Origin of the sequence: Haemophilus haemolyticus (assembly GCF_003493605.1) — a bacterium.
Taxonomy (GTDB): domain Bacteria; phylum Pseudomonadota; class Gammaproteobacteria; order Enterobacterales; family Pasteurellaceae; genus Haemophilus; species Haemophilus haemolyticus_J.
This window is the reverse complement of the sequence record NZ_QQKA01000012.1, coordinates 1-46,895: the sequence shown is the minus strand read 5'-3', so window position 1 is coordinate 46,895 and position 46,895 is coordinate 1. Positions and strand designations below refer to the sequence as shown.

General features: G+C 39.2%; 41 protein-coding genes, 2 tRNA genes and 1 pseudogene. 36 read left to right on the top strand and 8 right to left on the bottom strand.

Annotation, left to right across the window (positions count from 1 at the left end; translation table 11 throughout):
* Nucleotides 1-127 precede the first annotated feature (127 nt).
* Nucleotides 128-766, top strand: a pseudogene (locus DV424_RS08235) (glycosyltransferase family 25 protein); the annotation flags it as partial.
* A 39-nt stretch (nucleotides 767-805) separates the two neighbouring features.
* Here the strand turns inward: DV424_RS08235 and rsmA are convergent.
* Nucleotides 806-1,669, bottom strand: coding sequence for a 16S rRNA (adenine(1518)-N(6)/adenine(1519)-N(6))-dimethyltransferase RsmA (gene rsmA / locus DV424_RS08230; protein WP_118859678.1), 864 nt, complete (start codon nucleotides 1,667-1,669; stop codon nucleotides 806-808).
* Nucleotides 1,670-1,874: 205 nt separating this feature from the next.
* On the opposite strand from rsmA, the gene infA reads away from it, so the two are divergent.
* The 5 genes from infA to rplI all read left to right on the top strand — a co-directional run bounded on the left by infA (nucleotide 1,875) and on the right by rplI (nucleotide 3,681).
* Nucleotides 1,875-2,093, top strand: coding sequence for a translation initiation factor IF-1 (gene infA, locus DV424_RS08220; RefSeq protein WP_005627617.1), 219 nt, complete (start codon nucleotides 1,875-1,877; stop codon nucleotides 2,091-2,093).
* 191 nt (nucleotides 2,094-2,284) lie between these two features.
* Complete coding sequence (gene rpsF / locus DV424_RS08215) at nucleotides 2,285-2,662, top strand: 30S ribosomal protein S6 (protein ID WP_005627620.1); 378 nt, start codon at nucleotides 2,285-2,287, stop codon at nucleotides 2,660-2,662.
* A complete protein-coding gene (gene priB / locus DV424_RS08210) occupies nucleotides 2,649-2,975 on the top strand; it encodes a primosomal replication protein N (protein ID WP_118859677.1) in 327 nt (108 codons plus the stop codon). The genes rpsF and priB overlap by 14 nt, the downstream gene beginning before the upstream one ends.
* A 12-nt stretch (nucleotides 2,976-2,987) precedes the next feature.
* Nucleotides 2,988-3,215 carry a 30S ribosomal protein S18 gene (rpsR, locus tag DV424_RS08205; protein WP_005598105.1) on the top strand — a complete coding sequence of 76 codons (228 nt, stop codon included), beginning with the start codon at nucleotides 2,988-2,990 and terminating at the stop codon, nucleotides 3,213-3,215.
* Between the two features lie 16 nt (nucleotides 3,216-3,231).
* Nucleotides 3,232-3,681, top strand: a complete 450-nt coding sequence (gene rplI, locus DV424_RS08200) for a 50S ribosomal protein L9 (protein WP_118859676.1) — start codon at nucleotides 3,232-3,234, stop codon at nucleotides 3,679-3,681.
* A 102-nt stretch (nucleotides 3,682-3,783) separates the two neighbouring features.
* Here the strand turns inward: rplI and rpoD are convergent, their stop codons facing one another.
* From rpoD to rpsU, 3 genes are all read right to left on the bottom strand, one after another.
* Nucleotides 3,784-5,667 (bottom strand): RNA polymerase sigma factor RpoD, encoded by a 1,884-nt coding sequence (gene rpoD / locus DV424_RS08195; RefSeq protein WP_118859675.1) that lies wholly within the window; start codon nucleotides 5,665-5,667, stop codon nucleotides 3,784-3,786.
* A gap of 71 nt (nucleotides 5,668-5,738) precedes the next feature.
* Nucleotides 5,739-7,520, bottom strand: a complete 1,782-nt coding sequence (gene dnaG, locus DV424_RS08190; RefSeq protein ID WP_118859674.1) for a DNA primase — start codon at nucleotides 7,518-7,520, stop codon at nucleotides 5,739-5,741.
* A gap of 133 nt (nucleotides 7,521-7,653) precedes the next feature.
* Complete coding sequence (gene rpsU / locus DV424_RS08185) at nucleotides 7,654-7,869, bottom strand: 30S ribosomal protein S21 (protein ID WP_005627632.1); 216 nt, start codon at nucleotides 7,867-7,869, stop codon at nucleotides 7,654-7,656.
* Nucleotides 7,870-8,100: 231 nt separating this feature from the next.
* Here rpsU and tsaD point away from each other — a divergent pair, with 231 nt between their 5' ends.
* The 3 genes from tsaD to DV424_RS08170 are packed head-to-tail and all read left to right on the top strand — an operon-like array spanning nucleotide 8,101 to nucleotide 10,976.
* Nucleotides 8,101-9,129: a tRNA (adenosine(37)-N6)-threonylcarbamoyltransferase complex transferase subunit TsaD gene (tsaD, locus tag DV424_RS08180; RefSeq protein ID WP_118796169.1), complete on the top strand. Its 1,029-nt coding sequence runs from the start codon at nucleotides 8,101-8,103 to the stop codon at nucleotides 9,127-9,129.
* An 8-nt stretch (nucleotides 9,130-9,137) separates the two neighbouring features.
* Nucleotides 9,138-9,719 (top strand): thymidine kinase, encoded by a 582-nt coding sequence (locus DV424_RS08175; protein ID WP_046942645.1) that lies wholly within the window; start codon nucleotides 9,138-9,140, stop codon nucleotides 9,717-9,719.
* Nucleotides 9,720-9,755: 36 nt separating this feature from the next.
* Nucleotides 9,756-10,976 carry an aromatic amino acid transporter gene (locus tag DV424_RS08170; protein WP_118859673.1) on the top strand — a complete coding sequence of 407 codons (1,221 nt, stop codon included), beginning with the start codon at nucleotides 9,756-9,758 and terminating at the stop codon, nucleotides 10,974-10,976.
* 138 nt (nucleotides 10,977-11,114) lie between these two features.
* On the opposite strand, the gene DV424_RS08160 is transcribed toward DV424_RS08170, so the two are convergent.
* A complete protein-coding gene (locus DV424_RS08160; RefSeq protein WP_005627640.1) occupies nucleotides 11,115-11,375 on the bottom strand; it encodes a YfhL family 4Fe-4S dicluster ferredoxin in 261 nt (86 codons plus the stop codon).
* A 76-nt stretch (nucleotides 11,376-11,451) separates the two neighbouring features.
* On the opposite strand from DV424_RS08160, the gene DV424_RS08155 reads away from it, so the two are divergent.
* The 13 genes from DV424_RS08155 to tehA all read left to right on the top strand — a co-directional run bounded on the left by DV424_RS08155 (nucleotide 11,452) and on the right by tehA (nucleotide 31,711).
* Nucleotides 11,452-12,234 (top strand): ribonuclease T2 family protein, encoded by a 783-nt coding sequence (locus DV424_RS08155; protein ID WP_118859671.1) that lies wholly within the window; start codon nucleotides 11,452-11,454, stop codon nucleotides 12,232-12,234.
* Nucleotides 12,235-12,329: 95 nt separating this feature from the next.
* Nucleotides 12,330-13,490, top strand: a complete 1,161-nt coding sequence (pgk, locus tag DV424_RS08150; RefSeq protein WP_118859670.1) for a phosphoglycerate kinase — start codon at nucleotides 12,330-12,332, stop codon at nucleotides 13,488-13,490.
* A 118-nt stretch (nucleotides 13,491-13,608) separates the two neighbouring features.
* A complete protein-coding gene (gene fbaA / locus DV424_RS08145; RefSeq protein ID WP_118859669.1) occupies nucleotides 13,609-14,688 on the top strand; it encodes a class II fructose-bisphosphate aldolase in 1,080 nt (359 codons plus the stop codon).
* A 66-nt stretch (nucleotides 14,689-14,754) separates the two neighbouring features.
* Complete coding sequence (locus DV424_RS08140) at nucleotides 14,755-15,795, top strand: glycosyltransferase family 9 protein (RefSeq protein ID WP_118859668.1); 1,041 nt, start codon at nucleotides 14,755-14,757, stop codon at nucleotides 15,793-15,795.
* A 212-nt stretch (nucleotides 15,796-16,007) separates the two neighbouring features.
* On the top strand, nucleotides 16,008-17,552 hold the full coding sequence (locus tag DV424_RS08135) for a YjjI family glycine radical enzyme (RefSeq protein ID WP_009500429.1): 1,545 nt from the start codon (nucleotides 16,008-16,010) through the stop codon (nucleotides 17,550-17,552).
* An 8-nt stretch (nucleotides 17,553-17,560) separates the two neighbouring features.
* The gene (locus DV424_RS08130; protein WP_118859667.1) at nucleotides 17,561-18,349 is read left to right on the top strand and encodes a 4Fe-4S cluster-binding domain-containing protein; all 789 of its coding nucleotides are present in this window, start codon (nucleotides 17,561-17,563) and stop codon (nucleotides 18,347-18,349) included.
* A gap of 104 nt (nucleotides 18,350-18,453) precedes the next feature.
* On the top strand, nucleotides 18,454-19,707 hold the full coding sequence (locus DV424_RS08125; RefSeq protein ID WP_118859666.1) for a NupC/NupG family nucleoside CNT transporter: 1,254 nt from the start codon (nucleotides 18,454-18,456) through the stop codon (nucleotides 19,705-19,707).
* A 62-nt stretch (nucleotides 19,708-19,769) separates the two neighbouring features.
* Nucleotides 19,770-20,486, top strand: coding sequence for a purine-nucleoside phosphorylase (gene deoD, locus DV424_RS08120; RefSeq protein ID WP_005643966.1), 717 nt, complete (start codon nucleotides 19,770-19,772; stop codon nucleotides 20,484-20,486).
* A 177-nt stretch (nucleotides 20,487-20,663) separates the two neighbouring features.
* Nucleotides 20,664-21,092, top strand: coding sequence for a 50S ribosomal protein L11 (rplK, locus tag DV424_RS08115; protein WP_118859665.1), 429 nt, complete (start codon nucleotides 20,664-20,666; stop codon nucleotides 21,090-21,092).
* Nucleotides 21,093-21,096: 4 nt separating this feature from the next.
* Complete coding sequence (gene rplA / locus DV424_RS08110) at nucleotides 21,097-21,786, top strand: 50S ribosomal protein L1 (protein WP_005627655.1); 690 nt, start codon at nucleotides 21,097-21,099, stop codon at nucleotides 21,784-21,786.
* A 382-nt stretch (nucleotides 21,787-22,168) separates the two neighbouring features.
* A complete protein-coding gene (rpoB, locus tag DV424_RS08100; RefSeq protein ID WP_118859664.1) occupies nucleotides 22,169-26,197 on the top strand; it encodes a DNA-directed RNA polymerase subunit beta in 4,029 nt (1,342 codons plus the stop codon).
* A gap of 124 nt (nucleotides 26,198-26,321) precedes the next feature.
* Nucleotides 26,322-30,572 carry a DNA-directed RNA polymerase subunit beta' gene (gene rpoC / locus DV424_RS08095; RefSeq protein ID WP_118785787.1) on the top strand — a complete coding sequence of 1,417 codons (4,251 nt, stop codon included), beginning with the start codon at nucleotides 26,322-26,324 and terminating at the stop codon, nucleotides 30,570-30,572.
* Between the two features lie 194 nt (nucleotides 30,573-30,766).
* The gene (tehA, locus tag DV424_RS08090) at nucleotides 30,767-31,711 is read left to right on the top strand and encodes a dicarboxylate transporter/tellurite-resistance protein TehA (RefSeq protein WP_192880671.1); all 945 of its coding nucleotides are present in this window, start codon (nucleotides 30,767-30,769) and stop codon (nucleotides 31,709-31,711) included.
* A 52-nt stretch (nucleotides 31,712-31,763) separates the two neighbouring features.
* Here the strand turns inward: tehA and tsaA are convergent, their stop codons facing one another.
* On the bottom strand, nucleotides 31,764-32,483 hold the full coding sequence (gene tsaA, locus DV424_RS08085) for a tRNA (N6-threonylcarbamoyladenosine(37)-N6)-methyltransferase TrmO (RefSeq protein WP_118859663.1): 720 nt from the start codon (nucleotides 32,481-32,483) through the stop codon (nucleotides 31,764-31,766).
* A 61-nt stretch (nucleotides 32,484-32,544) separates the two neighbouring features.
* On the opposite strand from tsaA, the gene menA reads away from it, so the two are divergent.
* The 3 genes from menA to DV424_RS08070 all read left to right on the top strand — a co-directional run bounded on the left by menA (nucleotide 32,545) and on the right by DV424_RS08070 (nucleotide 35,545).
* On the top strand, nucleotides 32,545-33,456 hold the full coding sequence (menA, locus tag DV424_RS08080) for a 1,4-dihydroxy-2-naphthoate octaprenyltransferase (RefSeq protein WP_118859662.1): 912 nt from the start codon (nucleotides 32,545-32,547) through the stop codon (nucleotides 33,454-33,456).
* Nucleotides 33,457-33,507: 51 nt separating this feature from the next.
* Nucleotides 33,508-34,005: a ribonuclease E activity regulator RraA gene (rraA, locus tag DV424_RS08075; protein WP_106013483.1), complete on the top strand. Its 498-nt coding sequence runs from the start codon at nucleotides 33,508-33,510 to the stop codon at nucleotides 34,003-34,005.
* A gap of 154 nt (nucleotides 34,006-34,159) precedes the next feature.
* Nucleotides 34,160-35,545, top strand: a complete 1,386-nt coding sequence (locus DV424_RS08070; protein ID WP_118859661.1) for a DASS family sodium-coupled anion symporter — start codon at nucleotides 34,160-34,162, stop codon at nucleotides 35,543-35,545.
* 142 nt (nucleotides 35,546-35,687) lie between these two features.
* On the opposite strand, the gene folD is transcribed toward DV424_RS08070, so the two are convergent.
* Nucleotides 35,688-36,536 (bottom strand): bifunctional methylenetetrahydrofolate dehydrogenase/methenyltetrahydrofolate cyclohydrolase FolD, encoded by an 849-nt coding sequence (gene folD, locus DV424_RS08065; RefSeq protein ID WP_118859660.1) that lies wholly within the window; start codon nucleotides 36,534-36,536, stop codon nucleotides 35,688-35,690.
* 184 nt (nucleotides 36,537-36,720) lie between these two features.
* Between folD and DV424_RS08060 the strand changes: the two genes are divergently transcribed.
* From DV424_RS08060 to htpX, 9 genes are all read left to right on the top strand, one after another.
* Nucleotides 36,721-36,797: transfer RNA gene (locus DV424_RS08060), tRNA-Pro, on the top strand.
* A 47-nt stretch (nucleotides 36,798-36,844) separates the two neighbouring features.
* Nucleotides 36,845-36,921, top strand: a tRNA-Arg gene (locus DV424_RS08055).
* Nucleotides 36,922-37,033: 112 nt separating this feature from the next.
* A complete protein-coding gene (gene rapA, locus DV424_RS08050) occupies nucleotides 37,034-39,805 on the top strand; it encodes an RNA polymerase-associated protein RapA (protein ID WP_118859659.1) in 2,772 nt (923 codons plus the stop codon).
* 2 nt (nucleotides 39,806-39,807) lie between these two features.
* A complete protein-coding gene (rluA, locus tag DV424_RS08045; RefSeq protein WP_118859658.1) occupies nucleotides 39,808-40,467 on the top strand; it encodes a bifunctional tRNA pseudouridine(32) synthase/23S rRNA pseudouridine(746) synthase RluA in 660 nt (219 codons plus the stop codon).
* A gap of 26 nt (nucleotides 40,468-40,493) precedes the next feature.
* Nucleotides 40,494-41,072, top strand: a complete 579-nt coding sequence (locus DV424_RS08040; RefSeq protein ID WP_118859657.1) for a rhomboid family intramembrane serine protease — start codon at nucleotides 40,494-40,496, stop codon at nucleotides 41,070-41,072.
* Nucleotides 41,073-41,101: 29 nt separating this feature from the next.
* A complete protein-coding gene (locus DV424_RS08035; protein ID WP_005643940.1) occupies nucleotides 41,102-41,854 on the top strand; it encodes a DeoR/GlpR family transcriptional regulator in 753 nt (250 codons plus the stop codon).
* 127 nt (nucleotides 41,855-41,981) lie between these two features.
* Nucleotides 41,982-42,734 carry an MlaA family lipoprotein gene (locus DV424_RS08030; protein ID WP_005629599.1) on the top strand — a complete coding sequence of 251 codons (753 nt, stop codon included), beginning with the start codon at nucleotides 41,982-41,984 and terminating at the stop codon, nucleotides 42,732-42,734.
* A gap of 56 nt (nucleotides 42,735-42,790) precedes the next feature.
* On the top strand, nucleotides 42,791-43,180 hold the full coding sequence (locus DV424_RS08025) for a RidA family protein (RefSeq protein WP_005630808.1): 390 nt from the start codon (nucleotides 42,791-42,793) through the stop codon (nucleotides 43,178-43,180).
* Nucleotides 43,181-43,343: 163 nt separating this feature from the next.
* A complete protein-coding gene (htpX, locus tag DV424_RS08020; RefSeq protein WP_162837812.1) occupies nucleotides 43,344-44,198 on the top strand; it encodes a protease HtpX in 855 nt (284 codons plus the stop codon).
* 41 nt (nucleotides 44,199-44,239) lie between these two features.
* Here the strand turns inward: htpX and tusA are convergent, their stop codons facing one another.
* The gene (tusA, locus tag DV424_RS08015) at nucleotides 44,240-44,479 is read right to left on the bottom strand and encodes a sulfurtransferase TusA (RefSeq protein WP_005630802.1); all 240 of its coding nucleotides are present in this window, start codon (nucleotides 44,477-44,479) and stop codon (nucleotides 44,240-44,242) included.
* Between the two features lie 115 nt (nucleotides 44,480-44,594).
* Here tusA and DV424_RS08010 point away from each other — a divergent pair, with 115 nt between their 5' ends.
* Together DV424_RS08010 and DV424_RS08005 are read left to right on the top strand one after the other, a co-directional pair.
* Nucleotides 44,595-45,215, top strand: a complete 621-nt coding sequence (locus DV424_RS08010; protein WP_118859656.1) for a YigZ family protein — start codon at nucleotides 44,595-44,597, stop codon at nucleotides 45,213-45,215.
* Between the two features lie 2 nt (nucleotides 45,216-45,217).
* The gene (locus DV424_RS08005) at nucleotides 45,218-46,681 is read left to right on the top strand and encodes a TrkH family potassium uptake protein (RefSeq protein ID WP_118859655.1); all 1,464 of its coding nucleotides are present in this window, start codon (nucleotides 45,218-45,220) and stop codon (nucleotides 46,679-46,681) included.
* The last annotated feature ends 214 nt before the right edge of the window (nucleotides 46,682-46,895 follow it).

Here is a 46,895-nt window from a genome sequence, read left to right as displayed (position 1 = left end):
AACTATTTTTACCATTTTGAAGATAAAATTCGATGACTTGTTGCTTGAAAAGAAAATTGTATTTGGTCATAAAAAATCTGCACCTTAGTGAGTTGGTTATTTAGTCCAACTTTTGGGGTGCAGATCATTAATTAGCCATTTCTTATTATGGAATAAGTGTGTGAATGAAAATTTGGAATATCTCACAATTTTTGAAGATGATGTAATTCTTGGCGAGAATGCGGAAGTGTTTTTGGCACAAGATGAATGGTTAAAAACACGTTTTGATTTTAATGATATTTTTATTATTCGTTTAGAAACTTTTTTACAGCCAGTTAAACTTGAGAAACAAACTAAAATTTCACCTTTTTATTCTAGGAATTTTGATATTTTAAAATCAACTCATTGGGGGACTGCTGGTTATATTATTTCTCAAGGTGCGGCTAAATATGTAATTGAATATTTAAAGAATATTCCTTCTGATGAAATTGTTGCAGTTGATGAACTTATTTTTAATAAATTAGTTGATGTTGATAATTATATTGTCTATCAACTTAATCCAGCAATTTGTATTCAAGAACTCCAAGCGAATCAAAGTAAAAGTGTATTAACAAGTGGATTGGAAAAAGAACGAGAAAAACGTCCAAAAATCCGTAAGAAAAAGACATTGAAACAGCGTTTAACTCGGATAAAAGAAAATATTATACGAGCTTTAAATAGAAAAAAATGGAAAGAACAACAACGTATTAAAGAAATGCAAGGTAAAGAAATTGTCCGTTTTACGTAGAAAGCCAAGGTGTAACAAGGATTACACCTTTTATTATTTTTACTCTTCTGAATCTAATATTTCATCGTTATTAACATCTGCTGGTAGATTATCTGCCAGCCAGTTCGCTAAGCGAGCATAATCAGCAATGGTTAAATTTTCTGCGCGTGCATTTAAATCAATACCAAGTGCGGTCAGATTTTCAGGTGAAAATAATGTTGAGAGTGCATTACGCAATGTTTTGCGGCGTTGATTGAACGCTTGGGAGCAAACACGGTTCAACCAATATAAATCTTTTACAGGGTGTGGCAATTCTTTATGCGGAATTAAACGCACAACCGCTGAATCCACTTTCGGTGCAGGTTTAAATGCAGAAGGAGGCACTTCAAGTACAGGCATCACTTGGCAGAAATATTGCGCCATAATGGTTAAACGACCGTAAGCTTTGCTATTTGGTCCTGCGCATAAGCGTTTGACTACTTCTTTTTGCAGCATGAAGTGCATATCTTGAATCACATCATGATACTTAAATAAGTGGAACATTAATGGGGTAGAAATGTTATAAGGTAAGTTACCAAACACACGTAATTTCTGACCTTTTTCTGCTAAATTCTCTTTTGTATAAAGCTCACCAAAATCAAATTGCATTGCATCCGTTTCAATAACAGTGAGCTTTTGATGTAAAAATGGATGATGACGTAAACGTTCTGCGAGGTCTCGGTCAAGTTCTACCACAGTCAGATGATCGACAAGTTCACCAACAGGCTCTGTTAAGGCGCCAAGCCCCGGACCAATTTCCACTAGGAATTGATTGGGTTGTGGGTAAATCGCTGCCACGATACCTTGAATTACAGAAGTATCATGTAAAAAGTTTTGACCAAAGCGTTTACGCGCGGTATGACCTAAGTGTTTTTTTGAATTCATATATTATCTTCTTTTATAAGAGTGCGCTTATTATAGGGCTTGTTTTGGCTTTGTAAATCATTGTTAACTTATGCTAAATTGAGTTTTTTATGAACAATATTATTTTTTCTTTCGTAGAAAGCCAAAAACGGCTATAATCCGCCCGTTTTTCTTAACTTTTCCGCCTAAAGAGCGGATAAAAAATCGATTATTTTTAGAGGATACAATGGCGAAAGAAGATTGCATTGAGATGCAAGGCACAATTTTAGAGACTTTACCGAATACTATGTTCCGCGTGGAGTTGGAAAACGGTCACGTGGTTACTGCGCATATTTCAGGAAAAATGCGTAAAAACTATATCCGTATTTTGACTGGGGATAAAGTGACTGTAGAAATGACGCCTTATGATTTAAGTAAAGGACGTATTATTTTCCGCAGCCGTTAATTGCAGAATATGTGAGATAGACCGATATATATCGGTCTTCTTTTTTGCTCAAAAAGAACTCAAACTGGTTGCGGAACGTAAAAAAATCGGTATAATCCGCAACCCTTAGCCACATTGAATTTTTCGTTCCTTGCCTTTGCAGATTGGTGGCTGATCTACGTCAAAGGCTGATTAACCCGTAAGGAGCAGTAATGCGTCACTACGAAATCGTGTTTATGGTTCATCCGGACCAAAGCGAGCAAGTACCAGGTATGATCGAACGTTACACCGGTTCTGTAAAAGAAGCTGGTGGTCAAGTTCATCGCCTAGAAGATTGGGGTCGTCGCCAATTAGCGTACCCAATTAATAAATTACACAAAGCACACTATGTGCTTATGAATGTAGAAGCGCCTCAACAAGTCATCGACGAGCTAGAAACGACTTTCCGTTATAACGATGCTGTATTACGCAGTCTTGTTATCCATACTAAGCACGCCGTAACAGAAGCGTCCCCAATGAAAGCGGCTAAAGAAGAACGTAAACCTTTAGCTGAAGTTGAAAACAACGATTTTGAGGATGCTGAAGAGTAATTTGAAAATTGATAATCGTTTTTCGGTTATGGGAGTCGTTTCTCAGTTACCAAAGCGATTAAAGAGCCCTAGTGGAATTGAGCATTGTAAGTTTTTGTTAGAACATCGTTCTGATCAGATTGAAAGTGGTTTCTCACGTCAAGCTTGGTTAAAAATGCCAGTTCAAATTAGTGGTAATCAATTGATAGAAAAAACTCAAAGCATTACGGTCGGTAGTAAAATTTTGGTGGTGGGATTTATTACATCACATAAAACCCCAAGTGGGTTATGCCAATTAGTTTTACATGCCGAGCAAATCGAATTTATAGATTAGGAGACTAGCCAAATGGCACGTTATTTCCGTCGTCGTAAGTTCTGCCGTTTCACAGCGGAAAATGTTGTTGAAATCGATTATAAAGATATCGCTACATTAAAGAACTATATTTCAGAAAGCGGCAAAATTGTACCTAGCCGTATTACCGGTACTCGTGCGAAGTACCAACGTCAATTAGCTCGTGCAATCAAACGCGCTCGCTATTTAGCGTTACTTCCATACACTGACAATCATCAGTAATTAAGGAGATACGGTAATGCAAGTAATTCTTTTAGATAAAATTGTTCACTTAGGTCAAGTGGGCGATCAAGTAAATGTTAAATCAGGTTTTGCACGTAACTTTTTAATCCCACAAGGTAAAGCAGTTATGGCAACTAAAGCTAACATTGAACACTTTGAAGCACGTCGTGCAGAATTAGAAGCGGCAGCAGCAGCAAATCTTGCAGCAGCTCAAGCTCGTGCAGCAGAAGTTACTGCATTAGGTTCTGTGACTATCGCATCTAAAGCAGGTGATGAAGGTCGTTTATTCGGCGCAATCACTACTCGTGATGTGGCAGAAGCAGTAACTGCAGCAGGCGTTAAAATTGCGAAAAGTGAAGTTCGTTTACCAAACGGTCCAATCCGTAGTCTTGGTGACCACGACGTTCGTTTCCAACTTCACGGTGAAGTATTTGCAACATTAGATGTAATCGTTGTTGCAGAATAATTTGTCAGATAGGCAAAATAAAACCCGGTCTTAGATCGGGTTTTTTATTATCAGTTTAGAATAATAAAAAAGGAGCTATAGCTCCTTTTTTATTTGTAACGTTTAGTCGTCAAGGAAACTTCTTAATGTTTCTGATCGGCTAGGATGACGTAATTTACGTAACGCTTTTGCTTCAATTTGACGAATACGTTCGCGTGTAACGTCGAATTGTTTACCCACTTCTTCAAGCGTATGGTCGGTATTCATATCGATACCAAAACGCATGCGTAATACTTTTGCTTCTCGTGGTGTTAGGCCTTCAAGAACTTCGTGAGTCGCAACTCTTAAGCTTTGTGCTGTTGCAGAATCTAAAGGAAGTTCTAAGGTTGAATCTTCAATAAAATCACCTAAATGTGAGTCATCGTCATCACCGATAGGCGTTTCCATAGAAATTGGCTCTTTTGCAATTTTCAATACTTTACGGATTTTATCTTCAGGCATTCCCATACGCTCAGCTAATTCTTCTGGCGTTGCTTCACGTCCCATTTCTTGTAATAACTGGCGAGAAATGCGGTTAAGTTTATTAATTGTTTCAATCATATGCACAGGAATACGGATTGTACGAGCTTGATCCGCAATAGAGCGTGTAATGGCTTGGCGAATCCACCAAGTAGCATATGTAGAGAATTTATAACCACGGCGATACTCAAATTTATCTACCGCTTTCATTAAACCAATATTCCCTTCTTGAATTAAATCTAGGAATTGTAAACCACGATTCGTGTATTTTTTCGCGATGGAAATTACTAAACGCAAGTTAGCTTCTACCATTTCTTTTTTAGCACGACGAGCTTTTTGTTCACCTCGAGCGACTGCATCACAAATATCACGCATTTGGGTAACGGTAAGTTTCGTGTTTTCTTCAATGTTAGCTAAGTTGTTTAATGCCTCAAGAATACGTTCTTCATATTTTGGTAAGCGTTTTGCCCATGGTTTGCTAGATTTTAAGGCTTTTTGTACCCATTCAGTATTGCTACCATTGGTTGTGATGAATTTTTCAAAATCATCTTTTGGCATTCCTGCAATATCAACCAATATTTTTTGTAATTGACGTTCTTCGTAGCGTACACGTTTCATCATTTCTTTCATTGACAAAACGAGTAAATCGAATTGTTTTGGTACTAAGCGGAATTGTTTAAAAATTTCACCAAGTAGTGCAATTTGATCTTGGGCGCGTTTTCCTGAGCGACCATGTTTTTCAATAACAGCAAGCGTTTTAGTGTGCTGGTCTTTTAACTGTTGGAATTTTTCTCTCGCGACTTCTGGATCAATGCTATTATCAGACTCGCTTGAATCTGATGTAGATTCTGCTTCGCTTTCGTCTTCATCTTCATTGTCTTCCACATCTGCACTTTCTGATTCTTCTCCGTCTTCAGAAAAGTTTTCATCAATGACATTATGTTCTTCTATTTCTGCATTTGGATCGACAAAACCTGTAATTAAGTCAGCTAAACGGAAGTTTCCTTTTTCCACATCATCATAATTTTTTAGCAACCCATTTAAAGCTTCAGGACATGCGGCAATGGATGTTTGAACCTCATCAATTCCTTCTTCAATACGTTTTGCAATGCTAATTTCATCTTCACGAGTAAGAAGATCAACCGTTCCCATTTCACGCATATACATACGGACAGGATCGGTTGTTCGACCTATTTCAGATTCTACATTTGAAAGAATTTGGGTTGCCTCTTCCACCGCATCTTCATCCGGAATTGTGTCATTCAACATCATCTCATCGCTTTCTGGGGCTTCGTCTAAGACGGGGATCCCTGCATCATTTTGTAGCGTTTGTAGCAACTTATCGTAATATTCAGGGTCGATGACATCTTCTGGTAATAAATCATTAATTTCTGCATAGGTTAAATAACCTTGAGTGCGACCTAATTCCATCAGTTGTTCAATTTGTTCTGAATATTGTTCAGCCGTAGATTGTTGATTTTTTTCCATTTTTATATCCGTTTTGCTTGATGTGATAGTAGCAATATAATTCTTGTTACGAACTTAGAATTTTATCATTGTTATTGAGGATTAACTAACTGTTTTTTCTGCTGTTCTTTCCCCGCTAAAAGGTGAACGAGCACTGTTTTTTCCTCATCAGTAAGCCCTTCAGCTCGTTCTTTAGCAATAAGCATTTCAATGTCTCGCTCAATGGCTTGAATATTTAAGCGACGATAGTTTTGTGAAAATGCATTGATGATTTCTGCTTCGTCTAATAAATGATCCCAAGTTGCCAGTATTTCAAGGGGATTGCTGTAAGGCGTATCACGGAAGTGCTCTAAAATCTGCCCTGTCGTAATACCTTCTCGTTGGCGACAAAGTGCGGTCAATTTTTCCAGAATTTCAAAACCAGCTTCCGCACGTAATGCTTGCACGCCACTTTCAGACATACGTTTTACTAATTCAGGATTTTGCAGAAGTAATGAAATGACCATTCGCATTGGTGTCTTTTTGATCTTATTATTAGCGACTTTTTGTTGTGTATTGGCTTGTTCTAATTGTTTTGGAATAAGATTTTCCAGCTGAGTTTGATCAAAAATCCCAAGTTTTTGAGCAAGCATATTGCGTAGCGATAAGCGAAGCATTTCTCCAGGAATTTGACGAATTAACGGCGCAGCCAGCGCAACTAATTTTCCTCGTCCTTCTTTGCTAGAAAAATCAACTTGCGGGCTTAAGTGAGCAAACATAAACTCGCTTAAAGATTGCGCACTTTCGATATATTCTTCAAATTTTTCTTTGCCATATTGGCGAATGTAAGTATCAGGATCTTCTCCTTCTGGCAAGAAAATAAATTTGAGTTGTCTGCCATCTTCTAAATAAGGCAACGCATTTTCTAACGCTCGCCACGCTGCATCACGCCCTGCACGGTCACCATCGTAACAACAAACAACTTGTTCAGTCGAACGAAAAATAAGTTGAATTTGTTCTGATGTCGTGGACGTACCTAAAGAAGCTACCGCATAATCCACGCCAAATTGTGCTAATGCGACCACATCCATATAACCTTCAACAACCAGTAATTGTTTGGGTTCATCGTTGGCTTGTAAGGCTTCGTACAAACCATAAAGCTCGTTACCTTTATGATAAGTAATGGTTTCTGGTGAATTCAGATATTTCGGTTTTTCATCCGTTAATACCCGCCCTCCAAAAGCCACTATGCGACCACGTTTATCGCGAATCGGGAACATTATGCGATTGCGGAATTTATCGTAAATATTGCCACGATCATTGCGCGAAAGCATGCCTAACTCAATGAGTTTTTGTTGTTCTTCACGATTAACACCAAATTTACGCAATACAGTATCCATCGCATTCGGCACAAACCCAATTTGGAAACGCTCAATAATTTCAGGTGAAAGCCCGCGTTGTTGTAAATATCCTTGCGCCTGCGCATTTAATGGTAATTGGTTTTGATAAAACGTGGCAATTTCTTGCATTAATTCATAGAGATTTCGTTTGGTTTGGTAATTAGCTTGAGGTTTCCCGCTGTTATTGGCGCGTTTTTCGTAAGGTACTTCAAGCCCAGCCATAGCAGCAAGTTCTTCAATAGCCTCTACAAATTCAAGCTTGTCATAATCCATTAAAAAGGAAATCGCATTACCATGTGCGCCACAACCAAAGCAATGATAAAACTGTTTCTTTTGGCTAACTGTGAAGGATGGTGTTTTTTCGTGATGAAAAGGGCAGCAGGCTTGATAATCGCGACCAGCTTTTTTTAGTTTTACGCGACTGTTAATCACATCGACAATATCGGATTTTGTCAGCAAATCATCAATAAAGGGGCGTGGAATAGAACCTTTCATTGTCGAGCCTCCGTGATCGTGGTGTGAAAGTGCGGTCGTTTTTGGCGTAGATTTTTGTTTTGCTTAAAGTAACAAAACCGTGAGTCCAAAGGATTCACGGTTTGTCTTAACTCGAGTCAGAAAATACTATAAATTAGTATAAACGGGTATTGCGCGCGTTTTCGCGAGCGTTGCGTTTTGCGTGACGTTTTGCAAGTGTTGCATTTTCACGTTTACGAATTGTAGTTGGTTTTTCGTAAAATTCGCGAGCGCGTACTTCAGCTAAGATTCCCGCTTTTTCGCAAGAGCGTTTGAAACGACGTAAAGCTACGTCAAATGATTCGTTTTCACGTACTTTAATTACAGGCATAAGCCAATCACCTCAATGAGTTTAATTTAATTGCAATTTAAAATTTTATTTTCACCAAAGCACTACTGTGCAAATGGCAAATTTAATAAAGGACGCAATTCTAATCTATTTTTAGGGAAAAAGTAAAGGATAGAATGTCAATTCACCTTAATATTTGTGGTTTCAACTGGTTAAAACCGCTTAAACAGGGTAAAATCGCGCAACATTTTAGGTAATAAATTAAGAAAATCAATGAAAATCTTAGGCATTGAAACCTCCTGCGATGAAACGGGCGTGGCGATTTATGATGAAGAGAAAGGGTTAATTGCTAATCAACTTTATACTCAAATTGCCCTACATGCAGATTATGGTGGTGTGGTTCCTGAATTAGCATCACGCGATCATATTCGTAAAACAGCTCCTCTCATTAAAGCTGCGCTAGAAGAAGCTAACTTAACGGCGAGCGATATTGATGGTATTGCTTATACGAGTGGCCCTGGACTTGTTGGCGCATTGCTCGTCGGGGCTACGATTGCGCGTTCTTTGGCTTATGCTTGGAATGTGCCTGCGATTGGTGTTCATCATATGGAAGGGCATTTGCTTGCACCAATGCTTGATGAAAATTCACCGCACTTTCCTTTTGTTGCTTTGTTGGTATCGGGTGGCCATACTCAATTGGTACGTGTAGATGGTGTAGGAAAATACGAAGTGATTGGTGAATCCATTGATGATGCCGCAGGTGAAGCCTTCGATAAAACAGCAAAATTACTTGGACTAGATTATCCAGGTGGCGCGGCACTTTCTCGTTTAGCAGAAAAAGGCACGCCAAATCGTTTCACATTTCCACGTCCAATGACAGATCGTGCAGGCCTTGATTTTAGCTTTTCAGGTTTAAAAACGTTCGCTGCGAATACGATTAATCAAGCGATTAAAAACGAGGGCGAACTAACAGAACAAACTAAATCGGATATTGCTTATGCTTTCCAAGATGCGGTAGTGGATACACTTGCCATTAAATGCAAGCGCGCATTAAAAGAAACAGGCTATAAACGTTTAGTGATTGCGGGGGGAGTGAGCGCAAATAAAAAACTCCGAGAAACGCTTGCGCACTTAATGCAGAATTTAGGTGGTGAAGTGTTTTATCCTCAACCTCAATTTTGTACAGATAATGGCGCAATGATTGCTTACACAGGTTTTTTACGTTTAAAACAAGGTCAGCATAGCGATCTGGCTATTGATGTTAAGCCTCGTTGGGCAATGACGGAATTACCAGCGATTTAGGAGAAAAAATGGCGAAACTCTACTTCTATTACTCCACAATGAACGCTGGAAAATCAACGACGTTGCTACAATCTTCCTATAACTATCGTGAGCGCGATATGAACACAGTAGTTTATACTGCTGCGATTGATGATCGTTTTGGTGTTGGGAAAGTCACATCGCGTATTGGCATTTCGCAAGATGCCTTTTTATTTCGCTCGGAAACCAATTTGTTTGATGAAATCAATGAGCACTTAAAAAAAGAAAAAGTGCATTGCGTGTTGGTGGATGAAGCTCAATTTCTTAGCAAGCAACAAGTTTACCAGTTGAGCGATGTCGTCGATAAACTCAAAATCCCTGTGCTTTGTTATGGCTTGCGTACAGATTTCCAAGCGGAGCTTTTTGAAGGAAGTAAATATTTACTGGCTTGGGCGGATCAACTCGAAGAATTAAAAACAATTTGTTATTGTGGCCGTAAGGCTAACTTTGTTTTGCGTTTAAATGATCAAGGTGAGGTTATTAAAGAAGGTGCGCAAATTCAAATTGGGGGCAATGACTCTTACCTTTCTGTTTGCCGTTTACACTATAAAGAAAAGTGCGGTCAACTTTAAATTAGTTTTCAAACACAACACGATAAGGATAATTTTATGTTACAGAATAAAACATTTGGGAGTGCGCTGATTATTGCAGGCACAACCATTGGCGCAGGTATGCTTGCTATGCCGCTTACATCAGCTGGCATGGGCTTTGGTTATACCGTGTTATTGCTCGTTGGCTTGTGGGCTTTGTTGGTTTACAGTGGATTGTTGTTTGTAGAAGTGTATCAAACAGCGGATCAGTTGGATGACGGTGTCGCCACGCTAGCTGAAAAGTATTTTGGGGTTCCTGGACGTATTTTAGCCACTTTAAGTTTGTTAATTTTACTTTATGCGCTTTCAGCCGCTTATATTACGGGTGGTGGATCTTTACTTTCAGGTTTGCCAACTGCTTTTGGAATGGAAGCGATGTCGCTTAAAACGGCGATTGTTATTTTCACTGTCGTATTAGGTTCTTTTGTCGTTATAGGAACGAAAGGCGTGGATGGTTTAACTCGCGTGTTATTTATTGGTAAGTTAGTCGCCTTTGCTTTTGTACTGTTTATGATGCTTCCAAAAGTGGCAACAGATAATTTAATGGCATTGCCTTTGGATTATGCTTTTGTGGTTTCTGCTGCGCCGATATTTTTCACCTCTTTCGGTTTCCATGTCATTATGGCGAGTGTAAATAGCTACTTAGGTGGAAGTGTAGAAAAATTTCGTCGTGCTATTTTGATTGGTACTGCGATTCCATTAGCTGCTTATCTTGTATGGCAGTTAGCAACTCACGGTGTATTAAGTCAAAGTGAATTTGTGCGTATTTTACAAGCTGACCCAACACTAAATGGCTTAGTGAACGCAACACGTGAAATCACAGGTTCGCATTTTATGGGAGAGGTTGTGCGTGCGTTTTCATCACTTGCACTGATTACTTCTTTCTTAGGCGTAATGCTTGGTGTATTTGAGGGATTGGGGGATTTATTTAAGCGTTATCATTTGCCAACTAATCGTTTTGTTTTAACCATCGCCGCATTTTTACCGCCACTTGTATTTGCATTGTTTTATCCTGAAGGGTTTATTACTGCATTAAGTTACGCAGGGTTGTTGTGTGCGTTCTATTGCTTAATTTTACCAATTGGTTTGGCGTGGCGTACACGTATTGCCAATCCGACATTGCTATATCGTGTTGCTGGCGGTAATTTTGCTTTGGTGTTTGCGTTATTGATTGGTGTCGTGATTATGGTCATTCCATTTTTAATTCAATGGGGATATTTACCAGCGGTGGCGGGATAATATTTGATTTTTCCCTAGAGAAAACACTTTTCTCCCTCTGTTTGCAGGGGAGCTGCCGAAGGTTGAGGGGATATATAGAAAGCCCCCTTCCGCCCTTCGGGCACCTTCCCCCACAAGTAGGGGAAGGCAAGTTATGTTCTACAACTTATCGGAATGATGAATCATTACAAAGCGTTCCCAAAGCTGTTCTTCGGTTTCTTGATGTTCAGGATCGGGCTTAATGCAGTTAGTGATTGGGCAAACTTTTTGGCAGGTTGGCGTGTCGTAGTGGCCGACACATTCCGTACAAAGTACAGGATCGATCACATAAATTTCATCGCCAATGGAAATGGCTTCGTTTGGGCATTCTGGTAAGCACATATCGCAGTTGGTACATTTGCTAGTGATGAGTAATGCCATTGTGATCCTTAATAGAAGTTGAAAGCGGCGAATTATAGCTGACAAAAACTTGATTGACAAAAACTAAACAAAATTTATGAAAAAACTTACTTCCATTCTTTCTCTTATTATCCTTGTTGTATTAGCAATTTGGCAATATTTTACTGATCCAACCAAAGCTAAACATCAATCGTCTTCTCCCGTAATGGAACAGGCTAAGCAAGCAAAAGCGCCTGAACCTAAATTAGAGCCTCAATTTGAGACAAAGCGGACAGATATTGAAAAAAGTGCGGTGAAAAAGCCAGATGTTTTTGCAAACTATGATGTGATTATGCACAATGATCGTATCGGGCAAAATGCGCAGGCACCAGTTGATTATTATATGTTGGCATTATCTTGGTCGCCTGGATTTTGTGATATTCAGCGTGAAAAATATGGCGATCAGTTGCCTGCATCCTCCCAATATCAATGTGGAAATAACCGCACTTTTGGTTGGGTCGTACATGGGCTATGGCCTCAAAATGCGAATGCTCGTGCTGTTTCAGATCATCCTCGTTTTTGCAAAGGCGATTTACCTGCTTTGCCAAAAGGTTTATTAGCACAATATTTGGCAATTTCTCCGGGCGAGCAATTATTGCAAGGCGAATGGGAAAAACACGGTAGTTGCACCTTTGATTCTGCCCAGCAATATTTTGCTAAGGAGCAGGAATTATTTAACGCATTAAAATTACCAAATCAAAAATTAAGTAGAGATGAACTTTTTGGTTGGATGAAGCAACATAATCCACAATTAAAAAATGCGTATTTGAGGGCTAGTCGAAATGAATTATTTATTTGTTATGATAAAAAATGGCAGGTAATGAATTGCCAAAGCAAATAAGAATTTCTTTGATCTAAATCGTTACAACCTAGCACGAAGTAGGTATAATACGAAAAGTTTTCAATTTTAATTTTAACTTAATAAGAGGATAGATTATGTCAGTAATCAAAATGACCGATTTAGATTTAGCGGGTAAACGTGTATTTATCCGTGCAGATCTTAATGTGCCAGTAAAAGATGGCAAAGTGACCTCAGATGCGCGTATTCGTGCGACCATTCCTACTTTAAAATTAGCCTTAGAAAAAGGTGCAAAAGTGATGGTTACCTCTCACTTAGGTCGTCCAACTGAAGGAGAATTCAAACCAGAAGATTCTTTACAGCCAGTTGTTGATTACTTAAAAAACGCAGGCTTTAATGTTCGTTTAGAACAAGATTATTTAAACGGCGTAGAGGTTAAAGAAGGCGAAATCGTTGTTTTAGAAAACGTACGCGTAAACAAAGGCGAAAAGAAAAACGATCCTGAATTAGGTAAAAAATATGCCGCACTTTGCGACGTATTTGTAATGGATGCCTTTGGTACAGCACACCGTGCGCAAGCATCAACTTACGGCGTTGCAGAATTTGCACCAATCGCTTGTGCAGGTCCATTATTAGCCGCTGAGTTAGATGCATTAGGTAAAGCCTTAAAAGAGCCAGCTCGTCCAATGGTGGCTATTGTTGGTGGTTCTAAAGTTTCAACCAAATTAGAGGTATTAAATTCTCTTTCAAAAATTGCTGACCAAATTATTGTGGGCGGTGGTATTGCAAATACTTTCATTGCGGCAGCAGGCCACAATGTGGGTAAATCGTTATATGAAGCTGATTTAATCCCAGTCGCTAAAGAATTAGCAGCAAATACAGATATTCCTGTTCCAGTTGATGTACGTGTTGGTTTAGAGTTCACTGAAACTGCAGCAGCAACAGAAAAATCAGTGACTGAAGTGAAAGATGATGAATCTATCTTCGATATCGGTGATAAATCTGCAGAACAATTGGCTGAAATCATCAAAAATGCAAAAACTGTTTTATGGAATGGTCCAGTTGGCGTGTTTGAATTCCCTAACTTCCGTAAAGGGACTGAAATCATTTCTCACGCGATTGCAAACAGCGATGCATTCTCTATTGCTGGCGGCGGCGATACTTTAGCGGCTATCGATTTATTTGGTATTGCTGATAAGATTTCTTACATTTCAACGGGTGGTGGTGCGTTCTTAGAATTCGTAGAAGGCAAAGTATTACCAGCAGTAGAAATTCTTGAAAAACGTGCGAAAAACTAACCGCACTTTTCCTATGTGACATATCGATGGCGATCATTAAAAATGTCGCCATCAATAAAAGTCAAAAAATTCTCAAATTGTGGGTTTGTCCCACTAAACATAAAAAGGAAACACAAGTATGGCTAAATTATTAGATATCGTGAAACCTGGTGTAGTAACAGGTGAAGATGTGCAAAAAATCTTTGCTTATGCAAAAGAGCATAACTTTGCTATCCCTGCGGTAAACTGCGTAGGTTCTGACTCAGTTAATGCCGTGTTAGAAACTGCTGCACGCGTAAAAGCGCCAGTTATTATTCAATTTTCTAACGGTGGTGCTGCGTTCTATGCGGGTAAAGGCATTAAACCAGCAAGCGGTGCCCGTCCTGATGTACTTGGTGCGATTGCTGGAGCGAAACACGTTCATACTTTAGCTAAAGAATACGGTGTTCCTGTTATTCTTCACACTGACCACGCTGCAAAAAAATTACTTCCATGGATCGATGGATTACTTGAAGCGGGTGAAAAACACTTCGCTGAAACTGGCCGTCCATTATTCTCTTCTCACATGCTTGACCTTTCTGAAGAGCCAATGGAAGAAAATATGGCAATCTGCCGTGAATACCTCGCTCGTATGAATAAAATGGGTATGACTCTTGAAATCGAAATCGGTATTACCGGTGGTGAAGAAGATGGCGTAGATAATTCTGGTGTTGATGAGTCTCGTTTATATACTCAACCATCTGATGTGCTTTATGTTTACGACCAATTAAATCCAGTAAGCCCTAAATTTACGGTTGCTGCAGCATTTGGTAACGTACATGGTGTTTATAAACCAGGTAACGTAAAATTAAAACCATCTATTTTAGGTGCATCACAAGAGTTCGTAGCGAAAGAACGTAATCTTCCTGCAAAACCAATTAATTTCGTCTTCCACGGAGGTTCTGGTTCTAGCCGCGAAGAAATCCGCGAAGCAATTAGTTACGGTGCAATCAAAATGAACATTGATACCGATACTCAATGGGCATCTTGGAATGGTATTTTGAACTTCTATAAAGCAAATGAAGCTTATCTTCAAGGTCAATTAGGTAACCCTGAAGGCCCAGATGCGCCAAACAAAAAATACTACGATCCACGAGTATGGTTACGTAAAATGGAAGAATCTATGTCTAAACGCTTAGAACAATCTTTCGAAGACTTAAATTGTGTTGATGTTTTATAATCCACAAAAATAACATAAAATACGACCGCACTTTCGAGTGCGGTTTTTTGTTTTAGCGGAGAAATTATGGAAAAGCTATTAGTTATTCGTAACGATAAATTAGGCGATTTTATGCAAGCATGGCCCGCTTTTGCTATGCTGAAGTTATCGAATCCTTCTTTAAAATTAACCGCACTTGTGCCGAGTTACACTGCGCCTTTAGCGGAAGTTTGTCCGTTTATTGATCATGTCATTATTGATAGCAAAAAAAATGATAAAACGGATTTCAATCGTCTTGTGCAGGAAATCAAAGCACAGCAGTTTGATGGAATGATTAGTTTCTTTTCCAATACCCATAATGGAAAACTCGCTTGGAAAAGTGGAATTAAATATCGCCTTGCACCTGCGACTAAATGGGTTCAAATTCTCTATAATCACCGTCTAACACAACGCCGTTCTCGTTCTGAAAAATCAGAAGCGGAATACAATCAAGATTTAGTCCGCGCTTTTTTGCACAAGCATAATATGCCAATTGTTGAACCTAAACCGCCTTATTTAACCTTTGAGAAAAGTGCGGTGGAAAATCAACGCGTTTTGTTGCAAGAGCGTTTAGGGCTTTCCGCAAATAAAAAATGGATCTTTGTGCATAGTGGTTCTGGTGGCTCAGCAACGAATCTTTCTTTAGCGCAATATGCAGATTTAATTAAAGGCTTATTGGCTGAGTTTGATTGCAATGTTGTGCTGACAGCAGGGCCTGGCGAAAGTGAAAAAGCCCATGAATTGGCAAATTTGGTGGATGATTCACGTGTAGCCATTTACGATAAGAATAAAGGTTTAGTGGATTTTGCTCATTCTTTAGCTTGTGCGGATTTATTTATTGCGGGATCTACAGGGCCATTGCATTTGAGTAGTGCGTTTAATATTCCGACAATCGGGTTTTATCCAAATAGCCGTTCTTCCCAGCCGAGACGCTGGAAACCGATTAATGATGTCGATAAACATCTTGCATTTTGCCCACCCGCAGGAAAAGCGACTCAAATGAATCTAGGGTTAATTTCTATTCAACAAGCATTACAAGAGATAATCCCTTTTGTTAAGAAAATGTGTTATTCAAGTGATAATATTTAAAATTCGCCAATCAAATTAAAACTGGCGGATATTTTCTGTTCTGCCAGTAAAATCTTTTTCTCTCTACCATCTAAATTCTATATTTCTTATTTTAATAGTTAATCGTTTGCCTCGGTTTTTATTTCTGAAAATGTGATCTCGCTCACGTTTTCAAAATTGTCTATTTTGTTACCATTGCGTAAAATACAAAACCATTTTCAAAGGGGGACGTTATGTTAGCTTCACTTCAAGATATTCTCGATACGGTTAAAGCCAATAATCTGACTTATCATCAAAAATTAATGACATTAGGTAATATTGCTGAGCGTTTATTTGATCCTCGTGATTTGCTTGGCTATACCGATGAAGAATGGGGCTTTTTACAGAATCAGATGATTTGTGATTTATGTGAAGGTTACGCGATTTATCGTCCTCGTTATATCCTGCCTGATTACAATGTGTATATCCAAAAAGGCTGCGAATTTTTAGAATTGCCGCCACCAAAAGATCTTGATGAAGCACTTGATGGATTATTGATTCTTTACTCTCACGTGCCATCCATTACAACTTACCCTGTTTATGTTGGTCGTCTTGATGTATTGCTCGAACCGTTCATTACTGATGAAGAAAAAGACTACATCAAAATTAAACGTTTCTTAAATCATATCGATAAAACTGTGCCTGATTCATTCTGTCATGCCAATATTGGACCTTATGACACGAAAGCAGGACGTTTGATTTTACGCGCAGTGATTGAGCTTGAGGCACCAACACCGAATATGACCATTCGTTATGACAAATCTAAAACGAGCCGTGAGTTTGCTGAACTTGCAGCAAAAGCCTGTTTATTAGTTTCTAAACCATCTTTTGCGAACGATGCTTACTATATTTCCGATCTAGGTGAAGAATATGGCGTAGCAAGTTGCTATAACGCACTGCCTGAATGTGGCGGTGCTTACACATTAACGCGTTTACGTCTAGGCACGATTGCTCGAGCGTGTAAAAGTGCGGATGAAATGGTAAACGAATTATTACCACGTGTGGCGAAATGTGCTCTTTCAACCATGGATAAACGCCATAAGTTTGTGGTGGAAGAAAGTAATTTCTTTAACAGTTCATTCCTTGAAAAAGAAGGCTTTATCAAACGCACTAATTTTACGGGGATGTTTGCAATTGTGGGCTTGGCAGATGCAGCAAACCATTTATTGCAATGTGAAGGATTAAATGAAACCTTTGGTAAGAGTGCTCGTGGCGATGAGATTGCGACAGCAATTATGGATAAACTTAAAGAAATCACTGATGCACATGAAGGGGTTTATGCTGAACGCACTGGCAATCGTTATTTATTACATGCGCAAGTTGGCGCAAGTAACCACGAAGAAGACAAACGCAACGCACCGGCTCACCGTATTCGTGTAGGCGAGGAACCAACGCTACTTGCACATTTGAAACAGTCTGCACCGTTCCATAAATATTTCCCATCTGGTACAGGGGATTTATTCGCCTTTGATCAAACCTATGTAGATCACTGCGATGCGGTCGTAGATATTATTGATGGGGCATTTTCCTTAGGCTATCGCTACATTACCACCTATTTGAAAAACACGGATTTAATTCGCGTTACGGGTTATTTGGTGAAGAAAAGCGAAGTTGAAAAATACCGTAAAGGCGAAGTCGCATTACGCGACACAACCTGGTATGGCTCGGGTACGGATGAATGTGCCAACGTGTTTGATCGCCAATTACGCGATGAAAAAGATGTCACTGCTGAAAAATAATTGGAAAAATGACCGCACTATCTGAGATTTTTGTGCCGTTACATCGGATTATTCCTTTTTCAAATGTAGAGGGGCAAGGCAATCGTTCGAGTATTTTTCTGCAAGGTTGCAAGTTAAATTGCTTGTATTGCCATAATCCAGAAACTATTCCTCGTTATACGGAAAATGCGAAATTGGTTAGTTTGCAGTATTTGTATGAACAGGTTATGGAGGCGGTTCCATTTATTCGTGGCGTAACAATTTCAGGCGGTGAACCGACTATCCATCATAAAAAACTGGTGCCGCTCTTTGAGGCTTTACGTTCGCAGGGATTAACCTGCTATTTGGATAGTAGTGGCTTTTTTGAGTTTGATCGTATTCGTTCGTTAATCGATGTCACTGATAAATTTTTATTCGATCTGAAAGGAGAAGGCGCAGGTTTACAAACGCTCTGTTTTGACCGACAAAATCAAACAGGAATCGTGCCACAGCAAGTGATACCGGAACGTTTACACATAAAAAACGATAAACTTGAGCGAAATTTACAAAATCTGGCTGCCTTGTTGCCGTTAAATAAAGTGGAAGAAGTGCGGTTAGTTTTTTTAAAGCATTTTTTTGATGCTGAACATTTAGTGGGAAAAGTTGCGCTACTTTTACGAAATTATCCTGATGTGGCATTAAAAATTATCCGTGTGCATAGTAAAGGTGCGCGCGATGAAACTGGGTTATCGACGCATATTCCAAGTGCGGAAGAAACTAATGCATTGGCTGCTTATGCGCGTCAATGTGGAATTAACAAGGTTTTGACTATTTTGTAGTCGTTTACAAAAAAGTGCGGTGAAAATTCGCCGACTTTTTGTGAGAAAACAAGTAAAATAGTGCCGTTTTATTTTTATCAACTTCACCAACTAAGGGGAATCAAATGAGTGTGTTAAGCAGCATTTTGGGAATGGTCGTATTAATCGCTATTGCCGTGTTACTTTCCAATAATCGTAAAGCGATTAGTATTCGAACTGTCGTGGGGGCGTTAGCAATCCAAGTAGGATTTGCCGCCCTTATTTTATATGTGCCTGCAGGTAAACAAGCATTGGGTGCCTCTGCGGATATGGTATCCAATGTTATTGCCTATGGTAATGACGGGATTAATTTCGTTTTCGGCGGATTAGCGGATCCAAGTAAACCATCAGGTTTCATTTTTGCAGTGAAAGTATTACCGATTATCGTATTCTTTTCTGGCTTAATTTCTGTGCTTTACTATCTCGGCATTATGCAAGTAGTAATTAAAGTATTAGGTGGTGCATTACAAAAAGCATTGGGTACGTCAAAAGCTGAATCAATGTCAGCGGCTGCGAATATTTTCGTTGGTCAAACTGAAGCACCATTGGTGGTTCGTCCTTACATTAAAAATATGACCCAATCTGAATTATTTGCCATCATGGTAGGTGGTACAGCATCTATCGCGGGTTCAGTAATGGCGGGTTACGCAGGAATGGGCGTGCCATTGACATACTTAATCGCTGCATCATTTATGGCGGCACCAGCTGGTTTATTATTTGCGAAATTAATGTTCCCACAAACTGAACAATTCACAGATAAACAACCTGAACACAATGATTTAGAAAAACCAACTAACGTACTTGAAGCAATGGCGGGCGGTGCGAGTGCAGGTATGCAACTTGCGTTAAACGTAGGTGCAATGTTAATCGCATTTGTTGGTTTAATTGCATTAATTAATGGTATTTTAAGTGGCGTTGGTGGCTGGTTCGGCTATGGCGATTTAACGTTACAATCTATCTTTGGTTTAATTTTCAAACCATTAGCATACTTAATCGGTGTAACTGACGGTACCGAAGCGGGTATCGCAGGACAAATGATCGGGATGAAATTAGCGGTTAACGAATTCGTAGGTTACCTCGAATTTGCAAAATACTTGCAACCAGATTCTGCGATTGTATTAACTGAAAAAACCAAAGCGATTATTACTTTCGCACTTTGTGGTTTTGCTAACTTCAGCTCAATTGCAATCTTAATCGGTGGTTTAGGTGGAATGGCGCCAAACCGTCGTAGTGATGTTGCGCGTTTAGGCTTAAAAGCAGTAATCGCAGGTACTTTAGCAAACTTAATGAGTGCAACGATTGCTGGCTTGTTCATCGGACTCGGTGCTGCAGCGCTTTAATTCTCGGATAAGTGCGGTGAAAAATGACCGCACTTTTTATATTTAAAAAAGGAAGGAAAATTATGACTCCACATATTAACGCGCCTGAAGGCGCATTTGCTGATGTTGTTTTAATGCCGGGTGATCCACTTCGTGCAAAATATATTGCAGAAACGTTTTTGCAAGATGCAGTAGAAGTAACAAATGTTCGTAATATGCTTGGTTATACCGGTACTTACAAAGGTCGTAAAATTTCTATTATGGGCCACGGTATGGGGATTCCATCTTGCTCTATTTACGCGAAAGAATTAATCACTGAATACGGCGTGAAAAAAATTATCCGTGTAGGATCTTGTGGCGCTGTTCGTATGGACGTGAAAGTGCGCGATGTAATTATCGGTTTAGGTGCATGTACTGATTCAAAAGTAAACCGTATTCGTTTCAAAGATAACGACTTTGCAGCTATTGCTGATTTCGATATGGCACAAGCCGCTGTTCAAGCTGCAAAAGCAAAAGGCAAAGCTGTTCGTGTAGGTAATTTATTCTCGGCGGATTTATTTTATACACCCGATGTAGAAATGTTCGATGTAATGGAAAAATATGGAATTTTAGGTGTGGAAATGGAAGCTGCTGGAATTTATGGTGTGGCTGCAGAATATGGTGCAAAAGCATTAACGATTTGTACTGTATCTGACCATATCCGTACTCACGAACAAACCACAGCAGAAGAACGTCAATTAACATTCAATGATATGATTGAAATTGCATTGGATTCAGTATTAATTGGTGATGCACAATAATTTCTTATAGTGGGTTTAAGAAGTGCTTGAAAAACAACCGCACTTTTTATATAATCCGCGCCCATTATGATATGAGCCGTTCGCGGCTCATATTTTTGTGTGGTGCAATGAATGTTGCACTGAAAATTATCGGGGAGCTATTTAATAGCGTTATTACCCAATTAGAGGAAAACTAAAATGGCAAAAAAAGTCCAAGCATACGTTAAGTTGCAAGTTGCAGCTGGTATGGCTAACCCATCACCACCAGTTGGTCCTGCATTAGGTCAGCAAGGTGTGAACATTATGGAATTCTGTAAAGCATTCAACGCTCGTACTGAGAGCTTAGAAAAAGGTTTACCAATTCCAGTTGTTATCACTGTATATGTAGACCGTTCATTCACTTTCGTCACTAAAACTCCACCAGCAGCAGTATTATTGAAAAAAGCTGCAGGTATCAAATCTGGTTCTGGTAAACCGAACAAAGATAAAGTGGGTAAAGTAACTTTAGATCAAGTTCGTCAAATCGCTGAAACTAAAGCAGCAGATATGACTGGCGCGTCTATCGAAACCAAAATGAAATCAATTGCTGGTACTGCTCGCTCTATGGGCTTAGTGGTGGAGGAATAATACGATGGCTAAATTGACTAAAAAAATGAAAGCAATCAAAGCTGGCGTAGATTCTACTAAAGCATACGAAATCAACGAAGCGATCGCGGTATTAAAACAATTCGCAACAGCTAAATTCGTTGAAAGTGTTGACGTTGCAGTAAACTTAGGTATCGATCCTCGTAAATCTGACCAAAACGTTCGTGGTGCAACTGTATTACCACACGGTACTGGTCGTGAAGTACGCGTAGCTGTGTTCACCCAAGGTGCTAACGCAGATGCAGCTAAAGAAGCTGGCGCTGATTTAGTAGGTATGGAAGATTTAGCAGAGCAAATCAAAAAAGGCGAAATGAACTTTGATGTTGTTATCGCTTCTCCTGATGCAATGCGTGTTGTTGGTCAATTAGGTCAAGTATTAGGCCCACGTGGTTTAATGCCAAATCCTAAAGTTGGTACTGTAACTCCAAACGTTGCTGAAGCAGTTAAAAATGCTAAATCTGGTCAGATCCGTTATCGTAATGATAAAAACGGTATCATCCACACAACAATTGGTAAAGCAAACTTCTCTGAAGTTCAATTAAAAGAAAACCTCCAAGCATTATTGGCTGCTTTAAACAAAGCAAAACCAACTACTGCAAAAGGTATCTTTATCAAGAAAGTAAGCATCTCTACAACTATGGGTGCAGGTGTTGCTGTTGATCAAACTTCTTTATAATTTAAAGAATTGATAGATTTTAAACCGCACTTTTTAAAAGTGCGGTTTTTTATTTCATAAAATTTCTATATAAGTTTTAAACTTGACGAGAAAGCTGCATTCATTTAAAATTTACCGCCTTAAAATTAGCAAAGATTTAGATTGATTTTTAATCAATTTTGACCTTTTATTGTTTAATTTAACCGTGCTTTTGATAGAAAGCACATCCATACAATGGCAAATTCACCGTTATTTGTCGTTGTTTTGCTCAAGTTGTTGTCCAATGTAATTTGAGTTGTCACCCCACTACAGAAGTAAGGTTCAGAGTGCGGTCATTTTAACGGTCATTCACGTCACAGTTAGTTTGTGGCTAGGTCACTGAACAGTTAGCAGAGGAAAACCAATGGGTTACTCCTATTCTGAAAAAAAACGAATTCGTAAAGATTTCGGTAAACGTCCGCAAGTTTTAAATGTTCCTTATTTATTAACCATTCAGTTGGATTCTTTTGATAAATTTATTCAAAAAGATCCTGAAGGTCAGCAAGGTTTAGAAGCGGCATTCCGTTCTGTATTCCCTATTGTAAGCAATAATGGCTATACAGAATTACAATATGTAGATTATCGTTTAGAAGAACCTGAATTTGATGTACGTGAGTGCCAAATTCGTGGCTCAACTTATGCAGCAGGCTTACGTGTAAAATTACGTTTAGTGAGCTACGATAAAGAATCTTCTTCACGCGCAGTTAAAGATATTAAAGAAAATGAAGTTTATATGGGGGAAATCCCATTAATGACTGATAACGGTACTTTTGTAATTAATGGTACCGAGCGTGTTATCGTTTCACAATTACACCGTAGTCCAGGTGTATTCTTTGATTCTGACAAAGGTAAAACTCATTCTTCAGGTAAAGTGCTTTATAACGCACGTATTATCCCTTACCGTGGTTCTTGGTTAGATTTTGAATTCGATCCAAAAGATAACTTATTTGCGCGTATTGACCGTCGCCGTAAATTACCGGCAACAATCATTCTTCGTGCATTAGGCTACACCACTGAAGAAATCTTAAACTTATTCTTTGATAAAATTACCTTTGAAATTGCTGGCGATAAATTGTTAATGACTTTAGTGCCAGAACGTTTACGTGGTGAAACAGCTTCTTTTGATATTGAAGCAAATGGCAAAGTTTATGTTGAACGTGGTCGTCGTATTACCGCACGCCATATCAAGGCATTAGAAAAAGATAAAATTTCACAAGTCGTTGTACCTTCTGAATATATTTTAGGTAAAGTTGCATCGAAAGATTATGTTGATTTAGAGTCAGGTGAAATTATTTGTCCTGCAAATGGTGAGATTTCTTTAGAGACTCTTGCAAAATTAGCGCAAGCAGGTTACACCACGATCGAAACTTTATTTACTAATGATTTAGATTACGGTCCATATATTTCTGAAACGCTACGTGTCGATCCAACTTATGACAAAACCAGTGCGCTTTACGAAATTTATCGTATGATGCGTCCGGGTGAGCCACCAACACCAGAATCTTCAGAAGCGTTATTCAATAATTTATTCTTCTCTGCAGAGCGTTATGATTTATCTGCTGTCGGTCGTATGAAATTCAATCGTTCTTTAGCGATCACAGAAGGTGAAGGCGCTGGCACTTTAAGCAATGAAGATATTATTGCAGTAATGCGTAAATTGATCGACATCCGTAATGGTCGCGGCGAAGTGGATGATATTGACCACTTGGGTAACCGTCGTATCCGTAGTGTAGGTGAGATGGCGGAAAACCAATTCCGTATTGGTTTAGTGCGTGTAGAAAGAGCGGTGAAAGAACGCTTATCTTTAGGTGATTTAGATGCAATCACCCCGCAAGACTTAATTAATCCAAAACCAATTTCTGCAGCGGTGAAAGAATTCTTTGGTTCTTCACAACTTTCGCAATTTATGGACCAAAACAACCCATTATCAGAAGTCACGCACAAACGTCGTATTTCTGCATTAGGTCCAGGTGGTTTAACTCGTGAGCGCGCAGGCTTTGAAGTGCGTGACGTACATAATACCCACTATGGTCGTTTATGTCCGATTGAAACCCCTGAAGGTCCAAACATCGGTTTGATCAACTCACTTTCTGCGTTTGCACGTACTAATGATTACGGTTTCTTAGAAACCCCATATCGTAAAGTGGTTGATGGTCAAGTAACCGAAGAAATCGAATACTTATCTGCAATTGATGAAGCAAACTATATCATTGCACAGGCAAACTCAAACTTAGACGAAAATAACCGTTTTACTGATGCTTTTGTTACTGCTCGTGGTGAACGTGGTGAATCTGGTTTATATAAACCTGAAGATATTCACTATATGGACGTTTCGACACAACAAGTGGTATCTGTTGCGGCTGCATTAATTCCATTCCTTGAGCATGACGATGCGAACCGTGCGTTGATGGGTGCGAACATGCAACGTCAAGCAGTTCCAACATTACGTGCTGACAAACCATTAGTTGGTACAGGTATGGAAAAACCAATCGCACTTGACTCAGGTGTTGCGGTTGTTGCAAAACGTGGTGGTACCGTTCAGTACGTCGATGCTTCTCGTATCGTTATTAAAGTAAATGAAGATGAAACCATTGCAGGTGAAGCAGGTATTGATATTTATAACTTAATCAAATATACCCGTTCTAACCAAAATACTTGTATTAACCAAATTCCTTGTGTGAATTTAGGCGATCCAATCAATCGTGGTGAAGTGTTAGCAGACGGTCCTTCTACTGATTTAGGTGAGCTTGCATTAGGTCAAAATATTCGCGTGGCGTTCATGCCTTGGAACGGCTATAACTTCGAAGACTCGATGTTAGTTTCTGAACGTGTTGTTCAACAAGACCGTTTCACGACCATCCATATTCAAGAATTATCTTGTGTTGCGCGTGATACCAAGTTAGGTGCAGAAGAAATTACTGCAGATATTCCAAACGTAGGTGAGTCAGCGTTAAGCAAACTTGATGAATCAGGTATTGTTTATGTTGGTGCAGAGGTTAAAGGTGGTGACATCTTAGTAGGTAAAGTAACGCCTAAAGGTGAAACTCAATTAACCCCAGAAGAAAAACTTTTACGCGCAATCTTTGGTGAAAAAGCTTCTGATGTTAAAGATTCTTCATTACGTGTGCCAAACGGTACATCAGGTACGGTTATTGATGTTCAAGTCTTCACTCGCGATGGAGTAGAAAAAGATAAACGTGCATTAGAAATCGAAGAAATGCAGCTTCGTGAAGCGAAAAAAGATTTAACTGAAGAGTTAGAGATTTTAGAAGCTGGCTTATTTGCTCGTGTTCGTAATCTTCTTATTTCTAGTGGTGTTGATGCAGCGCAATTAGATAAATTAGATCGCACTAAATGGTTAGAACAAACCATTGCAGATGAAGAAAAACAAAATCAATTAGAACAGCTTGCAGAGCAATACGAAGAACTTCGTAAAGAGTTTGAACATAAACTTGAAGTGAAACGTAAGAAAATCATCAAAGGTGATGATCTTGCACCAGGTGTGTTAAAAGTGGTTAAAGTTTACCTCGCGGTGAAACGTCAAATCCAACCAGGTGATAAAATGGCGGGTCGTCATGGTAACAAAGGTGTTATCTCGAAAATTAACCCAGTTGAAGATATGCCATATGATGAGAATGGCCAACCAGTTGAGATCGTATTAAACCCATTGGGCGTACCATCTCGTATGAACATTGGTCAGATCCTTGAAACCCACTTAGGTTTAGCTGCGAAAGGTATTGGTGATCAAATCAACGCAATGCTTAAACAAAAACAAGAAGTGGAAAAATTACGTGGTTATATCCAAAAAGCGTATGACTTAGGTAATGGCTCACAAAAAGTGGATTTAAGTACCTTCACAGATGAAGAAGTATTGCGTTTAGCTGAAAATCTACGTAAAGGTTTACCAGTTGCGACACCAGTATTTGATGGTGCAGCTGAAGCTGAAATCAAAGAGCTATTAAAACTTGGTGGATTACCAACTTCAGGTCAAATCACTTTATATGATGGCCGTACAGGTGAGAAATTTGAGCGTCCAGTAACAGTAGGTTATATGTACATGCTCAAATTGAACCACTTAGTTGATGACAAAATGCATGCTCGTTCAACTGGTTCTTATAGCCTTGTTACACAACAACCATTGGGTGGTAAAGCTCAATTCGGTGGTCAACGTTTCGGTGAGATGGAGGTATGGGCACTTGAAGCATACGGTGCAGCTTACACCTTACAAGAAATGTTAACGGTGAAATCGGATGATGTGAATGGTCGTACGAAGATGTATAAAAACATCGTAAGTGGTAACCAACATATGGACCCAGGCACACCGGAATCTTTCAACGTAATTATGAAAGAAATCCGCTCACTTGGTTTAAATATCGAGTTAGACGAAGAGTAATCAGTAGGGGAGTGAAGAATTTATGATTCACTCACCTTACGAAAGAAAAATCGCCGAAGTGCGGTGGAAAACATCGAAATTTTTAACCGCACTTTAAACCTTTAACTCCGACAGGAGAACATTTGTGAAAGACTTAGTTAAGTTTTTAAAAGCACAATCAAAAACCAGTGAAGATTTTGATGTGATTAAAATTGGGTTAGCTTCCCCAGATATGATCCGTTCTTGGTCATTTGGTGAAGTGAAGAAACCTGAAACCATTAACTACCGTACGTTCAAACCTGAACGTGATGGTCTTTTCTGTGCGCGTATCTTCGGGCCTGTAAAAGATTACGAATGTTTATGTGGTAAATATAAACGTTTAAAACACCGTGGTGTGATTTGTGAAAAATGTGGTGTTGAAGTCACTCAAACTAAAGTTCGTCGTGAACGTATGGGTCACATTGAACTTGCATCGCCAGTTGCACATATTTGGTTCTTAAAATCATTACCGTCTCGTATCGGTTTACTTTTAGATATGCCATTGCGCGATATCGAACGTGTACTTTACTTTGAAATGTACATCGTGACCGAACCGGGTATGACTGATTTAGAGCGCGGTCAGTTATTAACGGAAGAACAATACCTTGATGCTGAAGATCGTTGGCAAGATGAATTTGAAGCGAAAATGGGTGCTGAAGCGATTCAAGATCTATTAAAAGGTATGGATCTTGAAGCTGAATGTGAAAAATTACGTGAAGAATTACAAGAAACTAACTCTGAAACTAAACGTAAAAAAATCACTAAACGTTTAAAATTATTAGAAGCATTTGTTCAATCTGGTAATAAACCAGAATGGATGGTAATGACTGTATTACCAGTTCTTCCACCAGATTTACGTCCATTAGTGCCATTAGACGGTGGTCGTTTTGCGACTTCAGATTTGAACGATTTATATCGTCGTGTGATCAACCGTAACAACCGTTTAAAACGTTTATTAGATTTAATTGCGCCAGATATTATTGTGCGCAACGAAAAACGTATGTTACAAGAATCTGTTGATGCGTTATTAGATAATGGTCGTCGTGGTCGTGCAATTACGGGATCTAACCGTCGTCCATTAAAATCATTGGCGGACATGATCAAAGGTAAACAAGGTCGTTTCCGTCAAAACTTATTAGGTAAACGTGTTGACTATTCAGGTCGTTCAGTAATCACGGTTGGTCCATACTTGCACTTACACCAATGTGGTTTGCCGAAGAAAATGGCCTTGGAATTATTCCGTCCGTTTATCTACGCTAAATTAGAAAGCCGTGGTTATGCAACGACAATCAAAGCGGCTAAGAAAATGGTTGAGCGTGAAGATGCGATCGTTTGGGATATTCTTGCAGAAGTTATTCGTGAACACCCAATTCTATTGAACCGTGCGCCGACACTTCACCGTTTGGGTATCCAAGCGTTTGAACCGATCTTAATCGAAGGTAAAGCGATTCAATTACACCCACTCGTTTGTGCGGCGTTCAACGCGGACTTCGATGGTGACCAAATGGCGGTACACGTTCCATTAACGCTTGAAGCTCAATTAGAAGCTCGTGCGTTGATGATGTCAACCAACAACGTGCTTTCACCAGCAAACGGTGATCCTATTATCGTTCCATCACAAGACGTGGTATTAGGTCTTTACTATATGACCCGCGAAAAAGTGAACGGTAGAGGCGAAGGCATGTTATTGCAAGATCCTCGCGAAGCTGAAAAAGCATATCGTACAGGCGAAGCAGAATTACATTCTCGCGTGAAAGTACGTATTACTGAATATGTGAAGAATGAAGCTGGCGAATTTGATGCGAAAACCACGCTGACTGATACAACTATCGGTCGTGCGATTTTATGGATGATTGCACCACAAGGCATGCCTTATTCATTGTTTAATCAAACATTAGGTAAAAAAGCAATTTCTAAACTGATTAACGAAGCTTATCGTCGTTTAGGTTTAAAAGAAGCGGTAATGTTTGCTGACCAAATTATGTATACCGGTTTTGCTTATGCGGCACGTTCTGGTTCATCAGTTGGTATTGATGATATGGAAATTCCAGCGAAGAAATACGAAATTATTTCTGCAGCGGAAGAGGAAGTAGCAGAGATCCAAGAACAATTCCAATCAGGTCTTGTGACTGCAGGCGAACGCTATAATAAAGTTATCGATATTTGGGCCGCAGCGAATGAGCGCGTAGCGAAAGCGATGATGGAAAACTTATCTCAAGAAGAAGTCATCAACCGCGAAGGTAATCCTGAAAAACAAGCGTCCTTTAACAGTATCTTTATGATGGCTGACTCTGGCGCGCGTGGTTCTGCAGCACAGATTCGTCAGTTAGCAGGTATGCGTGGTTTGATGGCTCGTCCAGATGGTTCGATCATTGAAACCCCAATTACAGCAAACTTCCGTGAAGGTTTGAACGTATTACAGTACTTTATTTCAACCCACGGTGCGCGTAAAGGTTTGGCGGATACCGCATTAAAAACAGCGAACTCAGGTTACTTAACTCGTCGTTTAGTTGATGTAGCACAAGACTTAGTGATCGTAGAAGATGACTGTGGTACGCACGAAGGCTTAGTCATGACCCCATTAATCGAAGGGGGAGATGAAAAAGTTCCACTTCGTGAATTAGTGTTAGGTCGTGTAGCTGCAGAAGATATTTTAAAACCAGGTACAGAAGAAGTATTAATTCCTCGTAACACGTTATTAGATGAAAAACTCTGTGATGTGTTGGATGCAAACTCTGTAGACAGCGTAAAAGTACGTTCTGTTGTAACTTGTGATACTGATTTTGGTGTATGTGCGAAATGTTATGGTCGTGATCTTGCTCGTGGTCATTTAATTAACCAAGGTGAAGCGGTGGGTGTTATTGCTGCTCAATCTATCGGTGAGCCGGGTACACAGTTAACCATGCGTACGTTCCATATCGGTGGTGCGGCATCTGCGGCAGCGAAAGAATCGAGTGTACAAGTTAAAAACACTGGTACATTACACTTAATGAATGCGAAATTCGTTACTAATGATGAAGGTAAATTAGTATTAACTTCTCGTAATACTGAATTAACTATTACCGATGCATTTGGTCGTACTAAAGAACACTATAAAGTGCCTTACGGTGCGGTGTTAAGCAAAGGTGACGGGCAGGATGTAACAGCTGGCGAAACTATCGCAAATTGGGATCCACATACAATGCCAGTTGTCTCTGAAGTATCTGGTTTTGTGAAATTCGTTGATATTATTGATGGCTTAACTGTAACGCGTCAAACTGATGAATTAACAGGTTTATCATCAATCGTGGTTCAAGATGTGGGTGAACGTGCTACTGCGGGTAAAGATTTACGTCCAACCATTAAATTAGTTGATGCAAATGGTAACGATATTTTCTTACCTGAAACTGATGTTCTTGCACAGTACTTCTTACCTGGTAAAGCAATCGTAAGTTTAGACGATGGCGCAGCAGTGAAAGTGGGTGAACCATTAGCACGTATTCCACAAGAATCTGTGGGTACGAAAGATATTACCGGTGGTCTACCGCGCGTTGCGGATTTATTTGAAGCACGTAAACCAAAAGAACCAGCTATTTTGGCTGAAATTTCTGGTATCGTGTCTTTCGGTAAAGAAACCAAAGGTAAACGCCGTTTATTAATTACTCCTGCGGAAGGCGAAACTTACGAAGAAATGATTCCAAAATGGCGTCAGCTCAACGTATTTGAAGGTGAAATGGTACAACGTGGTGACGTAATTTCTGATGGTGCTGAAACACCACATGACATTTTACGTTTACGTGGCGTGCGTGCAGTAACTGAATACATTGTGAACGAAGTACAAGATGTTTACCGCTTACAAGGGGTAAAAATCAACGATAAACATATCGAAGTTATCGTTCGTCAAATGTTACGTAAAGCGGTAATTACTAAAGCTTACGACTCAGAATTCCTAGAAGGGGAACAAGTCGAAGTCGCTCGCGTGAAAATTGTTAACCGTCAACGTGAAGCAGAAGGCAAACCGCCAGTTGAGTTTGAACGCGAATTATTGGGTATTACCAAAGCGTCTCTTGCGACTGAATCCTTCATTTCTGCCGCATCGTTCCAAGAAACCACGCGTGTTCTTACCGAGGCAGCTGTAGCAGGTAAACGTGATGAATTACGTGGCTTGAAAGAGAACGTAATCGTGGGCCGATTAATCCCTGCGGGTACAGGTTTTGCGTATCATCAAAATCGTCACAAACATCGTTTAGTTGATGATGTCGTAGCGAAACTATCTGAAGAAGATGAAGCTGCTATCGCTGATGAGTTTGTTATGACAGCAGATGATGCAAGTGCAAACTTAGCTGAAATGCTTAATATGGCAGATGATGCGGAATAATTAATTTCCTACATAAGAAAACCCGAATGAAAGTTCGGGTTTTTTATTTGTATGAAAATGGGTAGGCGTTTTATTCCATAACAATAAGTATGTTTCTTTATAGAAATTTCACAAAAATTTGAGATTTTTAGAAAAGTCTGTTGTTGATGGCTGTGCTACACTTCGCTCAAATTTTTCAAAATAAGGATAATATTATGAGTACAACAAAACCTTTTCCTCTTCCAACGGGATATTTTGGTATTCCTCTTGGTTTGGCTGCTTTATCTTTGGCTTGGTTTCATCTAGAAAACTTATTTTCTGCTGCGCGAATGGTAAGTGATGTTCTTGGCATCGTAGCAAGTGCGGTCTGGATTTTATTTATTTTAATCTATGCGTATAAACTTCGTTATTACTTTGATGAAGTTCGTGCAGAGTATCATTGCCCAGTTCGTTTTTCCTTTATTGCGTTGATTCCTATTACAACCATGTTGGTGGGCGATATTATTTATCGTTGGAATCCTTTAATTTCTGAAGTGATGATTTGGATTGGTACAGTAGGGCAGTTGCTTTTCTCATCATTGCGTATTAGTGAACTGTGGCAAGGTGGTGTATTTGAACAAAAATCTACTCGTCCTCCGTTTTATTTGCCTGCAGTAGCTGCAAATTTCACAAGTGCAAGTTCATTGGCATTACTGGGGTACCATGATTTAGGTTATTTGTTCTTCGGCGCAGGAATGGTTGCATGGATTATTTTTGAGCCCGTATTATTACAACATTTGCGAATTTCATCTCTTGAGCCGCCATTTAGAGCCACAATGGGCATTATTCTGGCGCCTGCATTTGTGGGAGCATCCGCTTATTTGTCACTCAATCATGGCGAAGTGGATACTTTAGTTAAAATCCTTTGGGGATATGGATTCTTGCAATTATTTTTCTTATTGCGATTATTCCCTTGGATTGTGGAAAAAGGACTTAACATTGGCTTATGGGGATTCTCATTCGGATTAGCGTCTATGGCAAACAGTGCTATCGCTTTCTATCATGGCAATGTTTTACAAGGCGTGTCTATTTTTGCCTTTGTTTTCTCGAATTTAATGATTGGCTTATTAGTTCTAATGACGATTATTAAATTAGCTAAAGGGCAATTTTTCCTAAAATAAGGCATTTAAATCGACTAAGGCAGGGATTCCCTGCCTTATTTACATATTCCATCTATTTGTCTTTTTCTATTTCAATCACCTCTACACAATTTACCGTACCCGCTTTAATTCGCCATTTCACATTAAATTCATACAAACTCATACCATAAATACGATCACTCGGTTTACCTTGTTGATAGGCAGGGCGAGGATCTTGCTCTAGTACTTGGCGAATGAAACGACCTAAGTGCGGTCGTTTTTCTTCTCGTTTTTTTACCGCACTTTTGGCTTGCTCGGTAAATTCAACAGTCAGTTTTGCTGGTGGTTTTTCTTGAGCAAAGCTCGATTGCGCATTTAGCTCACTATCCGCATAGGCAATATAGGGTTTGATATCGAAAATCGGCGTGCCATCCACTAAATCCACCGCACCTAAATGGAGAAAAACGTTACCGTTGATACATTCTACTTGACGTAATTTGACTTTGGATAAACCAAGAGGATTTGGGCGGTGCGTTGTGCGTGAAGCAAACACGCCAACTCGTTGATTACCGCCTAACCGCGGAGGACGTACGGTGGGTTGCCATTTTCCTTGTTGGATTTGGTCGAACTGAAAAATTAACCAAAGGTGACTGAATTGTTCCAATCCTCTCACAGCTTCAGGCGAATTATACGGCGGTAAGAGTTCTACAATGCCTACACCATCTTCAACTAAATTAGGTTGGCGTGGTACGGAGAATTTTTCTTTATAAGGCGTGTGGATAATGGCGATAGGCGATAAGGTTAAATCATTCATAAATTGGGTGTCTTAGTGTAGAATACGCGGCCTATTGTAATCAAAAGTGCGGTCAAAAAAAATGACAAATGAAAAATTGAAAATGTGGTGGGAAACGGCTCGACCGAAAACTTTGCCCTTAGCGTTGGCATCGATTTTTACAGGTTCGGCATTAGGTTATTGGGCGAATCCACAAGGTTTTAATGGGCTTGTAATGGCGCTTTGTTTACTCACGACAATTTTATTACAGGTTCTTTCTAATTTTGCTAATGATTATGGGGATCATCAAAAAGGTTCAGATACTGAAGAGCGTATTGGACCATTACGTGGCATTCAAAAAGGCGCAATTTCAGCAAAAGAACTGAAATGGGGATTAATTCTAATGGTGGTGGCAAGTTTTCTTTCAGGAAGTTTTTTGATTGGAATCGCTTATGAAACCCTCTCGGATTTATTAGTTTTCGCTGGGCTTGGCATTTTAGCTATTGTTGCTGCCATTACTTACACTGTTGGGGCAAAACCTTATGGCTATATGGGCTTGGGCGATATTTCTGTATTAGTATTTTTTGGCTTGCTTGGAGTTGGCGGCACTTATTATTTGCAAACTCACAGTATTGATAGCCACATTATTTTGCCTGCTATTGGTTCTGGCTTATTGGCAAGTGCGGTATTAAATATCAATAATTTACGCGATATTGAACAGGATGCGAAAGCTGGCAAAAATACCCTAGTCGTTCGTTTAGGTGCATATAAAGGGCGTGTTTATCATTGTATTTTATTAAGTGTGGCGGCCCTATGTTATTTGGCATTTGCGGTGGCAACGGCTATTTCTTGGATAAATTATTTATTTGTATTGGCAATGCCGCTGTTAGCTAAACATGCGCTCTTTGTTTATCGCAGTCAGCAGCCAAGTGAATTACGTCCAATGTTAGCTCAAATGTCTATGATTTCGTTATTAATCAATATCTTGTTTAGTTTGGGCTTGCTTATCGGCTAAATCGGCATATACTAAAGCAAACAAAATTTCAACAATCGATAGGGGAAAGTTATGTTTATTGATACTTCAGAACTTTGCGATCTTTATGCAGAACAAGTGGATGTAGTGGAGCCAATTTTTTCAAGTTTTGGTGGCGTAAGTAATTTTTACGGTAAAGTCACTACGGTAAAATGCTTTGAAAGTAATGGATTAATTGCTGAAGTATTAGAAGAAAATGGCGAAGGTCGAGTGCTTGTCATTGATGGCGGTGGTGCGGTACGCCGTGGTTTAATTGATGCAGAATTGGCTCAACTTGCTGTTGATAATGGTTGGGAAGGCATTATTGTATATGGCGCAGTACGCCAAATTCAGCAATTAGAAAACCTCGATATTGGTATTCATGCCCTTGCGCCAATTCCAGTCAGTGCAGATGAAAGCAGTGCTGGCGAAAGCGATATCCCTGTGAATTTTGGTGGCGTAACCTTTTTCCCAGAAGATTATATTTACGCAGATCTGACAGGAATTATACTTTCGCAAGAGCCCTTAGATTTAGATGATTCGGACGAATAATACGAAAGAGCAAAAGTGCGGTGAAAAATAACCGCACTTTTTTTATCGAAATTTATTGCACTAGATCACATTTCTGAAAATTGAGCATTGCAACTTATTAACATTCATTTAACATTGTAGTCCGTTCGAGTTAGAACACTAACGGAGGAGATTTATGACTGAGATGAAATCTTTCAAAAATCACAAAAATGGCATTATTTTTATTTTAGATATTGTGCTGTTTTTTGTGTTATTAAATGTATTACCTTTTGAACCAAAAGCTAATTCTGGTTTGGCATTATTAGCTTTTATCGCAGTACTTTGGTTAAGTGAGGCATTGCACGTTACTATTACTGCGTTATTAGTTCCACTTTTGGCTGTGGCATTGGGATTAGTTAGCACTAAACAAGCTTTAGTTGGTTTTGCTGATCCGACAATATTTTTATTTTTTGGTGGCTTTTCCTTGGCGACGGCATTGCATATTCAAAAACTTGATAAATTGATTGCCAATAAGATTATGGCATTAGCACGTGGTAATTTATTTATCGCAGTTATTTATCTCTTTTTGATTACAGCTTTTCTCTCTATGTGGATGAGTAACACTGCAACTGCTGCAATGATGCTACCGCTTGCAATGGGTATTTTAAGCCAGCTTGATCGTGAAAAAGATCATAATACTTATGTGTTTGTGCTATTAGGGATCGCTTATAGTGCATCAATTGGTGGTATGGGAACCCTTGTAGGAAGCCCACCAAATGCAATTGTAGCAAGTAATTTACACTTAACTTTTTCTGATTGGTTATGGTATGGCTTACCAATAATGATTATTTTGCTACCACTGATGATTGGTACGCTTTATATTATTTTCAAACCAAAACTTCATCTCAATTTTGAACAGACCTTTGAAAATATTGAAATGAATCCTATGCGTATATTGACGTTTATCATCTTTTCAGTCATTGCTTTAACGTGGATATTTAGCGGTAAAATTAATCCGTTTATTTCAGGATTACTAGGATTACAAAAAAATATTGCAAGTTTTGATAGTATCGTAGCCCTATTGGCGGCAATTGTTATTTGTTCAACAGGCGTTGCAAGTTGGAAACAAATTCAATCAAATACCGATTGGGGCGTATTAATGCTTTTCGGTGGTGGATTAACATTAAGTGCTGTGTTGAAGGATTCTGGTGCAAGTAAAATTTTAGCGGATAGCATTGTCTTTATGATTGATGGACAACATTTCTATCTTATTGGTTTATTAGTTGCGGCGTTCATTATTTTCTTAACTGAATTTACTTCTAATACAGCGAGTGCGGCATTACTTGTGCCTATCTTTATTTCTATCGCTCAATCATTGGGTATGCCAGAAATTGGTTTAGCATTAATTATTGGTATTGGTGCATCTTGTGCCTTTATGCTACCAGTAGCGACACCACCAAATGCGATTGTATTTGGCTCTGGTCAAGTAAAACAAAGTGAAATGGTCAAAGTTGGTTTCTTACTGAATTTAGTCTGTGTTGTCGTGATTGCTACTGTAGCTTATATGTTCTGGCTTAAATGATATAGGATTGTTTACTTTTAAGTTTAAATGATGATTGAAGATTATAAATTTAAACGTGAGAAGTACAATAAAGCCATTTAAATAAATGGGTTAAAGCAAATGAAAGCTTTAACCCATTTTTTATAACAGTGCTATACAAAAGCTATTTATTGTGTTCATAAGCATAAAGCGTATTGCTCATCAACATTGCAACAGTCATTGGCCCAACACCACCAGGTACTGGCGTAATATACGCCGCTTTTTCGGCTGCTTTGTCAAATTCTATATCGCCTACTAATTTTCCATCTACACGGTTAATTCCAACATCAATTACTACCGCACTTTCTTTGATCCAATCGCCAGAAATTAAATTTGGTTTACCTACCGCGACGACAAGTATATCTGCTTGGCGAACGTGGTTTTCTAAATCTTTAGTGAATCGATGTGTTACTGTGACGGTTGCCCCTGCTAATAATAATTCTAAAGACATTGGACGACCGACAATATTAGATGCGCCTACAATTACTGCGTGCTTGCCGTGTAAATCAATGCCCGTTGTTTCTAATAGTTTCATCACACCATAAGGTGTACAAGCTCGTAAAGTTGGAATACGTTGGCATAACCGCCCAACATTATAAGGATGAAAGCCATCTACATCTTTTTTAGGATCGATACGTTCAATAATGGCTTCTGCATTAATTTGTTTTGGTAAAGGGAGTTGCACCAAAATACCGTCAATATTTTTATCTGAGTTAAGTTGGTCAATAATCGCTAATAATTCATTTTGCGTAGTTGTTTCAGGGAGGTCATAAGATTTAGAGAGAATACCGATTTCCTCGCAACTTTTACGTTTATTGCCCACATAAATTTGCGAAGCAGGATCAGCACCAACGAGGATTACAGCAAGTCCCGGAGCACGTTTTCCTTGTTCAATATAATGGGTTATTTTATCTGCCAAACGAGCTTTAATTTGTTTTGAAAGTTCAGTACCAGAGATGATTTTTGCGGTCATTGAGCTATCCTTAATATAATTATGTGATGAAAAAGAAAGCGTTTGCTATTTTAACGAACAATGATTTTTTTACAATGAAAAAGGGGGATTTTTCCTAAAGTGGAATAATTTTGAACAATCAAGTTGAAAAATCAAAAATTTCATTGACTGAAATAAAAACAAATTTATAATTGACCGCACTTGTCGGCGAGTAGCGCAGCTTGGTAGCGCAACTGGTTTGGGACCAGTGGGTCGTAGGTTCAAATCCTATCTCGCCGACCACTTCTTTCATATTTTCTTGAAATTTTTACAAAAGAAATCCTTTGAATGCGCCCTTAGCTCAGCTGGATAGAGCAACGCCCTTCTAAGGCGTGGGTCAAAGGTTCGAATCCTTTAGGGCGTGCCATTTATTTCTTCAATCTATTTTTTTTATTCTCTTTTATTAATTTCTTTTGCTATTTAAGCAAGCTACAATACGCCCCCAAATTTTATCAATATAAATCAGAAAGAGAATTATTATGCCCTTTGCTATTGGTCAGCGTTGGTTGAGTGAAAGTGAGAATGCTTTAGGATTAGGTATCATTACCGCATTAGATCAACGAACTGTTACTATTTATTTTCCCGCAGCAGATGAAACGAGGATATATGCTGCTGCACAAGCACCTTTAAGTCGAATTGTGTTTAGCAAAGGCGAAACATTATCTCATCAAGCTGGCTGGCAAGGCGAGATTTTAGACGTTCAAAATATGAACGGTTTGCTATTTTATTTAGTTAAAAATCCACAAGATGAAGATGTCATTGTGCAAGAACGTGATATTTCGCCGATTATTTCTTTTAGCCAAGCGAAAGATCGTTTGTTTTCAGCGCAAATTGATCGCAGCAGTCATTTTGCATTGCGTTATCGCACGCTTTGTCATCAGCAAGCACAATTTAAATCGCCATTGCGTGGTTTACGCGGAACGCGTGCGGGTTTAATTCCTCATCAGCTTCATATTGCCGCTGAAGTCGGTAATCGAGTTAATCCTCGCGTGTTATTAGCGGATGAGGTTGGTTTAGGGAAAACCATTGAAGCAGGAATGATTTTGCAGAATCAGCTTTTTGCTGAGAAAGTGCAACGTGTTCTTATTATCGTGCCAGAAACGTTGCAACATCAATGGCTGGTGGAAATGCTTCGTCGTTTTAATTTGCATTTTTCACTTTTTGATGAAGAACGTTGCAACGATTTTGATCTTGATGCCGTTAATCCATTTACAACGGAAAGTTTAATTATTTGTTCGCTGAATTGGTTAGAAACGCATCCAAGCCGAGTAGAGCAGGCACTCAATGCTCAATTTGACTGTTTAATTGTGGACGAAGCGCATCATCTGGTGTGGTCGGAAAGCGCACCAAGTGCAGCTTATTTATTAGTTGAACAGCTTGCTCGTATCATTCCATCCGTCTTGTTACTGACGGCGACCCCAGAACAACTTGGGCAAGAAAGTCATTTTGCTCGTTTGCGTTTACTGGATCCAGAACGTTTCTTTGATTATCAAACTTTTGTGAAAGAGCAGGAACGCTACCAACCTGTGGTTAATGCTGTTGAATCTTTGCTGGCAAATAAGGCATTAAGTGCGGTAGAAAAAAATCATATTTCTGATTTGTTGCTTGAACAAGATGTTGAGCCACTTTTTAAAGCGATTGCATCAAATAATGATGAAGAACAGTATCGTGCCCGTCAGGAATTGATTCAAGCCTTAATTGATCGTCACGGCACGGGGCGAATGTTATTCCGCAATACACGTCAAGGCGTGAAAGGTTTTCCACACCGTGTTTACCACCAAATTACACTCTCGGAAGAGAATGATAAAATTGATTGGCTGATTGATTTCCTTAAACTACATCGCGATGAAAAAATTTTTGTGATTTGCCAGACGGCGGCAACGGCGATTCAGTTAGAACAAATTTTGCGTGAACGTGAGGCGATTCGCGCTGCAGTGTTTCACGAAAAAATGTCAATTATTGAACGAGATAGAGCCGCGACTTATTTTGCGGATTTAGAAAACGGCGCGCAGGTTTTACTGAGTTCGAGTATTGGTTCGGAAGGGCGTAACTTCCAATTCGCAGCAAATTTAGTGTTATTTGATTTACCGACAAATCCAGATTTATTGGAACAATGTATTGGCCGATTAGATCGTATTGGACAAAAACGTGATGTGCAAATTTATGTGCCTTGTGCGAAAGATTCGCCTCAAAGCCGTTTAGCGCGTTGGTACAATGAGGGGCTGAATGCTTTTGAACAAACCTGCCCAATGGGAATGGCATTATTTTCGCAGTTTGAGGACGAGTTGGAAAAAGTGCGGTCACATTCTACCGCACTTTCAGAGAATGAATTTTCTGAATTATTAAAACAAACTAAAACTGTGCGAGAAAAACTCAAGATTGAGTTAGAAAAAGGGCGAGATCGCTTATTAGAACTAAATTCTAATGGTGGAAAGCAAGCACAAGCGTTAGCGGATCAAATTGCTGATGAAGATAATTCGCCTGAGCTTGTGAATTTTGCCTTAAAATTATTTGATATTATTGGCGTAGAGCAAGAAGATCTTGGTGCAAATAGTATTGTAATTAGCCCAACAGGGACAATGCTTGTGCCAGATTTCCCGGGTTTAAAAGAAGAAGGTGTGACGGTTACCTTTGATCGAGAACTTGCCCTTGCTCGCGAAGAAATGGAATTCTTGACTTGGGATCATCCTATGATTCGTCAAGGTATTGATCTTGTTGCTTCGGGGGATATTGGCAAAGCCGCAATGGCATTGCTTGTAAATAAACAACTGCCCGCTGGAACCTTATTAATTGAATTGATTTACGTGGTGGAAAGCCAATCGCCAAAAGGGTTACAGCTCAATCGTTTCTTGCCGCCAACGCCTATTCGTCTGCTGCTTGATAACAAAGGAAATAACATTGGTGAGCAGGTTGCTTTTGAAACATTGCATAGCAAATTGAAACCACTTGGTAAAAATATTGCCAATCAAATGGTAAAAATGGCTCGTGCCAATATTGAAGCCTTGATTACACGTGGCGATCAGCTCGTAAAATCTTTAGCTGAACCGATTATTACCGAAGCTAAAAATCAGGCAGATCAACAATTAAGCACAGAAATTAATCGTTTGCAGGCTTTGCGAGCAGTGAATAAAAATATTCGCCAGAGTGAAATTGATATTTTGGAACAACAACGAACACAATCACTTGACGAGCTTTCTAAAGCAAATTGGCGTTTGGATTGCTTGCGTGTCATTGTGACGAACAAGGAATAAAAATGGCATTGATTGAATACAATCCGCCTCTTGAACCTTATTTGGATATTATTTATCAAGATAATCATTTGTGCATAGTGAACAAACCTAGCGGTTTGCTTTCTGTGCCGGGCAATCAACCACAATATTACGATAGTGCAATGAGCCGAGTGAAAGAAAAATTCGGCTTTTGCGAGCCAGCTCATCGTTTGGATATGGCAACGAGCGGTATTATTGTGTTTGCTTTAAGTAAGGCGGCGGATCGTGAATTAAAACGTCAATTTCGCGAACGTGAACCGAAAAAACATTATCAAGCGATTGTTTGGGGGCATTTGGAGAAAGATTATGGCGAGGTAAATTTGCCAATGATTTGTGATTGGGAAAATCGACCTCGCCAACGTTTGGATTTCGTTTTAGGAAAAAGAGCGGTCACAAAATTTGAAGTTTTAGCACGTTTGCCGAATAACAGTACTCGCGTGAAACTGACGCCCGTGACAGGCAGATCTCATCAATTACGCTTGCACATGTTAGCATTGGGGCATCCAATTCTAGGCGATAAATTTTATTCTCATCCACAGGCTAAAGCGATGTCGTCAAGATTATGCTTGCACGCAGAAGAATTGACGATTACCCACCCCATTACAGGGGAAACAATGACCTTTAATGCGAAGTCCGATTTTTAAATTTGCGCAGAAGCACGAGATCACGAATGAAAAACTTTTTAGCTCAACAAGGAAAAATCACCTTAATTCTCACCGCACTTTGCGCGCTTATTTATATTGCTCAACAGCTGGGTTTTGAAGACGATATTATGTATTTGATGCATTACCCCGCTTACGAAGAGCAAGATAGCGAAGCGTGGCGTTATATCTCACATACACTGGTACATTTATCTAATTTGCATATTTTGTTTAATCTGTCTTGGTTTTTTATTTTCGGTGGAATGATTGAGCGCACTTTTGGTTCGGTCAAATTATTGATGTTGTATGTTGTAGCATCTGCCATAACAGGCTATGTGCAAAATTATGTGTCTGGCCCCGCTTTCTTTGGGCTTTCTGGTGTTGTATATGCTGTGTTGGGGTATGTATTTATATGCGATAAATTGAATCATCATTTATTTGATTTGCCAGAAGGTTTTTTCACCATGTTATTGGTGGGGATCGCATTAGGTTTTATTAGCCCCTTATTTGGTGTTGAAATGGGAAATGCAGCGCATATTTCAGGCTTGATTGTTGGCTTGATTTTGGGATTTATTGATAGCCAATTACGTAAAAATTCGCTACAGTAGGTGTGTTCAATTTGGATAAAGGATTCTCTATGAAGCAGTCGTTACGGCATCAACAAATTATTAAACTGGTGGAACAATCCGGCTATTTAAGCACGGAAGAACTGGTTGCTGCCTTAGATGTCAGCCCTCAAACGATTCGCCGTGATTTGAATATTTTGGCGGAGTTAGATTTAATCCGTCGCCATCACGGTGGTGCGGCATCGCCATCTTCTGCAGAAAATTCTGATTACGTGGATCGTAAGCAATTCTTTTCATTACAAAAAAATAATATTGCACAGGAAGTTGCGAAGTTGATTCCTAACGGCGCATCGTTGTTTATTGATATTGGTACGACGCCTGAGGCTGTCGCCAATGCATTGCTTGGACATGAAAAACTCCGAATTGTGACGAACAATTTGAATGCCGCTCATCTTTTACGCCAAAATGAAAGTTTTGATATTGTCATGGCGGGCGGATCGTTACGAATGGATGGTGGAATTATCGGTGAAGCTACGGTGAATTTTATTTCTCAATTTCGCCTAGATTTCGGGATTTTAGGAATTAGTGCGATCGATGCTGATGGTTCATTATTGGATTATGATTACCATGAAGTACAAGTCAAGCGTGCGATTATTGAAAGTTCACGTCAGACCTTATTAGTGACCGATCACTCTAAATTTACTCGTCAAGCGATTGTTCGATTGGGCGAATTAAGTGATGTGGAATATTTGTTTACGGATGATGTTCCTGAAGGAATTGTTAATTATCTGAAAGGGCAGAAAACGAAATTAGTTTTATGTTAGGAATGAGAAAGTGCGGTAAAAATAAGGTGTTTTTACCGCATTTTTTATATGTTTTATGGGCAAGATTTATTTTGTTGTTACTTGGCAAATTAGGTAGAATAAGCCCATATTTATATAAGGATTCAAAATGAAAATAAAGACGATTTTGACCGCACTTTTCGGCGTAATTGTGCTGACAGGTTGTGCAAATAAGAACGACACAAAACAAGCGAGTGAGCGTAATGATACCCTTGAAGGGTTCAATCGAACCATGTGGAAATTTAACTATAATGTTATGGATCGTTATGTGTTAGAACCCGCTGCAAAAGGTTGGAATAACTATGTGCCTAAGCCTATTTCTTCAGGTCTTGCTGGCATTGCCAATAATCTTGATGAGCCAGTAAGCTTTGTGAACCGCTTAATTGAAGGTGAACCGAAAAAAGCATTTGTTCACTTTAATCGCTTTTGGATTAACACTGTATTTGGTTTAGGTGGTTTTATTGATTTTGCGAGTGCAAGCAAAGAGCTGCGCGTAGATAACCAACGTGGATTTGGGGAAACGTTAGGTAGCTACGGCGTAGATGCTGGCACTTATATTGTGCTACCAATTTATAATGCAACAACGCCACGTCAATTAACGGGTGCAGTGGTTGATGCGGCTTATATGTATCCATTCTGGGAATGGGTTGGCGGTCCGTGGTCGTTAGTGAAATATGGTGTGCAAGCGGTGGATGCCCGTGCGAAAAATATTGATAATGCTGAGTTGTTACGCCAAGCGCAAGATCCATATGTAACCTTTAGAGAAGCGTATTACCAAAATTTACAATTTAAAGTAAGTGATGGAAAATCAACAGAAAATAAAGAATCGCTTTCTGATGACGTGCTAAAAGAAATTGATTAATAAACGAAAAGTGCTGTGAAAAATAACCGCACTTTTTATCAACTAAGGAGAAAATGATGACTCAAATTATTCATACTGAAAAAGCGCCCGCAGCTATTGGCCCTTATGTTCAAGCGGTTGATCTTGGCAATTTAGTTTTAACCTCAGGGCAAATTCCCGTGAATCCTGCAACAGGCGAAGTGCCTGCGGATATCGTTGCGCAAGCGCGCCAATCTTTAGAAAATGTGAAAGCGATTATTGAGAAAGCGGGTTTAACCGCCGCAGATATTGTAAAAACAACGGTTTTTGTGAAAGATCTTAATGATTTTGCAGCGGTTAATGCAGAATACGAACGTTTCTTTAAAGAAAATAATCATCCTAACTTCCCTGCTCGTTCTTGCGTAGAAGTTGCACGTTTACCAAAAGATGTAGGATTAGAAATTGAAGCGATTGCTGTAAGAAAATAATTTTCTGTTTGGTAATTTCTGCTTAAAAGTGCGGTCATAAACTCGCATGTTTTTGACCGCACTTTTGTTTGTATGCTGATAACAAAAATTTTACATTATACCTTGAATTTTTTGTGAATTTTCCCCACTAAGGAAATACTTAACCCTAACTTTTAGAGAACACATTATGATGCGTATTCTTCTTTTCTTGGCAACCAATATGGCTGTAATGCTGGTATTAGGTATTATTTTAAGTGTGACTGGTATTGCAGGAAATAGCACCGGTGGCATTTTAATTATGGCATTGCTATTTGGTTTTGCTGGTTCATTAATTTCATTATTCCTGTCTAAAACGATGGCATTACGTTCTGTAGATGGAGAAGTGATTACTCAACCTCGTAATCAAACTGAACGTTGGTTAATTGATACCGTGAGCCGCCAAGCGCAGAAAGCGGGAATTCCGATGCCAGACGTGGCGATTTATCATTCTCCCGATGTGAATGCTTTTGCTACAGGCGCGACAAAAAGCAATTCTTTGGTGGCAGTGAGCACTGGATTATTAAACAACATGACGGAGGCTGAAGCGGAAGCTGTTTTAGCGCACGAAATTTCCCATATTTCCAATGGGGATATGGTGACGATGGCGTTATTGCAAGGCGTATTGAATACTTTCGTGATTTTCTTATCTCGCGTTATTGCAACGGCGGTGGCAAGTTCACGTAACAATAATGGAGAAGAAACGCGCAGTTCAGGTATTTATTTCTTGGTTTCGATGGTATTGGAAATGCTCTTTGGTGTGCTTGCGAGTATTATCGCAATGTGGTTCTCTCGTTACCGCGAATTCCGTGCAGATGCTGGTTCCGCAAGTTTAGTAGGCAAAGAAAAAATGATCATGGCATTGCAACGTTTGCAACAACTTCACGAACCCCAAAATCTTGAAGGTTCTTTAAATGCCTTTATGATTAATGGAAAACGAAGTGAACTTTTTATGAGTCATCCGCCACTCGAAAAGCGTATTGAAGCCTTACGCAATCTTTAAAAATTTCAAAAAATCGGCCGCACTTTAATGAGGCCGATTTTTTATTTTCCTTTTTTCACCCAATATTTGAACGGTGGTTTTTCCACTTCACTTTGCAGTAAGGTGTGATCCATAAATTGACAGAAACTTGGAATATCTCTTGTTGTTGCAGGATCATCAGCAATAATCAAAAGTATTTCTCCATCGTTAAGATGACGAATATTTTTACGAACAAGCATGACAGGTTCTGGGCAACGTAATCCTAAAGTATCTAGGGTTTGTGTGACGGAAATTTCAGACATATTCTTTTTTCTTTTGAAAAACAGGGCCATATCATACCGCACTTACGGCAAAATTTCGACAAATCCCAGTAATCAGTGATAGACTAGTATCATTGAAATTAGTTTGAAAAAATGAATGGCGGAATACCTCGTTCCTAAAAGTGCGGTTGTTTTTGAAGAAGAAATTAAGAGAAGCCGTTTTATTACTTATTTACAGCACACCGAAGGTTTAGAAGACGCAAGAGCTTTTTGGGCAAAGATTAAACAAGAACATCCAAATGCTCGGCATCATTGTTGGGCTGCCGTAGCAGGCAAGCCAACAGATTCTCTACAACTTGGTTTTTCTGATGATGGCGAACCTGCTGGAACGGCAGGAAAGCCAATGTTGAGTGCATTGCAAGGTAGTCAATTCGGTGAAATCAGTGCGGTGGTGGTTCGCTATTATGGCGGTATTTTGCTTGGAACGGGCGGATTAGTTCGTGCTTATGGCAATGGCGTTCAACAAGCGTTAAAGTTGATTGAAAGCGAAATTAAAGTTGAACGAACCCCTTTCAAACTTGATTGTGACTATGTCCAGCTAAATTTAGTGCAACAACTTTGTGAAAAATATCAGGTTGAGATTTTATCTCAAGATTTTCAGGCAAATATTCATTTGATTTTAGGTATTAGTGAAAAAACAGTCGATGTTTTTTCTTCAGAATTAACGGAAAAGTCTGCGGGCAGATTAGTCATCCAACTTTTAGAGACAGGCGAATAATAGTGCATATTTTATCCATTATCCGAATTATTGGTATTCTTGTGATGTGTTTTTCTGGCACAATGCTGATTCCAGCATTTGTCGCACTGATTTATGGCGATGGTGGTGGTAAGGCATTTATGCAGGCTTTTATGTTGAGCTTGACGGCGGGCACATTGCTTTGGTGGCCATGCCATCACTATAAACAAGAATTACGATCTCGTGATGGTTTTTTGATCGTTGTGGCTTTTTGGTTAGTTTTAGGAAGCTTGGCAACATTGCCTCTTTTATTGTTCGATTCACCACATTTAACTATTGCTTCAGCCGTATTTGAAGCATTTTCTGGCTTAACTACTACTGGTGCAACGGTAATGACGGGGCTGGATAATTTACCTAAATCTATTTTGTTTTATCGTCAGTTTTTACAATGGTTAGGTGGTATGGGGATTATCGTATTGGCTGTGGCGATAATTCCGCTGTTGGGAATTGGTGGGACACAATTATATCGAGCAGAATCTTCAGGTCCTCTTAAAGATCAAAAATCTTTGCCTAAAATTTCAGAAGTGGCGAAAGCTCTATGGATTATTTATGCTTCATTAACTGTTCTTTGTGCCATTGCATATTGGCTATCAGGAATGAATCTTTTTGATGCCATTGGGCATAGTTTTTCAACAATTTCAAATGGCGGATTTTCAACGCACGATGCAAGTATTGGCTATTTTAATCAAACTTCCATTTATTGGGTTACAACAATTTTTATGCTGATTGGTGGTGTTAATTTTAGTTTACATATTTCCGCTTTTCTTGCACTAGGTAAAAGAAATATTTGGCGAAATTATTGGAAAGATCCCGAATTTCGTTTTTTTCTAACAATGCAAATTATTTTTATTGGTATTGTATCTCTATCTTTATATAGTTACGGTTTAGTTTCAGATATAAACGAGGCAGTAACAAAAGGTGCATTACAATTAACATCAATGTCAATGACTGCTGGTTATACGATTTTTGATATTGATAATCTTCCTCCATTTATTGGGCTTTTACTGGTAATTTCTGCGGTAATTGGTGGTTGTGGTGGTTCAACAACTGGGGGATTAAAAGCGATACGGACACTTATATTGTGGAAACAAATCGATCGAGAACTGCATAGTTTAATCCATCCAAATTTAGTACAACCAATTCGAATAGGTAAAAATCGTCTAGCACCAAGAATGATAGAAAGTATTTGGGCATTTTTCATTATTTTTATACTGGTTTATTGGGGGTGTGTTTTTGCTGTTATTCTTTGTGGAATGAATACTTTTGATGCGATGGGAGCTGTATTCGCCACATTAACGAATGCAGGACCAGGACTTGGTTTTATTCACGAAAGTTTTATTGGTGTTCCAGAAAGTGCTAAATTAGTCTTTAGTTTTGCTATGATCTGTGGACGTTTAGAAATGTTTTCATTAATCGTGCTGTTTATTCCAAGCTATTGGAAAAAATAATAATTGGAAAATTATTGTATTTTTGACCGCACTTTTTAATAAAATGTTTATATTTCCATCAAAAGATCATTTTTTTAAATATTTTTACAAAAAGTACTTGCAAGGGATTTGAAAATCCCTATAATGCACCGCACACAACGACGCACTGTTGTGAAGTATTTAAATTTACAAGTGCGTCGTTGTTTTTTGCTCTTTAACAATGTATCAGACAATC

Excerpts from the sequence above, each read along its gene's own strand:
- rsmA (WP_118859678.1), bottom strand. The coding sequence starts at position 1,669 with ATGAATTCAAAAAAACACTTAGGTCATACCGCGCGTAAACGCTTTGGT.
- infA (WP_005627617.1), top strand. The coding sequence starts at position 1,875 with ATGGCGAAAGAAGATTGCATTGAGATGCAAGGCACAATTTTAGAGACT.
- rpsF (WP_005627620.1), top strand. The coding sequence starts at position 2,285 with ATGCGTCACTACGAAATCGTGTTTATGGTTCATCCGGACCAAAGCGAG.
- priB (WP_118859677.1), top strand. The coding sequence starts at position 2,649 with ATGCTGAAGAGTAATTTGAAAATTGATAATCGTTTTTCGGTTATGGGA.
- rpsR (WP_005598105.1), top strand. The coding sequence starts at position 2,988 with ATGGCACGTTATTTCCGTCGTCGTAAGTTCTGCCGTTTCACAGCGGAA.
- rplI (WP_118859676.1), top strand. The coding sequence starts at position 3,232 with ATGCAAGTAATTCTTTTAGATAAAATTGTTCACTTAGGTCAAGTGGGC.
- rpoD (WP_118859675.1), bottom strand. The coding sequence starts at position 5,667 with ATGGAAAAAAATCAACAATCTACGGCTGAACAATATTCAGAACAAATT.
- dnaG (WP_118859674.1), bottom strand. The coding sequence starts at position 7,520 with ATGAAAGGTTCTATTCCACGCCCCTTTATTGATGATTTGCTGACAAAA.
- rpsU (WP_005627632.1), bottom strand. The coding sequence starts at position 7,869 with ATGCCTGTAATTAAAGTACGTGAAAACGAATCATTTGACGTAGCTTTA.
- tsaD (WP_118796169.1), top strand. The coding sequence starts at position 8,101 with ATGAAAATCTTAGGCATTGAAACCTCCTGCGATGAAACGGGCGTGGCG.
- DV424_RS08175 (WP_046942645.1), top strand. The coding sequence starts at position 9,138 with ATGGCGAAACTCTACTTCTATTACTCCACAATGAACGCTGGAAAATCA.
- DV424_RS08170 (WP_118859673.1), top strand. The coding sequence starts at position 9,756 with ATGTTACAGAATAAAACATTTGGGAGTGCGCTGATTATTGCAGGCACA.
- DV424_RS08160 (WP_005627640.1), bottom strand. The coding sequence starts at position 11,375 with ATGGCATTACTCATCACTAGCAAATGTACCAACTGCGATATGTGCTTA.
- DV424_RS08155 (WP_118859671.1), top strand. The coding sequence starts at position 11,452 with ATGAAAAAACTTACTTCCATTCTTTCTCTTATTATCCTTGTTGTATTA.
- pgk (WP_118859670.1), top strand. The coding sequence starts at position 12,330 with ATGTCAGTAATCAAAATGACCGATTTAGATTTAGCGGGTAAACGTGTA.
- fbaA (WP_118859669.1), top strand. The coding sequence starts at position 13,609 with ATGGCTAAATTATTAGATATCGTGAAACCTGGTGTAGTAACAGGTGAA.
- DV424_RS08140 (WP_118859668.1), top strand. The coding sequence starts at position 14,755 with ATGGAAAAGCTATTAGTTATTCGTAACGATAAATTAGGCGATTTTATG.
- DV424_RS08135 (WP_009500429.1), top strand. The coding sequence starts at position 16,008 with ATGTTAGCTTCACTTCAAGATATTCTCGATACGGTTAAAGCCAATAAT.
- DV424_RS08130 (WP_118859667.1), top strand. The coding sequence starts at position 17,561 with ATGACCGCACTATCTGAGATTTTTGTGCCGTTACATCGGATTATTCCT.
- DV424_RS08125 (WP_118859666.1), top strand. The coding sequence starts at position 18,454 with ATGAGTGTGTTAAGCAGCATTTTGGGAATGGTCGTATTAATCGCTATT.
- deoD (WP_005643966.1), top strand. The coding sequence starts at position 19,770 with ATGACTCCACATATTAACGCGCCTGAAGGCGCATTTGCTGATGTTGTT.
- rplK (WP_118859665.1), top strand. The coding sequence starts at position 20,664 with ATGGCAAAAAAAGTCCAAGCATACGTTAAGTTGCAAGTTGCAGCTGGT.
- rplA (WP_005627655.1), top strand. The coding sequence starts at position 21,097 with ATGGCTAAATTGACTAAAAAAATGAAAGCAATCAAAGCTGGCGTAGAT.
- rpoB (WP_118859664.1), top strand. The coding sequence starts at position 22,169 with ATGGGTTACTCCTATTCTGAAAAAAAACGAATTCGTAAAGATTTCGGT.
- tehA (WP_192880671.1), top strand. The coding sequence starts at position 30,767 with ATGAGTACAACAAAACCTTTTCCTCTTCCAACGGGATATTTTGGTATT.
- tsaA (WP_118859663.1), bottom strand. The coding sequence starts at position 32,483 with ATGAATGATTTAACCTTATCGCCTATCGCCATTATCCACACGCCTTAT.
- menA (WP_118859662.1), top strand. The coding sequence starts at position 32,545 with ATGACAAATGAAAAATTGAAAATGTGGTGGGAAACGGCTCGACCGAAA.
- rraA (WP_106013483.1), top strand. The coding sequence starts at position 33,508 with ATGTTTATTGATACTTCAGAACTTTGCGATCTTTATGCAGAACAAGTG.
- DV424_RS08070 (WP_118859661.1), top strand. The coding sequence starts at position 34,160 with ATGACTGAGATGAAATCTTTCAAAAATCACAAAAATGGCATTATTTTT.
- folD (WP_118859660.1), bottom strand. The coding sequence starts at position 36,536 with ATGACCGCAAAAATCATCTCTGGTACTGAACTTTCAAAACAAATTAAA.
- rapA (WP_118859659.1), top strand. The coding sequence starts at position 37,034 with ATGCCCTTTGCTATTGGTCAGCGTTGGTTGAGTGAAAGTGAGAATGCT.
- rluA (WP_118859658.1), top strand. The coding sequence starts at position 39,808 with ATGGCATTGATTGAATACAATCCGCCTCTTGAACCTTATTTGGATATT.
- DV424_RS08040 (WP_118859657.1), top strand. The coding sequence starts at position 40,494 with ATGAAAAACTTTTTAGCTCAACAAGGAAAAATCACCTTAATTCTCACC.
- DV424_RS08035 (WP_005643940.1), top strand. The coding sequence starts at position 41,102 with ATGAAGCAGTCGTTACGGCATCAACAAATTATTAAACTGGTGGAACAA.
- DV424_RS08030 (WP_005629599.1), top strand. The coding sequence starts at position 41,982 with ATGAAAATAAAGACGATTTTGACCGCACTTTTCGGCGTAATTGTGCTG.
- DV424_RS08025 (WP_005630808.1), top strand. The coding sequence starts at position 42,791 with ATGACTCAAATTATTCATACTGAAAAAGCGCCCGCAGCTATTGGCCCT.
- tusA (WP_005630802.1), bottom strand. The coding sequence starts at position 44,479 with ATGTCTGAAATTTCCGTCACACAAACCCTAGATACTTTAGGATTACGT.
- DV424_RS08010 (WP_118859656.1), top strand. The coding sequence starts at position 44,595 with ATGGCGGAATACCTCGTTCCTAAAAGTGCGGTTGTTTTTGAAGAAGAA.